The organism is Streptomyces sp. NPDC056479 (assembly GCF_042795335.1).
In the GTDB taxonomy this organism is placed as follows: domain Bacteria; phylum Actinomycetota; class Actinomycetes; order Streptomycetales; family Streptomycetaceae; genus Streptomyces.
In genome coordinates, this window is the sequence record NZ_JBHTRZ010000006.1 from 57,203 (window position 1) to 112,082 (window position 54,880).

Genomic DNA, 54,880 nt, shown 5'->3' on the forward strand with positions numbered 1-54,880 from the left:
GGCCTCGGCGGGCGCGGTGATCTCCACCTTCGTGGTGCCCTGGACGGGCGGCAGTCCGGAGATGGCGGGCGGGATGCACTCGGTCGCGTACGACACCTCGGCGGCCTGCGCGGGCGCCGCGGCCACGCCGAGCAGCACACCCGCGCCGCCGAGCATCAGGGCGGCGCCCGCCGCGGTCGCTCTCCGGGGGCGTACCGGTATGACTCTCCTTGGCTTGCTCACGGAGGTGCCTTCCTCGTGGGGGTCGTAGGACTCGACGTGCTGTCGTCGTGCGGTGCGGAGAGCCGACCGGCCGTGCCCGGATCACTGTCCGGCGCGAACCACGGCAGGGTCGAGGAGGGCGAGGCAGCGTGCCTCGCCTCCTCCCGGGGCCTCAGCCCCGGAAGACGAAGGGCGGCTTCGGGCAGCCGGAAACCCCGGCGGCGGGCCGTCTGCCGCGGCCGTACCCGGTCCACCAGGGCCATCCCGACGCGGAACACCGCCGCCGGTACGACCAGGCACACCAGGATCCAGAACAGCGTCACACCCCAGGGCCGGCCCACGCCCCAGGGCTGTTCGGCCAGCACCTTGCCGCCGTACTTCAGGGAGACGGTGTAGTCGCCGTGCGCCCCGGCGGCGAGCTCCACCGGCAGCTCGATCCGCGCCTTCTTTCCCGGCCGGATCGTGCCGCGCCACTGCTGTTCCTCCCACTGCGGGGCGAACACGCCGTGGGAGGTGCCCACTTGGAAGACCGGGTTCCTGACGGCGGAGGTGCCCACGTTGCCGACGGTGAAGACGAGCGTCCGGGCCGGCGGTGCGCCGAACCAGGTGAGCAGGCCGCCGGAGCCGTCGAGCCGGGTGTCGGTGAGGACCGACAGACGCCCGCCCGCCGGCTCCGCGGGCAGCGGCTCGACCGCGTGCCCGGCGACCTGGAAGATCGCGTCGGCCTCGGCCTTCGCCCCGGTCACCGTCGCCACATGCACCACGCACGGACACGGCACGGGCGGCTCGGCCACCGGCAGCTTCCGGCTGAAGCGGCCCTCGGCGTCCGTCGTCACGGCCCTGCCGTCCGCGTTGGCGCAGGAGTTGGTGCCTCCCGTCACCCCGGTCGACGGCACGGACTGGCCGCAGACCAGGATCATCAGCAGGGCGCGCGGCCGCCAGCCGCTGCCGGTCACGGTGATCGAACCGCCCGTTCCCGCCTGGGACTTGGACAGTTTCACGGCGGGCGGCCCGTCCGCCGCCGACGCGCTCCCGGCCGCCGTCGGCGACAGCAGCGCCAGCACGGCCAGCAACGCCGCGATCCGCACCCTGGCGTTCACGTCCCCACTCCCGTCAACTCGGCCTGCCGCACCGGTCGTTCGGCTTCCGTCGGCTCGCCGCCGTACGGCTTGCGGCGCCTTCGATGTCGTACGGCGAACAAGGCGCCCGCGGTCGCCAGGGCCCCGGCGACGCCCGCCGCGCCGCCCCACGGCACGAACCTCACCGATGTCTCCGCGGTGTCGCTCGCGCCGCCCGCCGCCGTCACCGTCAGCCGCACGTCGACCGCGTCGAGCGCGGGCCGGTCGGGCCATGGCTCGGTGAGCTCGGTGCGGCTGCCCGGGGGCAGGGCGAGGGGGAGGTGGCGCGGGGCGCGGTCGAGGAGGCGGCCGAAGACACCGTCGGCGCGCACCGCGAGAGTCGGGGCGATGGGGGTCGTACCGCGGTTGACCAGCTCGTATGCGATGCCCTCGGCGCGCACCTCGACATGCTCGACGGTCAGCGCGGACAGTTCGGGACCGGTGACGCGCAGGCGGAGCGGCACGGTCTTCGTGCGGCCGTCGGTGTCGCGGGCGACGATCCCGGCGGAGCGGTCGCCGGGGGCCGTGCCCGTCGGGACGGTCACCGTGAACGGAACCTCGGCGCGGGTGCGGGCCGGGATCCGTACCGGACTCTCGGCGAAGGCGATCGGGACGCCCGTGCCGCGCAGGCGTACGGTGACCGGCTCGTCGCCCGGGTTCGTGACGGACACCGTGTCCCGCTGGACCGTCCCGGGCTCGCCCTCGGTGTAGAAGGACGGGCGCCCGCCGCCGGAGGGCGCGACGGACCAGGCCTCGGCGGCGGTCGCCGTGGGGACGATCGCCGACAGCAACAGCAGGGACAGGCACAGGACACGGGCGGCTGACGACATCGGCGGCTCCAGCGGATCGGTGCGTATCGGTCAGCGGCGTACCGTCTGACCCCTGCGCGTCAGCCACAGCGCGCCCGCCGCGCCCGCGAGCAGGACCGTGCCGCCGAGGGTGCCCAGGGCGATCGCCGAGTCCTCGGGGCCGGTCTGCGGGAGCTCGGCGCCGGAGTCGGAGCCGCTCTGGCCGGTGCCGCCCGAGCCGGACGCCGCCTTCGCATCGAGGGTCAGCGACGGTCCGGGGCTGTTGGTGGGCGTGCAGGTGGTGGTCGTGCCGAGGGCCTTGATGGTGAGGATGGCCGCGGTGAAGGTGACCTTGCCGGTCTTCTTCGGGGTGTACGTGCCCGTCAAGTCGTTGATCTTGATGGGGGTGTTGGCGGGGATCGCCTCCTGGTTGGCCGGGCCGGTCACGCTCAGGGTGCCGCTGTCGGCGCCGCCCAGCTTGATGGTGGCGCTCGGGTTCATCGCACCCTTGCCCAGTTCGACCGGGCTGGACGAGACGCCCTTCTGCCACGACATGGTGATCTTGTAGCCGCCGCCGCTCTCGACACCCTTGATGTCGATGGGCGAGACGGCACTCTTGTCGCCGATCGGCGTCTTGCAGGCGTAGTTGACGTCGACGACCTCGGCCCGGGCGGCGGGGGCGGCCATCAGCACCGCCGATCCGGCCAGGGCCGCGACGGTCGCGAGCGCGGCGGTTCGCTTCTGCTTCGACACGGTCCCCTCATTCCTGACGGCACATCAGATCGGCCGTCAAGGTACGCCCGGGGCCTTGAGGAGGGAAGACACAGCGCACGCCGGAGTTGTGACGATCCGGCGTGCGCCTGAAGGGATTCAAGTGGAGAGCGGAGTCCTCAGGGTGACCCTGGGTAACACAGGGTCAGACCGGACGCAGCAGCTCGGGCAGCCCCCATCGCCGCAGCACCTCGGGCACCACCACGGTCCCGTCCGCCCGCTGATGCTGCTCCAGGATCGCGGGCAGCAGCCGGCTGGTGGCGAGACCCGAGGCGTTGAGGGTGTGGACGTACGCGGCCTTGCCGCCGCCGGCCGGACGGTACCGGATGCCACCGCGCCGCGCCTGGTAGGCGCGGGCGTTCGACACCGAGCTGACCTCGGCGTACCCGCCCAGGCTGGGCAGCCAGACCTCCACGTCGTAGGTCCTGGCCTGCGCCGGGCTGGTGTCCCCGGCGGCCAGCTTGGTGACACGGTGGTGCAGCCCGAGCCCGGCGACCAACTCCCCCGCGCGGGCCAGCAGTTCGAGCTGCGCGGCGTCCGAGTCCTCGGGCCGGGCGAACTGGAACAGCTCGACCTTGTTGAACTGATGGCCGCGCAGCGTCCCGCGCTCCGCCGTGCGGTGGCTGCCGCTCTCCCTGCGGTAACAGGGCGTGTAGGCGACGTACCGGCGCGGCAGCTCCCGCTCGTCGAGCGTCTCGCCGCGATGGAGGTTGACGAGGGCGGTCTCGGCGGTCGGCAGCAGGAAGTGGTCGTCCACCCGGAAGACCTCGTCGGCGAACTTGGGGAACTGCCCGGCCGTGTACCCGGCCTCGTACGTCAGCAGGTGCGGCGGCAGTACGAACTCATAGCCCGCGCGGCGATGTGCGTCCAGGAAGTGGTTGAGCAGCGCCCACTCCAGGGCGGCGCCCTCGCCGCGGTAGATCCAGTAGCCGTTGCCGGCGAGGGCGGTGCCCCGCTCGTAGTCGATCAGGCCCAGGTCCTGGGCGAGCCCGACATGGTCGCGGGCCGGGAAGGCGAAGGCGGGCGGGTCCCCCACGACCCGGACGACCTCGTTGTTCTCCTTGCCGCCGGCCACCACGTCGTCGTCGGGGAGGTTGGGCAGGGCGTCGAGGAACTCCTGATGCCGGGCGCCGAGCCGGGCGAGGTCCTCCTCCGCCTCGGTGAGCCGGCCGGTCAGGGCCTTGGCCTCGGCCCGCAGCTCGTCCGCAGGGGCGTCCGTACGGCGGTGCACGGCGATCTCGGCCGAGATCCGCCGCCGCTCGCCACGCAGCCGCTCCACGGCCGTGCGAGCCTCGCGGAAGGCGGCGTCCAGCACGAGGAAGCCGGGGATGTCGGGGTCGACGGCGCGCTTGCGCAGGGCGTCGCGGACCTGGTCGGGATGGTTTCGGATGAGGGTGACGTCGAGCATGGTGCGCGTGCTCCGTCCGGTCGGCCGGAGCGGCGGGCGCCGCCCCGGGGTGATCCCTCGGGGCGTGGGCGAGAGGGTGCTCGCGGTGCCACCACGCCTTCACCGCCGTACGACGGCTGTGCGGCCGTACGACGATCTCGTTCGGCCCGATGACGGGGGCCGGCCGGCGGGGCATTGCCTCCCCGCACTCGGGAGGGGATTCACACCGGGGCGCGAGGCCGCCTTCACAGCGGGTGGCGGCTCTCTCGGCTCGCGGGGCCCGGGCTACTCGTCTCCGTCAGCGCGTTGCGACGAGCGTAGAGCGCCCCTTCGATGCGCGGAAACGATTTACGCCGGGGCGCCCAGCTCCGCCCACACCGTCTTGCCCGCGACCCCCGGCTGCCGTACGACCCCCCAGTCCAGGCAGAGCCGCTGCACGATGAACATGCCGTGGCCGCCGGGGCGCCCCGCGCGGTGCGGGGTGCGGGGGGCGGGCTGGCCGTTGCCCTTGTCGGACACCTCGATGCGGATCACCTTGTTGTCGCAGGCGATCCACATCTCGTCCGGTCCCTCGGCGTGCAGACAGGCGTTGGTGACCAGCTCGGAGACGACCAGCAGCACGTCCTCGGCGGCGGCCCGCTGGTCGGCGGTGGCGGCGGGCAGCCAGCCCCACGCGTACAGCGCCTGGCGGGCGAAGTCACGGGCGAGCGGGACGACCCCGCTCTGGCCCTCGAAGTCCAGTCGGCGGACCTGGCGCGCCGCCGACGCCGCGGCGGCCGCCGCGGCCTGCTGCTCGGGCCTGAGGGACGGCACGGCGCCCTCGCCGGACGCCTCGGCCGCCGACGCGCCTCGTCCGGCGTCCCCCGTCCCTGGCACGCCCCCCTCCGACGCCCCCGAAGCGCCGCTGGGCTCAGGGCCGCGGTCGCCCGGCGAGTAAGGCCGGGTGGTGCTCATCAGCGCTTCACCTCACCGATTCACCAGTTCAACATTCACACGATTCACAAATCAGTACGCAGAGTCAGTACGCCTGTACACGTCCTTGCCTGATAGGTCGGTCACAGTCCCCCACCCCCGGTGGCCGACGTCACAGCCGACAGTTCCAGGATGTCTCCTGCCCGACCGGGCCGAGGGAACACCCCCGTATTCGGGCCGAATGATGTGACGTCCGATGCGGGGCAGGACGCGAGGGGTCAGCCGGAGCCGTCGGACTCGTCGGCGAGGGCGGCTTCGAGCGAGTCATGGACCGTGAAGACCGCCTCGGCCCCCGTGATCTCGAACACCCGCGCGACGACGGGCAGCATGCCCGCGAGATGCACCCCGCCACCGGCCGCTTCCGCCTTCAACCGCGCTCCGAGCAGCACATTGAGCCCCGTGGAGTCACAGAACTCGAGCCGCGAGCAGTCGACGACCAGCCGGCTGAAGCCTTTGCCGAGGCAGTCCTCGAGTGGCTCACGCAACAAATCGGCGGTGTGGTGATCCAACTCACCCGCCGGGGTCACGACGGCACTGGAGCCCTCTTCCCGCACCTCGACCAGAAGTCGGCCAGACTGTGCGCTGCCGACCGTCCCGCGGTCCATGCCGTCTCTCACTCCCGACGTCGTGGCTGGTGACTGACGCTCTCGAACACTACGCCTTCCCTACGCCCCCCAACACCGGAACATCCACACAGAATCGGACATTTCGGACCAGAGCGCACTTGCGGTGAGCTCACGAAAGCGGGTAGGGCTAGTAAAGACACGTAACCGATTCGGCTGGCTTGGAGGCGCCGCACACCGCAGTGCACGACAGGCTTCGGCAGCCATATGCCGAGAACGATGGAGGACATCATGTCACCCCGGCTCGACGCATCGCATACCCAGAAGGCGACGTCGGCATCCCAACCGGAACATCTGGATCCCATCGAGCGCAGCAGCGCCGCAGGTCCCGAACACGCCTTCGAGCATGACTTGGGACAGGACGACGCACTCGCCGGGCTTCCGGACATCCCGCCGTACGACGAGGTGGGGCCGGTGGACGCGCGGGCCCTATCCAAGACCCTCTTCGAGCGGCTGGAGTCGCTGGAGGAAGGGACCCACGAGTACTCGTACGTCCGTAACACGCTCGTCGAACTCAACCTCGCGCTGGTCAAGTTCGCCGCCTCCCGCTTCCGCTCGCGCAGCGAGCCGATGGAGGACATCATCCAGGTCGGCACCATCGGCCTGATCAAGGCGATCGATCGCTTCGAGCTGAGCCGCGGCGTGGAGTTCCCCACCTTCGCGATGCCCACCATCATCGGTGAGATCAAGCGCTTCTTCCGCGACACGTCGTGGTCGGTGCGGGTGCCGCGCCGGCTCCAGGAGCTCCGGCTCGACCTGGCCAAGGCCGGTGACGAGCTGGCCCAGAAGCTGGACCGCGCCCCGACGGTGGCGGAACTGGCCGAGCGCCTGGACCTGACCAGGGACGAGGTCGTCGAGGGCATGGCGGCGTCGAACGCCTACACCGCCTCCTCGCTGGACGCCCAGCCCGAGGAGGACGACGCCGAGGGCGCGCTGGCCGACCGGATCGGCTACGAGGACCACGGCATCGAGGGCATCGAGTACGTCGAGTCTCTCAAGCCCCTCATCGCCGAACTCCCGCCCCGGGACCGGAAGATCCTCTCCCTGAGGTTCGTCGCGGGCCTGACCCAGTCGGAGATCGGCGAGGAACTCGGCATCTCCCAGATGCATGTGTCGCGACTGCTGTCGCGAACCTTGATCAGGCTCAGAAAGGGCCTGACGATCGAGGAATGACCGGCCGAGGAGCCCCGTCTCCTCCGCGCCGACCTGCACTGTGCCCGGTGCCCCGCCGAATTCGTCGGCCGGGCACCGGGCACAGTGCTTTCGGATCTTTCACCGGCCGCTCACGGGTTACCCACAGAAACCCTTTCCCCATGGCTACCCTTCCTCCACTATGAGCCGTCATACCCGCCGGTAGGTCAGGAATCCGAGCGGGTCGCACGGCTGCGAGGAGGCAGGCGGATGGCTCGGGCCTACGACGGTGGGGCGGGCGGCGGGGAACGCGACCACGGGATCCACGCGGGCGCGTCCGACGCACGGCTCACCGAACTGCTGCGCGCCGACACGGCCACCGCCTATCCGGCGCTCCAGGAACTGCGCGCCCGCCACCACCCGCACGTCCTCGCCTACGCCCGGCTGTGCACCCCGAACGACTCCATGGCACGGCAGTTGGCGGCACAGGCCTTCGCCCTGGCGGCCCGTCAGACCGCGCGCGGCATCGACCCCGGCGTGCCCTGGCGGCACCAGCTCCTGCTGCTGACCGCCCGGCAGGCCGGCACCTGGGCGACGGACGAGCGGGCGGCGGGCCTCGACACGGCACTGCTGCTCGTCCTGAACACGGCCGGCCCCTCCGGCCCGGTACCGCCGATGCTCACGGCGTTCCAGTCCCTGCCGCCGCGCACGCAGGGCCTGATCTGGTACGGGGTCGTGGAGCGGGAGCCGGGTGAACGGACGGCCACGCTCCTCGGCCTCACCCGCGAGGACGTGGCCTACGGCACGGACCCGGCGATCCAGCAGCTGGCCCGGTCCTGTCTGCGCGCCCGTCTCGCCGCCTCCGACGACCCCGACTGCCCCGACTTCGGCCGTCTCATCGAGGAGTCCGTACGGCCGGACAGCCCCCGCGACAGCGCCGATCTGCACGCCCACATGGCGCGCTGCCCGCACTGCACCACCGCCTACGAGGAGCTGTCGGCGCTGCGCGACACTCCGCGCACGGCGCTGGCGGAGGGGCTGCTGCCGTGGGGCGGGACGGCGTACGCGGCGGGCGGCGCCGGGGAGCGGGAGGCCGGCGGCCGTGCGGCGGAACGGGGTTGGGCCAGAGGTCGGCCGCGGGATCGCCGGCGGTTCGTGCTGGTGTCGGCGGCGCTCGGGGTGGCGTTGCTGCCGCTGGTGGCGTTCCTGGTGGCGCAGGGCGGCTCGCCGGCCCAGGATCCGGTGGGTGCGGCGAGCACGCCGGCGAGTGTGCCGCCGGTGGCGGTGACCGTGACGGCCACGGTGCCGGAGACGCCGTCGTCGTCCCCCTCGCCGTCCCCGTCGCCGTCGCGGAGCTCCAAGTCCCCGTCCCCCACGAAGAGTCCGACACCGACGAGGACGGCACCCCCGAAGCCGCCGCCCTCCCCCACGCACCCGCCGACCGGCACCTTCGCCCAGGTCGTGAACGTCGACTCGGGGCTGTGCCTGGACGTGGGCGGCGCCTTCTTCAAGGGGACGGATGTCGTCACCACCCCCTGCGGCTCGTCCAGCACTCAGCGCTGGCGGGTCGACACGTCCCGCGGTGTGCTCCAGTCGGCCGCCGATCCCGACTTCTGCCTGGACAGCCGGGGTTCGACGGACCGGGGCGTCGGGATCTGGACGTGCGACTCGGTGGAGGGCGGCAACGGACAGAACCTGAAGTTCGTGGTGGACGGCGACGGGGTGATCCGCCCCGCCATCGCCGTCGAGACCGCGGTGACTCCGGACGGTGGGGCCGGGGACGGGCTGTCGCTGGAGCGGGTGGGTGAGGGCTCCGGGCAGCGGTGGCGGGCCGGGGCCACCTGACCGAGGTGCCCCGCGGCCGCGCCGGGCTCAGACCTCGCGTACGCCGCGCCGCCAGACCTCGCCCACGAGCGGCACACCCGGCCGGTACGCCAGGTGCACATGGCTCGGGGCGTCGAGCAGGAGCAGGTCCGCGCGGGCGCCCGGGGTGAGGCGGCCGATGTCGTCGCGGCGCAGTGCCGCCGCGCCGCCCGCCGTGGCCGACCAGACCGCCTCGTCCGGGGTCATCCCCATGTCCCGTACCGCCAGGGCGATGCAGAACGGGACGGAGGAGGTGAAGGACGAGCCCGGGTTGCAGTCGGTGGACAGGGCGACGGTGGCGCCGGCGTCGAGGAGGCGGCGGGCGTCCGGCCACTCGGCGCGGGTGGAGAACTCGGCGCCGGGGAGGAGCGTGGCGACCGTACGGCTGCCGGCCAGGGCGTCGACGTCCGCGTCCGTGAGGTGGGTGCAGTGGTCGGCGCTGGCGGCGTCGAGTTCGACCGCGAGCTGGACGCCGGGGCCGTAGGAGAGCTGGTTGGCGTGGACGCGCGGGTGCAGCCCCTTCGCCTTGCCCGCCGTCAGGATCGCGCGGGCCTGGTCGCCGTCGAAGGCGCCCTTCTCGCAGAAGACGTCGATCCAACGGGCGTACGGGGCGCAGGCGTCGAGCATCTCGCCGGTGACCAGGGCGACATAGGCCGCCGGGTCGTCGGCGTGGTCCGGGGCGACGATGTGGGCGCCGAGGTAGGTGACCTCGTCGGTGTGGGCGGCGGCGATGCGCAGGGCGCGGGATTCGTCGCGGGTGGTCAGTCCGTAGCCGGACTTCGTCTCGAAGGTCGTCGTGCCCTGGCGGAGGGCCTCGGTGAGGTACCGGGTGAGGTTGGCCTCGAGCTCCTCGTCGCTCGCCGCCCGGGTCGCCGCGACGGTCGTGCGGATGCCGCCCGCGCTGTACTGGCGCCCCGACATCCGGGCGTTGAACTCCTGCGTCCGGTCGCCCGCGAAGACGAGGTGCGAGTGGGAGTCGACGAAGCCCGGGATGACGGCCCTGCCACCTGCGTCGACCCGATTGTCAGTGGCGGGTGCTTTGCTTTGATCACCGGTCCACACGACGCGGTCGCCCTCGATGACGACGGCCGCGTCCTGGATCAGTCCCAGGGGGGAACCGTCACCGGAGGAGGGGTCATTGGTGACCAGGGCGGCGATGTTGGTGATGAGCGTGCTTGCGGTGCTCGCGGAGTGGGCGGGGCTGACGGTCGTCGCGTTGCTCATGGCGTCCTTGGTTGCCTGGTCGGCGGTGGGGTCGGGTTCGGGCGCGGAGGCGGGCCGCGCGGGTGGGCGGCCCGGTGTCATCCGCGCAGGGCTTCGACGGCGTCCGCGAGGGCCTTCGGCACATCCGGTACGAGGGTGTGGGCCCCGTCCCGTACGACATGCCGGCCTCCCACGACCGTATGCGACACGTCTGCTGCCGACGCGGCGAATACGGCCGTCTCGGCCCCGAGCCGCGCAAGCGGCCCTGCCGTCCTGACCGAGTCGAGCGCGATCGTCGTGAAGTCGGCGAGCGCGCCGGCCTCCAGAGTGCCCGCGCCGTCCCAGCCGAGGGCCGCGTGGCCGTCGACCGAGGCCGCCCGCAGGAGGGCCGCCGCCGTCCAGTGACCGCGCGTACGGGTGCGCAGGCGCTCGTTGAGCTCCATCGCGCGCGCCTCTTCGAGCAGGTCGATCACGGCGTGGCTGTCGGAGCCGAGGGAGAGCGGTGAGCCCTCGTTCTGCAGGGCGACGGCCGGCCCGATGCCGTCCGCCAGGTCCCGCTCGGTGGTCGGGCACATGCAGGTGCCGGTGCCGCTGCCGCCGATCAGGGAGATGTCCTCGGCGGTGAGGTGGGTGTTGTGCACACCGGTGGTGCGCGGCCCCAGCACGCCGTGCAGGGCGAGCAGCTGGGTCGGGGTGCACCCGTGGACCTCACGGCAGGCCTCGTTCTCGGCGGTCTGCTCGGACAGGTGCACATGGAGCGGGGCCCGCCGCTCCTCGGCCCATCGCGCCACGGTCTCCAACTGGTCGGCGGGCACCGCTCGTACGGAGTGGATCGCCGCCCCGATCCGCGCGTGATCCTGTTCCTTGAGAACTGAACAGCGTTCGGCCCAGGCCTCCGCGTCCCCGTCGGAGAAGCGGAGCTGGTGGGTGTCGGGCGCCTGTCCGAAGCCGGAGGAGAGATAGGCGGTGTCGAGGAGGGTGATCCGGATCCCGGCTTCGGCGGCGGCCGCGACCAGGGCCTCCCCCATCGCGTTCGGGTCGGCGTAGGGGGTGCCGCCCGGCGCGTGGTGGACGTAGTGGAACTCACCGACCGAGGTGACGCCCGCCAGCGCCATCTCGGCGTACACGGCGCGGGCGAGGGCGTGATAGGTCTCCGGGGTGAGCCGGTCGGCCGTGGTGTACATGACCTCGCGCCAGGTCCAGAAGGTGCCCGAGCCGACCTGGACGGTGCCGCGCAGGGCGCGGTGGAAGGCGTGGCTGTGCGCGTTGGCCAGACCGGGGAGCGTCAGTCCGCGGAGGATCTCGGCGCCCGGAGGCGGGGCGGGGACCTCGGTGCGGACGGCGGCGATACGGCCGTCGCGGACGTCCAGGGCGACGCCCGGCTCGACGTAGGTGTCGAGCCAGGCGTGCTCCAGCCAGTACGTACGGGTCCGCTGGGTTGGCGTCACGAGCAGGCCAGTCCTTCCAGTACGTCGGCGAGGGCGATGACTCCGGCCACGCAGTCGTCCTCGGCGGCGGACTCGGCCGGGGAGTGCGAGACGCCCGTCGGGTTGCGTACGAACAGCATGGCGGTCGGGATGCTCCCGGACAGGATTCCGGCGTCGTGTCCGGCACCGGTACCCAGGACGGGGACGGTGATGTCGGTGTCCTTGCCGAGGATGCGGCCCAGTTCGTCGCGCAGGGCGTGATCGAACTCGACGACGGGCGTGAAGGACTCACGGACGACGTCGAGGTCGATGCCGTGCGCCTGCGCGTAACTCCGGGCCGCCTTCTCGATGCCGCCGACGACGGCATCGAGGCTCGCCTGGTCCTCGGCGCGGGAGTCCAGCCAGCCCCGCACCAGGGACGGGATCGCGTTGACGCCGTTGGGCTCGACGGCGATCTTGCCGAAGGTGGCGACGGCCCCGGCGAGTTCGGCCTCGCGGCGGGCGGCGAGCACGGTCTCGGCGTACGACAGCATGGGGTCGCGCCGGTCCACGAGCCGGGTGGTCCCCGCGTGGTTGGCCTCGCCCCGGAAGTCGAACCGCCACCGGCCGTGCGGCCAGATGGCGCTGGCGATGCCGACCCGGTCGCCGGACAGGTCCAGCGCCCGGCCCTGCTCGACATGCAGCTCGACGAAGGCACCGATGCGGGCCAGCCGCTCAGGGTCGGCGCCGATGCCGTCGGGGTCGTATCCGGCGGCCTCCATGGCCCGGGGCAGGCTGACCCCGTCGCCGTCGGTCAGCCTGTGGGCGTTCTCGACGGTGAGCTGCCCGGCGGCGAGCCGCGACCCGACACAGGCGAGCCCGAACCGGGCGCCCTCCTCGTCGCCGAAGTTGACGATGGCGAGCGGCTTGGCGAAGTCCACGCCCCGGCCGCGCAGTTCATCGAGCGCGGCGAAGGACGACACCACGCCCAGGGGCCCGTCGAAGGCACCCCCGTCGGGCACGGAGTCGAGATGCGACCCGGTGACGACGGCGTCCCCGGCGGCGGGGTCCCCGAGCCAGGCCCACTGGTTGCCGTTGCGGTCTACCTCGTAGGCCAGCCCACGAGACTCCGCCTGCTCCTTGAACCAGGCCCGGCAGTCGGAGTCGGCACCGGTCCAGGCGAAGCGGCGGTAGCCGCGGGAGTCGGGGTGCCGGCCGATGGGGAGCAGGTCGCGCCACATCTCGTGGAAGGACCCGGCACTCGGTGACGAGGCCTCCGCCTGCACCGAGGAGTTGCCGTGCCCGCCCGAACGCTGCGTCACGCGTCGTCACCCTCGCGCATCGGAACACGCACGCCGCGCTCGTCGGCGACCGACTCCGCGATGTCGTAGCCCGCGTCCACGTGCCGGATGACACCCATCCCGGGGTCGTTCGTCAGCACCCGGCGGATCTTCTCGCCGCCCAGCTTCGTGCCGTCGGCCACCGTCACCTGACCGGCGTGGATGGACCGCCCCATGCCGACGCCGCCGCCGTGGTGGATGGACACCCAGGAGGCACCGGAAGCGACGTTCACCATGGCGTTCAGCAGCGGCCAGTCGGCGATCGCGTCGGACCCGTCGAGCATGGCCTCGGTCTCGCGGTACGGAGAGGCCACCGAACCGCAGTCGAGGTGGTCGCGCCCGATGGCCAGCGGCGCGGCGAGCTCGCCGGACGCCACCATGTCGTTGAAGCGCTCGCCGGCCTTGTCGCGCTCGCCGTAGCCGAGCCAGCAGATGCGCGCGGGCAGGCCCTGGAAGTGCACCCGCTCGCCGGCCATCTTGATCCAGCGGGCGAGGGACTCGTTCTCCGGGAACAGGTCCAGGATCGCCTTGTCGGTCTTGGCGATGTCGGCCGGGTCGCCGGAGAGGGCCGCCCAGCGGAAGGGGCCCTTGCCCTCGCAGAAGAGCGGCCGGATGTACGCCGGCACGAAACCGGGGAAGGCGAACGCCCGCTCGTACCCTGCGAGTTGGGCCTCGCCGCGGATCGAGTTGCCGTAGTCGAAGACCTCGGCGCCGGCGTCCATGAAGCCGACCATGGCCTCGACGTGCTTGGCCATCGCCTCGCGGGCCCTGGTGGTGAAGCCCGCCGGGTCCTTGGCGGCGGCATCGGCCATGTCCTCGAAGGCGACGCCCAGCGGCAGGTAGGCCAGCGGGTCGTGTGCCGAGGTCTGGTCGGTGACGATGTCGATGGGGGCGCCCATGGCGAGGAGCTGCGGGACCAGCTCGGCGGCGTTGCCGAGGACGCCGATGGACAGCGGACGGCGGGCGTCACGGGCCTCGGTGGCCAGCTGGAGGGCGTGGTCGAGCGAGTCGGCCTTCACATCCAGGTAGCGGTGCTCGATGCGGCGCTCGATCGCGCGCGGGTCGCAGTCGATACAGATCGCGACGCCGTCGTTCATGGTCACCGCGAGCGGCTGGGCGCCGCCCATGCCGCCGAGGCCGGCGGTGAGGGTGATCGTCCCGGCGAGGGTGCCGCCGAACTTCTTCGCGGCGACGGCGGAGAAGGTCTCGTAGGTGCCCTGGAGGATGCCCTGGGTGCCGATGTAGATCCAGGAGCCCGCCGTCATCTGGCCGTACATGGTGAGGCCGAGGGCCTCCAGACGGCGGAACTCCTCCCAGTTGGCCCAGTCGCCGACCAGGTTGGAGTTGGCGATGAGGACGCGCGGGGCCCACTCGTGGGTCTGCATGACGCCGACGGGGCGGCCGGACTGGACCAGCATGGTCTCGTCCTGCTTCAGGCCCTTGAGCGTGCGCACCATCGCGTCGAAGGAGCGCCAGTCGCGGGCCGCCTTGCCGGTGCCGCCGTAGACGACGAGCTTGTCGGGGTGCTCGGCGACCTCGGGGTCGAGGTTGTTCTGCAGCATCCGAAGGGCGGCTTCCTGCTGCCATCCCAGGGCACTCAGTTCCGTACCGCGCGGCGCTCGGACTCCACCAGGGGGCGGCCCGAAGGGCCTCGTTTGAGGGTGGCGGGGGGAGACGGGCGGGCGGGGTCCTGACATGGTCTGCCTCCCAGCGGACTGTGACTGCGAACTGTTGAGGTGGATATTCACATCCTGGACTCCTGAATAGAGCTAGTCAATACATCCGTGCGCAAGCATGGCCGCGTCCCGGGTGTTTGGCTGGATGCATGGGCTCGTACATCGGTACGACGACGTGACGGGGGATGTTGTGGGCGACGGATTCGAGGTCCCGGAGGACGACGCGGCCCGGGTGATCCGGCGGGACGAGGCGGTGCGGGCCGCCGTGGAGCAGGGGCTGCTCGGGGCCGGCTCCCCGATCGTCGGGCTGCTCGACGTCATCGGCATCCGGGGGTCGGCGGCGGCGCTGCGGGCGGCGTTCGACGCGGTGGTGGCGCCGGGCACGCCCGTGCTGCACGCCTTCGCGGTGAAGGCGACGCCGCTGGTGCCGGTACTGCGGCTGCTGCGCGAGGAGGGCATCGGCGCGGAGGTGGCGAGCCCGGGCGAGCTGGCGCTGGCACGGGCGGCGGGGCTGGGCCCGCAGGCGACGGTCCTGGACTCGCCCGCCAAGACGCCGTCCGAGCTGCGTGAGGCGCTGGCGCTGGGCATCGCGGTGAACGCCGACAACCCGCAGGAGCTGGACCGCATCGACGGCCTGATGAGGTCCGCCGCCAGCCGGTCGCCGCTCGGGATACGGGTGAATCCGCAGGTCGGCGGGGGCTCCATCGGGGCGACGTCCACGGCGACGGCGACATCGAAGTTCGGGGTGGCGCTGCGCGACGAGGGGGCCCGGGAGTGGGTCGTCCGGGCGTACCAGGACCGCCCCTGGCTGACCCGGCTGCATGCGCACACCGGCTCGCAGGGCATTCCGCTGTCGCTGATGACCGAGGGGGTCGCGTCGGCGTACGCGCTCGCCGAGGAGATCAACGGGCGGATCGGGCGGCGGCAGATCGACACGCTCGACATCGGCGGCGGGCTGCCGGTGAACTTCGCCTCGGACGCCACCACACCGACGTACGCCCAGTACGCACGATTGCTGAGCGAGGCGGTGCCCGGACTGTTCGACGGGCGCTACGGCCTGGTCACGGAGTTCGGCCGCTCGCTCCTCGCCAAGCACGGGACGGTCGTGGCGCGGGTCGAGTACGCCAAGAGCGCCGGCGGCCGGCCGGTGGCGGTCACGCACGCGGGCGTGCAGGTGGCCACGCGGACGGTGTACGCGCCGGAGAGCTGGCCGCTGAGGATCGCCGCGTACGACGGCAAGGGGCGCGCCAAGGAGGGTCCGGCCGTGGTGCAGGACGTGGCCGGGCCGGCCTGTTTCTCGGGCGACCTGCTGGCCGAGGGGTGTGCGTTGCCCTTGCTGGAGCAGGGGGACTTCGCGGCGGCGCTGGACACCGGCGCGTACTACTTCGCGCACCACTACGCGTACAACTCCCTTGCCCGGCCCGGTATCTACGGCTTCGCGCCGGACGGCGCCGGGTGCATCGCCTTCGCGACCGTGCGCGAGCCGCAGTCGGTCGACGAGATCGTGGCCGAATCGGGAGGGGCGCACGCGACCTCGCTCACCACCCTGCCTGCGCCGAGGCGCCGTTGACGCACGCCAAACGGCAGCAGTACGCCATACGCGATCAAGTCACGCGAAAACAGGGTCAGTTGACCCACCCTAGTCACTCCGCGCATGTTCCACTGGAAAATGCCCGAACGCTCACTCGCCGCACACACGTTGCGTAGTTTGGCCGTCACTCAGCCGAACCCCAGGCGGGAGGGGAGCGACGGTGCCCGGAATCGACGAGTGCTTGCTGGAGACGATGCGGCTGCCCGGTGCGCGAGGCGCCGCGCTGGTCGACTGGACCAGCGGGCTGGCCCTGGGCACCGTGGGCGATCCACCAGGAGGAGACCATGAGACAGCGGCCGCCGAGGCGGCCGAGCTGGCACGGCTGGCGGCCGAGCAGCACGCGTTCGGGCCCGAGGACGGGACCGACGCGGTGGATCCGCCCGTCGAGGACGTGATCCTCAGCAACCGGGACAGCTACCACGTGCTGCGGTTCGTGCCGACGTCCTTCGACAGCAGTGTGTTCCTGTACCTGTGGCTGGCCCGCGCGGATGGCAATCTCGCGCTGGCCCGCATCCGGCTCGGTGAGATGGCCGAACGGCTGGTGCTGGGATGACCGTGGTCGGAACCACCCCGCCGCCGCGTCTGCCGGTACGGGACCGGCAGGCGGCTTCCCAGCAGCCCGCGGGCGGCGTCTCGCCGATGCTGACCCGGCTCGCCGAGGAGCGGGCCACCGGCGTCCTGGACCGTGAGCACGGCACGCTCCACCTGGCCGAGGGCCGGGTCGTGCACGCCGAGAGCCCGCTCGCGCCCAGCCTCGGCGTGCTCCTGACGGCCCACGGCGCCTTCGACGCCGACACCTGGCAGGAGGTCGAGGACAGCGCCGACGAGGGAAAGCTCCTGCGCCACGGCGTCACGCCCGGCGCGCTGGAGCTGGCCCAGGTGAGCGCCATGTACGACGCGGCGTACTTCGCCCTCGCCCCCAGCAGCACACCCGGCCGGTTCCGCTACGGCGTCGCGCACTGGCTCGCCTCGGTACATCCGGTGCCGGTGGCCGAGCTGGAGCGGGAGACACAGCGCCGCCGCGCCCTGCTGCGCCGCATCTGGCCCGACCCGGCGACCGACGGCGCGCCGCTGATCCGGGCCGCCCCGGTCGCGGCACCGGTGGTGCCGTCCCGGCAGGCGGCCGTGCTGGAGCGGGTGGACGGCGTGCGCAAGGCCGTGGACATCGCGCGGGAGCTGGGCCGGCCCACGTTCCACACGCTGGTCCACATAAGGCGGCTGGCCGCGGCGGGGCTCGTGTCTCCGCAGCCACCGCCCGCTCCGGATCCCCCGCCCGACGCCGCCGCCGACCCCTATGTCGCGCTGCTGAAGAGGGTCAGGGATGCGCTGGAGGCCCTTTGACCGCAAACCCTTCGAGGACCGCGAGCCGGATGGGGCGCCTCGCCCACCGCAGCGGTCCCGAGCCGAGAGGAGAAACCTGATGGCGGCCGAGGCCCCGATACTCGACGAGTTCCGCCGGCTCAGAGCCCGCGTGCCCCAGCTGACCGGAGCGCTCGCGGCCGGCGTGGACGGACTCGTCCTCGCCCACGACACCCCCGGCGTCGAACCGGACGGCCTCGCCGCCCTGACCGCCGCCGCACTCGGCGTCGCGGTGCGGGTGACGGACGCGACCGGGCGGGGCGACTTCCGCGAGCTGCTCATCCGCGGCACCGACGGCTATGTCGCGACGTACGCGGCGGGCCGCACCGCTGTGCTGACCCTGCTCGCGACGGACGGCGTCAACGTCGGCCGGCTGCATCTGGAAGGCCGCCGGGCCGGTGCCCGCATCGGGGAGCTCGTCGACGCGGATGCGACTCCGCCTCCCAGGCGCAGCCCCGCCAAGAGCTCCGCCAAGGAGCCCGCCAAACCCATGCCCACTCGCACGAAGAACGCGCGTTCCGCACGCACCACTGCCAACGCGCGCACCACTACCGACAGTTGAGAGGAAGACACGTCATGGCCAACACCGAGACCACCCTGAAGGAATGCCTCGCGTCGATCGAGGGCGCGACCGGAGTCGCGCTCGTCGACTACACCAGCGGGATGGCGCTCGGCACGCTCGGCGGCAGCAAGAGCTTCGACCTCAACGTCGCCGCCGCCGGCAACACCGACGTCGTCCGCGCCAAGATGCGCACGATGGAGCACCTCGGGCTGAAGGGCGGCATCGAGGACATCCTCATCACCCTCAGCGACCAGTACCACCTGATCCGGCTGATCGCCGGACGCGGAGGCAACGGCCTCTTCCTGTACCTGGTCCTCGACGGCAAGCGGGCCAACCTGGCGATGGCCCGGCACCAGTTGAAGAAGATCGAGGAGGACCTGGAAGTCTGACCTAGACCAGCGCCGCGGTGCGGCGGCGGGCCCCACCGGGGGCCGCGTCGCCCGCCGCGATGCCCGTACCGCGGTAGGCCTTCACGGCCTTGCCCGCCGGGCGCCCGCCGCGGCCGTCGAGCCAGTCGACCCGCACCCACAGCAGGGCGTTCTCGGCCCGCTCCCGCCGGCCGAGCCACGCCGCCTTGAGCCGGAGCCCCGCCCCGCACCCCGCCAGCAGCATCCCGCCGGCCGCCGGCACCGCGAACGCGCTGCCCAGCGCGGCGAGAAACACCAGGAGCAGCCACCAGCGGTGACCCCGGCGCCAGTTGCGCACGGCCACCGCACGGTCCTGGAGCACATCGTGCTTGCCGGCACGGGCGGAGGCGCGGATCAGAGCGGCGTAGCGCTTGCGGCGGGCGTACCCGACCACGGCCGTCGCCACGATGAACAGCGCGGCGCCGGCCAGGACGCCGATCCTGCGGCCCGTGATGCCCGGCACCAGAACGCCGATGCCCGCCGCGAACACCCCGAGCCACCACAACGGCGCCGACCCGGCCCGTACGACGACGGCCACCCGAGCCAGCCCCTGTCCTCCACCGTGTGCCACGTTCCGCCTCCCGCCTCAGCACTGTCCAGCCGCTGTGCGCGCACGCTAGCCAGCCAACGTGAGACGAGCCTTAAGAAGCGCTCAGGAAGTCACTCCACGAACAGTCCCCGGGTCGCGGCCCGCGCGTCGAACTCCTCCAGCCGCGCCTGCGCGTCCGGCAGGTCGTCGCACATCGCCTCCAGCAGGACCCGGCCGAGCAGCATCGGGGCGCAGGCCGTGTCGAAGGCGAGGCCCGTGCCGACCGCGGCCGGCAGCAGCAGGTCGGAGACCTTGGCGACCGGCGCGAACGCGGAGTCCGCGACCGTCACCACGGTCAGCCCGGCCTCCTTGGCGTAGGCCAGGGTGTCCACGACCTCGCGTGGATGCCGGGGCAGCGCGAAGCACAGCAGGGCCGTCGCGCCGGCCCGCACGGCGGCGTCGATCCGGTCGTGGATCATCGTGCCGCCCTCGTTCAGCAGCCGTACGTCCGGGTGGACCTTGGCGGCGAAGTACGAGAAGCCGTACGCCTGGGAGGCGGCGGCGCGCAGGCCGAGCACCGGCAGCGGTCGCGAGGCCGAGAGCAGGCGCCCCGCCTTCTGCACCGGGCGCGGGTCGGCCAGCACCTCGGCCAGATGCTTGAGGTTCTCGATCTCGGCCTCGACGGCCTGCTGGTACTCGTTGTAGGAGCCGGCGTCCGGGGCCTGCTCCACGGGGGCGACCTCGCGCAGGTGCCGGCGCAGCGCCGGGTAGCCGTCGAAGCCGAGGGCGACGGCGAAGCGGGTCACCGACGGCTGGCTGACCCCGGCCAACTCGGCCAGCTCCACGCTGGACAGGAAGGGCACATCTGCCGCCCGCCGCACCATGCTGTGCGCGATGCGCCGCTGGGTCGGGGTGAGCCGGTGCCCCTCGAAGAGCGCCTGGAGTCGCGCGGCGGGGCTGTCCGTCCCGTTGGTGTTCCTGTCCGCGCTCATGCCGCGCTCCCCCTCCAGATCTCCGTGAACCGGTCCAGCAGTGCGGCCGCCGCCGTCACGTCGTCGGTGAGCGGACGGTCGGCCAGGTCGTCGTCGAGCACCGACTCGGCCAGCTCCATCGCCCGCCCCGCCGGTAGCTCAGGGTCGGGCCTGAGGCCGCGCTGGCGCAACGCCCGTACGGCGGCGACGAGTTCGCAGCCGACGACGAGACGGTACGCGTCGCACGCACGCAGTGTCTGCCGTGCGGCGAGCGAGGCGAAGCTGGCCTGCTCCTCCACGCCCCGGGAGAGTACAGCGTGGCCGAGCGACGCGGGGGCGGAGAAGGCGCGCAGGTCACCGAGGGCGGCCGCGGCGGCGTACTCCAGGATCATCACGCCGGACGAGGCGGCCTCGTGGTCGGCGAGGAAGGGCCTGAGGCGGGTGTAGGCGGGCTCGTTCAGGGTGGACAGGCGGGATGTCGACAGTCGGGCCACCTGGGTCAGGGCCAGCCTGAAGTGGTCGAGGGAGAGGGCGAGTTGGGCCTGGTAGAAGCCGCCGTGATGGTAGGCGGCCATGTCCTCGGGGGAGATCAGGGGGTTCTCGGCGGCCGCGTTGATCTCGACCGCGAGCACCTCCTCCAGGGCGTCGGCGGCGTCGTGCGCGGGGCCGTGGATCTGGGGCAGACAGCGGAAGCCGTAAGGGTCCTGGATGCGGCCCAGCGGCGGGGTGGGCCGGTCCTCGGCGCCGATCAACTCCCGCATCCGGCGGGCGACCTCGGTGCTGCCCCGGTGCGGTCGGGCGGTGTGCACCGGGGCGGCGTACGCCTCGTGGGAGCCGTCCACGGCGAACAGTGACAGGGCGGCGACGACCTGGGTGGCGGCGACGAGCCCGCGCAGTTCGTGCAGGGCCAGGGCCGCCTGGCCGAGGGTGAGGGCGTTGCTGCTGATGAACGCGAGGGCGTCGTTGTTGTCGAGCGGCTGCGGCTCGGGTGACCCGGAGCCGCGCCAGGGGTGCTCACCGGCCAGTGCGAGGCCGGTCTGGGCGAGCGCCGCGAGGTCACCGGTGCCGACCGAGCCGAACTCGTTCACCACCGGGTGGGCGCCGCTCTCCAGCGCCTCGCACATCGCGGTGATGACGGTGGGCCTGAGGCCCGCGCCGCCGGCCAGCAACTGGTTGGCCCGTACGGCGAGCATGGCCCGCACCTGGCGGGCGGGCAGTTCCTCGCCGATGGCGCCGGCATGGCTGCGCAGCAGGCGCAGGCCGTGTTCGGCGGCGGCCTCGGTGGGCACGTCCTCGTTCCGGTTGGCGCCCACGCCGGTGGAGCGGCCGTAGACGCGTCCGGTCGCGGCGATGAGCCGGGCCGCGTCCCAGGACGCCTCGGCGCGCTTCATCGCGTCGGTCGCGGGCACCGGCCGCGCGGTCCCCTCGGCCAGGCGTACGACGTCCTCGACGCCGAGCCCGATCCCGTCGAGGACGACCAAGCCGGTATGCCCGGGAGACACAACTTCCGGCGTGTCCACGATCCGAGACGACATCAAGCCCAAACACCCCTCAATCCGGACATCCGATCTCGCGGTTCAGTCATCCGTTACTTCGGATTTACACCAACCCGTTGACAACTTATTCACCTACCGAGAACTCTGCATGACGTTATACAGCCGGGCAAGGGACATCTCATGATCCAGTTCGACGCGGTCCACAAGCGCTTCCCCAACGGCACGACAGCTGTCCACGATCTCTCCCTGGAGATGCCGGAGGGCGGCGTGACCGTCCTGGTCGGATCCTCCGGTTGTGGCAAGACCACGACCTTGCGGATGATCAACCGGATGGTCGAGCCGACCTCCGGCACGATCCGGGTCGGCGGCAAGGACGTCACCCGGCAGGACGCCGCCGAGCTGCGCCGCTCCATCGGGTACGTCATCCAGCAGGCGGGCCTGTTCCCGCACCGCACGGTGCTCGACAACGTCGCCACCGTGCCGCTGCTGCTCGGCTGGAGCCGCCGCAAGGCACGCTCCCGCGCGGCCGAGCTGCTGGAGACGGTCGGTCTCGCGGCCGACGCCGGCAAGCGTTACCCGCACCAGCTCTCCGGCGGTCAGCAGCAGCGCGTCGGCGTGGCCCGCGCGCTCGCCGCCGACCCGCCGGTGCTGCTGATGGACGAGCCGTTCGGCGCGGTCGACCCCGTCGTGCGCGCCCAGCTCCAGGACGAACTGCTCAGACTCCAGAAGGAGTTGAGCAAGACCATCGTCTTCGTCACGCACGACGTCGACGAGGCCGTACGGCTCGGCGACCAGATCGCGATCTTCCGCACCGGCGGCCACCTCGTCCAGTGCGCCTCCCCCACCGAGCTCCTCGCCCGCCCCGCCGACGACTTCGTGGCCGACTTCCTCGGCGCCGAGCGCGGCCTGAAGCTGCTGTCGCTGAAGACCCTCGCGGCCGTCCCGCAGGGCCCGGCGCCGGAGGGCGGCGACTGGAGCCTCGTACTCGACGAGGCGAACAAGCCGCTGCACTGGGCCTCGAAGGACGCCGAACTCCCCGTACGGCCGCTGCGAGACGGCGACTCCCTGCTGTCGGCCCTCAACGAGTCCCTCGCCTCGCCCACCGGCCTGATAGCCCGCGTCGACGCGGCCGGCGTCCTCACCGGCGTCTCCTCCCGCGAGGACATCCACGAGCACGCGGGCCAGGCGCACTCGGAAGCCCGGGTGGCGGCATGACGATCGACTGGTCGTGGATAGGCGACCACACCGACGACCTCACCACCCTGACGGTCTCCCACCTCCAGGCCGCGCTCACCGCCGTCTTCCTCGGCGTCCTGATCTCGCTGCCGCTCGCGGTGATCGCCCACCGGGTCCGCCCCCTGCGCGGCTTTCTGCTCGGCCTCTCGAACGTGCTGTTCACGATCCCGTCGATCGCGATCTTCGTGCTGCTGCTGCCGATCTCCGGCCTCACCCGCACTACGACGGTGATCGGCCTGACGGTCTACACCTTGGTCGTCCTTCTCCGGAACACGGTCGAGGGCCTGGACTCGGTCCCCGTGAAGGTGAAGGAGGCCGCGAAGGCGATGGGCACGCGCCCCCTGCGCACGCTCCTCACCGTCGAGTTCCCGCTCGCGCTCCCCGTGATCATGGCCGGCGTCCGGATCGCGACCGTCATGTCCATCTCCCTGGTCTCGGTCGCGACCTACATCGGCGACGGCGGCCTGGGCCAGCTCTTCACCGACGGCTTCCAGCGCAACTTCCCCACCCCGGTGATCGTCGGAGTGGTCCTCACACTGCTCCTGGCCGTGGTCGCGGACGCGCTGCTGGTCGCTCTGCAGTACGTACTCACCCCCTGGCGGAGGCGGCGAGCCTGACATGTACGAACTCTTCAAGAACCTCGGCGACTGGCTGGTCAGCGGCGAGCAGTGGGCCGGCCCCGACGGCATCGGGCACCGCCTGGCCGAGCATCTGCAGTACTCGCTCCTCGCCACCCTCATCGCGGCGGCGATCGGCCTCCCCCTCGGCCTGCTGATCGGCCACACCGGCAAGGGCGCCTTCGTCGCGATCAACCTCGCGTCCTTCGGCCGGGCCCTGCCGACCGTCGGCCTGGTCGTGCTGGTCTTCCTGGCCGGCGGACTGTCCATGCTCCCGGTCTACGTCGCCCTGGTCGCCCTCGCGGTCCCGGCGATCGTCACCAACACCTACGCGGGGATGACGGCCGTCGACCCGGACGTGAAGGACGCGGCGCGCGGTCAGGGCATGCGCGGCCACCAGGTCCTCTTCCAGGTGGAGCTCCCCCTCGCCCTCCCCCTGATCATGACGGGCCTGCGCCTGGCGCTGATCCAGGTCGTGGCCACGGCCACCATCGCCGCGTACGTCTCCTTCGGCGGCCTGGGCCGCTACGTCTTCGACGGCCTCGCCCAGCGCGACCTCGTGCAGGTGCTCGGCGGCGCGGTGCTGGTCGCCGTGGTCGCCGTGGTCCTCGACCTGGGCCTGTCCGGCCTCCAGCGCTTCCTCTTCCGCCACCGCACTGCTTAGGACCCCTCGATGAACCGACGTACTCTCCTCGGCGGCCTCTTCGCAGCGGCCTCCGTCCCCGCCCTGGCCGCCTGCTCCAGCGGCATCACGTCCCTGGACAACCAGGGCTCGACCACCGGTGGCGGCGGCTCCAGCAAGGGCGGCATCACCATCGGCACCGCCAACTTCACCGAGAACCAGGTGCTCGGCTACCTCTACGCCGCCGTACTCGACGCGGCCGGCGTGAAGGTGAGCGTCCGCCCCAACCTCGGCACCCGCGAGATCCTCATCCCCGCCCTCAAGGGCGGCGACATCGACCTGCTCCCCGAGTACCAGGGCGCCCTGCTGCACTACGTCGCCCCCAAGGCGACCGCGACGGAGGAGGGCGAGATGCAGAACGCACTCACCATCGCCCTCCCCAGCGGCCTCCAGGTGCTGCCGTACGGCATGGCCGAGGACTCGGACGCCTTCGTCGTCACCCGCGAGACGGCCGAGAAGTACGGCCTGACCTCCCTCGCCGACCTGAAGAAGCAGAACGGCAAGCTGGTCATCGGCGCGGCGCCCGAGGTGAAGAAGCGGGAGGTCGGCGCCGTGGGCCTCAAGGAGGTCTACGGGGTCGAGTTCAAGGAGTTCAAGTCGCTGGACTCCTCCGGGCCGCTGGTCAAGGGCGCCCTGAAGAAGGGCGACGTGGACGTGGCGAACCTCTTCACCACCGACACCGACATCCAGGCCAACGACTGGGTGGTGCTGACCGACCCCAAGAACCTCATCCCCGGCCAGCACATCGTCCCGCTCATCGCCGACCGCAAGGCCGACTCCACCGTCCGCAAGGCCCTCGCCGAGCTCGGCAACGCCCTGACCACGGAGCAGCTCACCGAGCTGAACCGGCAGGTCGACAAGGACAAGAAGGACCCGGAGGACGTGGCCGACGCGTACGCGAAGGAGCACGGGCTGGTGAAGTGACGGCGCACTGCCGTACACCCCCAGCCGAACAGGGGGGCTAACCCCAGTGCGGCCCCCTGTCCCGCTGCCTACCGTGGAGGTATGACCGGAATGGACGCGCGGGACACCGAGCTCAAGAAGGAACTGAACGCCACCCTGCAGGCGCGTAGGGAACTGGGCGACGACTACGAGTCCGCGCTGGTCGACTCGTTCATGGAGAAGGTCGACCAGCGCATCGACGGGGCTGTGGAGCGCCGGCTGCGGCGGCAGCTGGCCGAGCAGCAGATGGTGGCGGCCCGGGGCGCGCGCTCGCCGAAGAGTACGGACTCCTTCGGCGAGCGCTTCGGGTTCGGCATCGTCTCGCTGGTCCTGGCGGTCCCCCTGTCCGGGATCGGCGGCGGTGTCGGCCACCTCCCCGGCCTGGTGGTCACCTGGATCGGCATCGTGGGCGTCAATGTCGTCCAGGCGGTCCGCACCAACCCCGGCCTCTTCAGCGGCTGGCGCCGCAGGTCGGCCAAGGACGAGGACCGCTGGGAGGACTGAGCCCGACCGTTGCATCTCGGTGCCGAGACCGTGCAACTTCCCAAGCCCGTCTGGGGGTCCCCCTCTGGGGGAGTTTGAGGACGAGGCCGTTCAGGCCGACACGGGCGGCGTAGCCGACCGTTGGTCGAAAGAGTGTGGCGGGGACCGCCGCACCCCCGTTTCCGGGGGGCGGGACGACGGCGGTCCCCGCGAAGGACGCGAGCCGGGTCAGGGCCGGGCTTGCGCGTCCGTGGCGTCCATGGAGGTCCGGGAGCCGCTCCGGAGGTCCTTGGACGTTCGGCGCCGGCTCGGGCGGGGAGCCGCTCCCGCCCTGCCGACATCCACTAATGTGCCGGACCCGTGTTAAGCGGGTGCTGCGTGAACGTGACGCGCTCGTACCAGTTCCGCGACGGCCCGAGCGGCCCCGGTCACCGCAAGTTCGCCCCGGACACGGTCCGTTCACCGCAGGTTCGCCGCTACTTTCCGCCCTTGGCCAGGAAGGCCAGCAGGTCCTGCCGGCTGACCACACCGGTCGGCTTGCCCTCGACCAGCACGATCGCCGCGTCCGCCGCGCCCAGCACCGACATCAGGTCCGCGACCGGCTCACCCGAGCCGACCTGCGGCAGCGGCGCCGACATGTGCTTCTCCAGCGGGTCCTCCAGCGAGGCCCGCTTGGTGAACAGGGCGTCGAGCAGCTCCCGTTCGACGACCGACCCGACGACCTCGGCGGCCATGACGTCCGGGTGACCGGCACCCGGCTTCACGATCGGCATCTGCGAGACGCCGTACTCGCGCAGCACCTCGATGGCCTGACCGACCGTCTCGTCCGGGTGCATGTGGACGAGGGACGGGATGGCGCCGTGCTCCTTGTCGTTGAGGACGTCGGCGACGCGCGCGCTCGGGCCCTCGTCCTCCAGGAAGCCGTAGTCGGCCATCCACTCGTCGTTGAAGATCTTGCTGAGGTAGCCACGGCCGCTGTCGGGGAGCAGGACGACCACGACGTCGTCCGGTCCGAGCCGCTCGGCGACCCGCAGCGCGCCGACGACCGCCATGCCGCACGAACCGCCGACCAGGAGCCCCTCCTCACGGGCGAGGCGCCGGGTCATCTGGAAGGAGTCCTTGTCGGACACGGGGACGATCTCGTCGGCGACGGTCCGGTCGTACGCGGTCGGCCAGAAGTCCTCACCGACGCCCTCGACCAGATACGGCCGCCCGGAGCCACCGGAGTACACCGAGCCCTCGGGGTCGGCGCCGATGACCTTGACCTTGCCGTCGCTGACGTCCTTCAGATACCGCCCGGTCCCGGAGATGGTCCCGCCGGTGCCCACCCCCGCCACGAAGTGGGTGATCTTCCCCTCCGTCTGCTCCCACAGCTCGGGGCCGGTGGAGTGGTAGTGGGAGAGCGGGTTGTTGGGGTTGGAGTACTGGTCCGGCTTCCAGGCACCGGGCGTCTCGCGCACGAGCCGGTCGGAGACGTTGTAGTACGAGTCCGGGTGCTCGGGGTCGACGGCGGTGGGGCAGACGACCACCTCGGCCCCGTACGCCCGCAGCACATTGATCTTGTCCGTGCTCACCTTGTCGGGGCACACGAAGATGCACTTGTACCCCTTCTGCTGGGCCACGATGGCGAGCCCGACACCGGTGTTGCCGCTGGTGGGCTCGACGATGGTGCCGCCGGGCTTCAGCGCACCGCTCTCCTCCGCCGCCTCGATCATGCGCAGCGCGATGCGGTCCTTCACGGAGCCGCCCGGGTTGAAGTACTCGACCTTGGCCAGGACGGTGGCCTGGATGCCCTTGGTCACGTTGTTGAGCCTCACCAGCGGGGTGTTGCCGACGAGACTGATCATCGAGTCGTGGAAATGCACCGTTGTCTCCGGATGCTGCAAAAAGGGTGGTCGTAGTGGTTACGCCAGCCTAGGCCCTGTGGCCTGCACGCCGCCGGTGAAGGTCCGTTCACTCGTCGTTGGGATTGGGCCACGGTCCGTGCGGGGCAAGCAGTTGATGTACGGCTATGAGGAGGTGGCGGCGACGCATGACGAGCATGTCGAGGGCGAGGGTGGCCCGGCGGATCGCGGCGGGCGCCGCGTACGGCGGAGGCGGCATCGGTCTGGCCGGCGCGGCGGCCGTGGGTCTGGTGCTCGCCGAGGTGCGGATGGCCAGGCGTCATGTGGGCAACGGCACCAGCAACCACGTGCCGAACGCCGACGGCCGGTACGGCCACCTCTACGACACCCCCGGTGAGCCGCCCCTGCGGCTGACCATGCTGGGTGACTCGACGGCCGCGGGCCAGGGCGTGCACCGGGCGGGCCAGACGCCGGGCGCGCTGCTGGCGTCGGGGCTGGCGGCGGTGGCGGAGCGCCCGGTGGTCCTGCGCAACGTGGCCCTGCCGGGCGCGCGCTCGGACGACCTGGACCGCCAGGTGGCCCTGATCCTGGCCGACCCGGCCCTGACGCCCGACGTCTGCGTGATCATGATCGGCGCGAACGACGTCACCAACCGGATGCCCGCGACGCGCTCGGTGCGCCACCTGTCCTCAGCGGTACGGCGGCTGCGCACGGCCGGCGCGGAGGTGGTGGTCGGCACCTGTCCCGACCTGGGCACGATCGAGCCGGTGCAGCAGCCCTTGCGCTGGCTGGCCCGGCGCGCCTCCCGCCAGCTGGCGGCGGCCCAGACGATCGGGGCCGTCGAGCAGGGCGGCCGCACGGTGTCGCTGGGCGACCTGCTGGGCCCGGAGTTCGAGGCGAACCCGCGCGAGCTCTTCGGCCCCGACAACTACCACCCCTCGGCGGAGGGCTACGCCACCGCGGCGATGGCGGTCCTGCCGACGGTCTGCGCCACCCTCGGCCTCTGGCCGGCGGACGAGGAACGCCCCGACGTCACCCGCCGCGAGGGCTTCCTGCCGGTGGCCCGAGCCGCGGCCGAGGCGGCATCGGAGGCGGGCACGGAGGTCACGGCCGCCATGCCGACGGGCCCCAAGGGGCCCTGGGCCCTGCTCAAGCGCCGCCGCCGGCGGCGGGTCCCGGAACCGGAGCGGGCCCCGGTCACGCCGTCGTCGTAGCAGCAGGCACTCGCTCGGCGCAGGAAAGCAAGCGCTTAGACAATTGCGGCAAGGGTCACACCGCCATGCCCGTGACCTCGTCCATACGTGCGGGTAACTTCCATCACAGTCCTGCCCGACCCCCCGGTATGCCCGCCCTTCGCCCGACCACCACCCCTCGACGAGGCGCTGCGCGCCACACCTTTCGACTGGAGCCGTGATGCCCGAAGCCGTGATCGTCTCGACCGCCCGCTCTCCCATCGGCCGCGCTTTCAAGGGTTCCCTCAAGGACCTGCGCCCGGACGACCTCACCGCCACGATCATCCAGGCCGCGCTCGCCAAGGTTCCCGAGCTGGACCCGCGCGACATCGACGACCTGATGCTCGGCTGCGGTCTCCCCGGCGGCGAGCAGGGCAACAACCTCGGCCGCATCGTCGCCGTGCAGATGGGCATGGACCACCTCCCGGGCTGCACCGTCACCCGCTACTGCTCCTCGTCCCTCCAGACCTCCCGCATGGCCCTGCACGCCATCAAGGCCGGCGAGGGCGACGTCTTCATCTCGGCGGGCGTCGAGATGGTCTCCAGCTTCACCAAGGGCAACTCCGACAGCCTCCCGGACACGCACAACCCGTTCTTCGCGGAGGCCGAGGCCCGCACGGCCGCGGTCGCCGAGCAGGAGGGCACGACCTGGCACGACCCGCGCGAGGACGGCCTCGTGCCGGACGCCTACATCGCGATGGGCCAGACCGCGGAGAACCTCGCCCGCACCAAGGGCATCACCCGCCAGGAGCTGGACGAGTTCGGCGTCCGCTCGCAGAACCTCGCCGAGGAAGCCATCAAGAACGGCTTCTGGGAGCGCGAGATCACCCCGGTGACCCTCCCCGACGGCACCGTCGTCAGCAAGGACGACGGCCCCCGCGCCGGCGTCACCCTGGAGGGCGTCTCGGGCCTGAAGCCGGTCTTCCGCCCCGACGGCCTCGTCACCGCCGGCAACTGCTGCCCCCTCAACGACGGCGCCGCCGCGGTCGTCGTCATGTCCGACACCAAGGCCCGCGAACTCGGCCTCACCCCGCTCGCCCGCATCGTCTCCACCGGCGTCTCGGGCCTGTCCCCCGAGATCATGGGCCTCGGCCCGGTGGAGGCCAGCAAGCAGGCCCTGCAGCGCGCCGGCCTCACCATCGACGACATCGACCTGGTCGAGATCAACGAGGCGTTCGCCGCCCAGGTGATCCCCTCCTACCGCGACCTGGGCATCGACATCGACCGGCTGAACGTCAACGGCGGAGCCATCGCCGTCGGCCACCCCTTCGGCATGACCGGCGCCCGCATCACCGGCACGCTCATCAACTCCCTCCAGTTCCACGACAAGCAGTTCGGCCTGGAGACGATGTGCGTCGGCGGCGGCCAGGGCATGGCGATGGTCATAGAGCGCCTGAGCTGAACCAACGAGGCAGAACCGCTGGGTAGTCGACGTACCACCCAACGTGAGCCTTCGGCCCAGAACCTGGGAAACTCCAAGGTTCTGGGCCGTTTTGTGATCCAATCTCCCTCAGGATGTGACCTATCTCCCTTCGCGGAGGGATTTACGCAGGTCAGAGCAGTTTCACCACCAAACCCCAGGCCCAAAACCCTGTCCGTTTCGTGACGTTACGCACTGACAGCTGGATAGTCCGCCCTTCAAGCTGATGTAGGAAGTCGGGGGTCGACTTTGAACCGGGAGTACGTCAGTGAGCGCCATGCCGATCGCCTTGCTGCTCACCACGGCCGCCACCGGCGCCGTGGGCGTCGCCGTCCTGCGCACCCTCAGGGTGCTGCGCCGACAGGTCGCGGCCCTGCACACCGAGCTGGCACACCACAACGCCACCGCGGCCCGCGGTCTCGTACCGCAGGCCCGCCTCTCCGCCGACGCCGATGAGATACGCGCGGCCGTCGCCGAGGCGCTCGCCGAGGAACGCGAGCGGGAGCTGGCCGAGGCGCGCGCCTTCTGGGCCGCCCAGGAGTCCCGTGACGCCTCCGACGCGCCGACGCTCCTCGGTCTGTCCGACAGCGAGCTGTTCCTGCCCCGGCAGACCGATTTCGCGGGCCTGGAGCATCTGGAGCCGGTGACGGAGCCGACCGCGGACGCCGACGAGTTCCCCGGGACTGCCTCCTCCGGGGGAGAATCCCCCGAGCTGGCCGCGGCCCGCCGCCGCCACCCCTCCCACCCGGACTTCGTCCCGGTCCAGTCACCTGTGGTCAACGACCACGAACGCACGGTGGCCACCCTTGAGGACCTGGCCGCCTCGGCCGTCGAGCTGACCGACGTCCGCCCCGGCCCGCTGGGCACCCTCGACGTCTATGTCTTCGCCGACGGCACCACGCTGTGCATGACCCCGGGCCACCGGGAGACGGCGGAACGCCTCGCGGCTGCCCTGCGCGCGGGCGAGACGCCGGTGCTGCTGGGCGGTTCGGGTGTCTCGGGCGCGTACACGCTGACCTTCGCGTGCGGCGAGGAGAGCGTCTACATCCTGGCCGACCGGGTCATAGCGTCCCTCTAGGTTTCACACGCCGGCGCGCTTCTGCGCCTCCTCCACCAGCATCACCGCCTCCTCGACCTCCCCCTCGTTCGTGAGTACGAGGGCCAAGTCGTGGACGGCGACGGTGACTTGGTCGGCCACCGCGAACATCCCGGCGTCGGGCATCTCCCTGGGCTCCGCCCCGGGCGCCTCCAGAACCTGGGCCCGACGTGCCAATTCCCTGGCCAGCGCCAGTGCCTCCGCGGCGGCGCTGCGCTGCAGCCGGCTCTGCGGCGCCGCCCGCAACCGGTCGGCGAAGTGATCTACGGCTCGGGTCAAACGCGTCGTATCAACCACGCCGTGAGCGTACGCGACTGTTGCCAACGGGCGAACGCTCAGGCACGGTGACCTGAAGGACCGGCTTACATCCCCTTTGCGTCCGGAGGCGCCGATGTCCCACGTCCTCTCCGAGGAGACCCACCGCAACATGCTCGCCCGCATCCCCCACTGCACCGGTCGTGAAGTCTCCGACTGGTTGCGCGCCGTCGAAGAAGGCCCGGCTCTCTTCAACTTCGAGGAGAAGGTCAGCTGGCTCCGCCATGAGCACAACCTCGCGTACGGCCACGCGAAGGCGATCATCCACGAGTACGACATGAGGAGGGCCGCGCGCAAGCTGCTCTAGGCGCGCAACCGGACAAGCCGAAGGGCCCCGGATGACGATCCGGGGCCCTTCGCTTACGCCTTCGCTACGACCTTGGAAGATCAGTCGCTGCTGTTGAGGATCGAGATGAGCCTCAGGAACTCCATGTAGATCCAGACCAGCGTCAGGGTGAGGCCGAAGGCGGCGAGCCAGGCCTCCTCGCGCGGCGCGCCGTAGGCGATGCCGTCCTCGACCTGCTTGAAGTCCAGGGCGAGGAAGCAGGCGCCGAGCAGGATGCCGATGACACCGAACAGGATGCCGAGCGGGCCGCTGCGGAAGCCGAGGCCGTCACCGCCGCCGAAGACCGCGAACAGCAGGTTGATCGCCATCAGGACGATGAAGCCGAGCGCGGCCGCCATCACGAAGCCGACGAAGCGTCGGTTGACGCGGATCCAGCCCGCCTTGTACGCCACCAGCACCGCGGCGAAGACCGCGAGTGTGCCGAGCACCGCCTGCATGGCCGCACCGCTGGCGATGCGGTTGTCGACGACGCTGGAGACCACGCCGAGGAACACGCCCTCGAACGCGGCGTACGCCAGGATCAGCGCGGGCGAGGCCTTGCGCTTGAAGGACTGGACGAGCGCCAGGACCATGCCGATCAGACCGGCGACGATCGCGATGCCGTAGGACCGGCTGATGTTCGCGTCGTCGACCGGCAGCGTCGCCCAGGCGAGCGCGGCCGTGACGATCAGGACGCCGAGCGTGGTGCCGGTGCGCATGAGGACGTCGTCCAACGTCATGCGCCCGGTGGTGACCGGGGCCTGCGGCGGTGCGCCCTGCTGAAGGCCCTGCTGGGCGTAAGGGTTCTGCGCGTACGGGTTGCCGGCCTGCGGCTGGGCGTACGGGTTGCCCTGCGTGCCGACAGCGGCGCCCCCGGCCTGCGGCGCGGTGTTAAAGCCCGCGTAGCCGTTGTCGCGGCTGAACCCCCGTCGCGAGAAGACCGGGTTGCTGCTCCTCATTTCACTCCTCCATGGCCGCCGTGCGCGGCCTTGGCTCAAGAGTAATAGGTAGGCAAAGGATTGACCCTAGTGCTTGGGGAGGATCTTTCCCTTGTCGTGCTGGCCAACACGCTACGCGGCCGGGTGATTCCCAGCCACGAAGGAGCTCATTCATGACCAACCTGCGACATGGCCGGAACCTGTCGGAGATCACCCGACCGGCCCGGGCCCCCGTTCACCCGAACGGAAGCCCGGTGTACGCCTCGGCGAGGTCCGTCCCGGCCGCCGCCGACCCCGCGATCCGCTCCAGCCGGGCGAGCTGGAGCCGGTCCTCGAACGGCGTGACCTCGGGGGCACGGTGGAGCAGCGTCGTCATGTCGTAGGAGAACCGCTCGGCCTGCCAGACCCGGCGCAGACAGGTCTCCGAGTAGGCGTCGAGGAGCTGAGCCGAACCCTTCTCCTTCTCGTACGTCAGCGCCCGCGCGAAGGTGACGACGTCACCAACGGCCAGATTCAGCCCCTTCGCACCCGTCGGCGGCACGATGTGCGCCGCGTCACCGGCCAGGAAGAGACGGCCGTACCGCATCGGCTCGTGGACGTAGGACCGCATGGGGGTGACCGACTTCTGGGTGATGGGGCCGCGTTCCAGCCGCCAGTCGTCGGCCGTTTCGAGGCGGCGCTCCAGCTCCGCCCAGATCTCGTCGTCGCTCCACGCCTCGGCGTCCGTGCCCTCGGGCACCTGGAGGTAGAGGCGGGAGACGGACGGGGAGCGCATGGAGAGCAGGGCGAAGCCGCGGTCGTGGCGGGCGTAGACGAGTTCGTCGTGCGAGGGGGCGACGTCGGCGAGGATGCCGAGCCAGCCGAAGGGGTACGACCGCTCGAAGACTTGGACCAGTTCGGCCGGGATCGCCTTGCGGGACACGCCCCAGAAGCCGTCGCAGCCGACGACGTAGTCGCATTCAAGGACGTCCTCGACGCTCTCGTGGCGGAAGCGCACGTGCGGGCGGTCGGTGTCCGCGCCCTCCACCGCCAGCGCCTCCGCCTCGAACAGCAGCGGGCCGCCCTCCTTGAGCTGGAGGTCGATGAGGTCCTTGCACACCTCGGTCTGGGCGTAGACCATCACCGAGCGGCCGCCGGTGAGGGCGGGGAAGTCGACGCGGTGGCGTCGGCGGTCGTAGCGCAGCTCGATGCCGTCGTGCCGCAGGCCCTCGCGGTCCATCCGCTCCCCGGCGCCGGCCGCGCGCAGCACGTCCACCGTGCCCTGCTCCAGAATTCCGGCGCGCTGGCGGTGCTCGACGTAGGCGCGGTCACGGCTCTCCAGGACGACCGAGTCGATGCCGGCGCCGTGGAGCAGCCGCGCGAGGAGGAGGCCGGCGGGGCCCGCTCCGATGATGCCGACGGTGGTGCGCATCGGGCGCTTCCCTTCTCGCTGTTCGTATGGTGAAGTTTTATTCACCACTTCTGGACGCGAGTCTCCGGCCGCAAGCGCCCGCTGTCAACGGTTGCGGTGAACTCTTGAAGGAAGGAAGTGCGTCGGAAGTGCCCAGAGCCGGACTTGAACCGGCACGCCCGCGAAGGGGCAGCGAGGTTTAAGCTCGCCGTGTCTGCATTCCACCATCTGGGCAGGCCATGGGCTCCGCATCGAGGTCCCGAGCCTATCGGGATACATCCCCCGAACAGCGGACGGGCGGACCGATGTTGTCTTATTTTATTGACGTCTGAGGGTGCATCAGCCCGCGGAACACGCCATCCGCACTTGCCAATAGCCTTACGTGCGACGGTCGGCGGCGCATACGGAATGACGGAATTTCACCGTCCAAACGAGGCCGCTCCACCTGTTCCCGATGCGAACGACTGTCAGGGGTCCTCGTCATCCTCAGGTATGACACAGCCGCCCCCGGTCCATCCGCAGTCTGCCTTCGGAACCAGAACAGGGACGGACTACACGGCGATCCTCGGCCGGGACGATGGATACGTCCTTCGAACACACCGCCGTCCCTTCAGGAGCGTTCTTCTCGTGACCACCGCATCCATCGCCGGCCGGGCCACCACCGTGGCCGCGCGCGCCACGGATCTGTCGAAGATCTACGGACAGGGCGAGACCCAGGTGGTCGCCCTGGACCGGGTCTCCGTCGAATTCCGGCAGGCCGAGTTCACCGCGATCATGGGCCCCTCCGGCTCCGGCAAGTCCACGCTGATGCACTGTGTGGCGGGTCTGGACACCTTCTCCTCCGGTTCGGTGCGCCTGGGCGACACCGAGCTCGGCTCCCTGAAGGACAAGCAGCTCACCAAGTTGCGCCGGGACAAGATCGGCTTCATCTTCCAGGCCTTCAACCTGCTGCCCACGCTGACCGCCCTGGAGAACATCACCCTCCCGATGGACATCGCGGGCCGTAAGCCGGACAAGCAGTGGGTGGACTCGGTGATCCGGATGGTCGGTCTCGCCGACCGGCTGAGCCACCGCCCCGCCCAGCTCTCCGGCGGCCAGCAGCAGCGCGTCGCCGTGGCCCGCGCGCTCGCCTCCCGGCCCGAGATCATCTTCGGCGACGAGCCGACCGGAAACCTGGACTCGCGCTCGGGCGCCGAGGTGCTGGGCTTCCTTCGCAACTCCGTACGGGAGATGGGTCAGACGGTCGTGATGGTGACCCACGACCCGGTGGCCGCGGCGTACGCGGACCGCGTGGTGTTCCTCGCGGACGGACGGATCGTCGACGAGATGTACCGGCCGACCGCGGACAACGTCCTCGACTTCATGAAGCAGTTCGACGCGAAGGGCCGCACCAGCTGATGTTCCGCACCGCCCTGCGCAACGTACTCGCGCACAAGGCCCGGCTGTTGATGACCGTGCTCGCCGTGATGCTCGGCGTCGCGTTCGTCTCCGGCACCCTGGTCTTCGCCGACACCCTCTCCAACGCCTTCCGCAACCAGTCGGCGAAGAGCTACGACGACGTCGCCGTCTCCGTCACCTCGTACGCCAACCCCGACGACGCCAAGGAAGAGCCCGGCCTCTCCGGGAAGACCCTCGACAAGATCAGCGCCGTGGACGGCGTCGCCGGCGCGTACGGCCGCGTCGAGGGCTTCGCCGGGGTCGCCGACCCCGACGGGAAGCTGATCGGCGTCGGCTGGTCCAACAAGGGCTCCAACTTCGCCCCCGGCAAGGACGGCAAGGACACCGCCTACACGTTCACCGACGGCTCCGGCCCGGTGAAGGACGATCAGATCGCCCTGGACAAGGAGTCCGCGACCAAGGGCGAGTACCAGGTCGGCGACCGGGTCCGGGTCGCGACCAACGGACCGGTGAAGGAGTACACCCTCAGCGGTGTGTTCACCACCGAGGACGGCGCCGTGAACGCCGGCGGCAGCCTCGTCCTGTTCGACACCGCGGTCGCCCAGAAGCAGTACCTCAAGCCGGGCTACTTCGAGAGCGTCACCGTCACCGCCGCCCCCGGCGCCGACGACGCGAAGATCCTGGACGCGGTCAAGCCGCTGCTGCCGGACGCCGCCGAGGCCCAGACCGGCAAGGCGCTCGCGGACGAGCAGGCCGAACAGATCGAACAGGGCATGGGCAATCTCAAGCAGATCCTGCTCGGCTTCGCGGGCATCGCGCTGTTCGTCGGGATCTTCCTGATCTCCAACACCTTCACGATGCTGGTCGCCCAGCGCACGAAGGAGATCGCCCTGATGCGTGCCGTCGGTGCGTCGCGCAAGCAGATCACCCGCTCGGTGCTCGCCGAGGCCGCGGTGGTGGGCCTGGTCGCCTCGGTGATCGGTTTTGTGCTCGGCATCGGGCTCGCGGTCGGTCTGCGGTCCGGGATGGCCGCGTTCGAGATGAAGATCCCGGACGGTCCGCTGATCCTGTCCGCCACGCCGGTGCTCGCCGCGGTCGGCGTCGGTGTGCTGATCACGATGTTCGCCGCCTGGCTGCCCGGCCGCAGGGCCGCGAAGATCCCGCCGGTGGCGGCCATGAACAGCGTCCACGCGGTGGCCACCACCAAGTCGCTGGTGCTGCGCAACTCCATCGGCGCGGCCATCACCGCCCTCGGCGCGGTCGGGATCGTGCTGGGTGCCTCCTCCGGCGGCGACGACGGCCGGATGCTCATCGGGGCGGGCGCGTTCTTCGCGCTGATCGGTGTGATCATCCTGATCCCGCTGCTGTCCCGGCCCGTGATCGCGCTCGTCCGTCCGCTGCTCGTCGGCCCCTTCGGGGTGGCGGGCAAGCTGGCCGGCCAGAACGCGGTCCGCAATCCGCGCCGTACCGGCGCCACCGCCTCGGCGCTGGCGATCGGTCTGACGCTGGTGACCGGCCTGTCGGTGCTCGGTATCACGGTCGGTACGGCCATCGACAAGATGACCACGGACAACATCAAGGCCGACTACATGGTCTCGATGGCCAACGGCGGCGACCTCGACCAGTCCGCGCTGACGGCGCTGGAGAAGGCCAAGGGCGTCTCGGCGGTCTCGCCGCAGCAGGACGCCTACCTCCAGGTCAACGACGACTACGTCTCCGCCTCCGCGGTCACCCCGGGCGACATTCAGCGGGTCCTGAACGTCGACGTCGTCAGCGGCAGCGTCGACTCGCTCGCCAAGGGCCAGATCGCGGTCGCCGAGAAGACGGCCAAGAGCAAGGGCTGGAAGCCCGGTGAGACCGTCCCCGTCACCTTCGGCGACGAGAAGAAGGGCACGCTGACGGTCGGCGCCGTCTACAAGGACAGCGAGTTCCTCTCCCCCGTCCTCGTCGACCGGAAGATCGTGAACCAGCACGAGGCGAAGCCGTACATCCGGCAGATCTTCGTGAAGGTGGACGGCGGCCAGACCTCGGCGAACGAGCAGGTCCTCGTCGACGCGCTGGGCGACAACCCCGCGATCACGGTCATGGACCGGCAGGACATCCGCAACGAGTTCGGCGGCGCCATCAACACGCTGCTGAACATCATGTACGGCCTGCTGGCGATGGCCCTGATCATCGCGGTGCTCGGCGTCGTCAACACCCTCGCGATGTCGGTCTTCGAACGGCAGCAGGAGATCGGCATGCTGCGCGCGATCGGTCTCGACCGGCGCCGGGTGAAGCGGATGGTCCGGCTGGAGGCCGTGGTCATCTCGGTGTTCGGCGCGGTGGTCGGCATCGGTCTCGGCTCGTTCCTCGGCTGGGCGATCGGCGAGACCTTCGCGGACCAGATCCCGGGCTACGCGCTGGTCCTGCCCTGGGACCGGATCGGGATCTTCCTGGTGCTGGCCGGTCTGGTGGGCGTCCTGGCCGCGCTGTGGCCGGCCCGCAACGCCGCGAGGCTGAACATGCTGAACGCGATCAAGGCCGAGTGACCACGCTCTGCACGACGCTCTGACACGCCGAAGGGCCGGGTTTCCCCACCACGGGGGAGCCCGGCCCTTCCGCCTGTGTCCGGATCAACGGCGCTCGGGCTCACCCCAGTTGCGGGCCCGCAGCGGCATCCCGGAGTCACCGGAATCGGGTGTTCTGACGGCCAGCACCTGGTTGACGCCGATGCGGTTGCGCTCGAAGGACACCGCGCAGGCGGCCATGTACAGCCGCCAGACGCGGGCGCGCCCGATGCTGCTGAGCCTGACCGCGCGGGCCCACTCGGCCTCCAGGTTGGCGACCCAGCGGCGCAGCGTCAGGGCGTAGTGCTCCCGGATCGACTCGACGTCGCGCACCTCGAAGCCGGCGAGTTCGAGCCGGTCGACGGTGGCCCCGATGGGCTGGAGCTCGCCGTCGGGGAACACATAGGCGTCGATGAACTCGTCGACCTCGTACGACGATTCGTCGCGCTGCGGCCGCCGCCCGATCTGGTGGTTGAGCAGCCGTCCGCCGGGCTTCAGGAGCCGGTGCAGCACATCGGCGTACTCCAGATACCGCTCCCCGCCGACGTGTTCGGCCATGCCGATGGAGGAGATGGCGTCGTAGGGCCCGTCGCCGACGTCCCGGTAGTCCTGGACGCGGATCTCCACCTTGTCGGTGAGCCCCTGGTCGGCGACGCGCTTGCGGGCGTACGCCGCCTGCTCCTGGGAGAGGGTGATGCCGACGACGCTCACGCCGTGGTCACGGGCCGCGTGAATGGCCATGGAACCCCAGCCGCAGCCGACGTCGAGCAGTCGCTGACCGGGTCTCAGATCCAGCTTGCGGCAGATGAGGTCGAGCTTGTCGCGCTGGGCGTCCTCGAGGTTGCCCTCCGGCGGCGGGGCCGGCCAGTAGGCGCAGGAGTACACCATGGACGGCCCGAGGACGATCTCGTAGAAGTCGTTGCCGACGTCGTAGTGGTGGCTGATGGCGCGCTTGTCGGTGCGCTTGGTGTGCAGATGACCGGGCCGGCGCACCTCCTCGGGCGGCGGCGCGGGCGGCAGCGGCAGTCCGCCGAGCTTGACGAGGCCGCGCACGGCGGCGCGCACCTCGGGGTCCCGGAGCGCCTGAGCGAGGCTCCGGGCGTCCTCCCCCCGCTCCCACACGAGCCCCGCGAGCAGATCGAGGGCGGTGTAGAGATCCCCCTCGATGTCGACGTCCCCGGCGACCCAGGCGCGGGCCAGCCCCAGCTCACCGGGCTTCCACAACAACCGCCGTACGGCACGGCGGTTGCGTACGACAAGAGTCGGGGCGCCGGGCGGACCCGCCTGCGAACCGTCCCAGGCGCGGATGCGCACCGGGAGCGGGACCCCCAGCAACTGTTCGACGAGGCTTCTCAGCCGCACCGCGGCGTCGGCCATGGCGCACACCTCCGTGACAACGATCCCGGAATGTCCAACACCACGTAAACACCTGCGGGGCGCCCGCGCAGTCCCCCACGCGCGTTACAAGCGGGCAAAATAGCTGCAGCGGCCAAGCAGGGTCCGCCCGGCCGGCCGGTGGTTCCGGGAACGCCGAAGGACCTCCCGCACCACGGATGGCGGGAGGTCCTTCGGATCGTTCAGCGACCGGAGCCGGTCAGGAGGCCTTCGCCTCGGTCTTCTCCGCCTTGGGCGCCGCGGGCATCGGCTTGGCGGCCTCGTAGAACTCCTCGCGCGGGTGCTCCATCGCGCCGAGGGAGACGACCTCGCGCTTGAGGAACATGCCGAGGGTCCAGTCGGCGAAGACACGGACCTTGCGGTTCCAGGTCGGCATCGCCATGCCGTGGTAGCCACGGTGCATGTACCAGGCGAGACGGCCCTTGAGCTTGATCTTCATCTTGCCCATGACGATCATCGCCACGCCCTTGTGGAGGCCGAGACCGGCCACCGCGCCCTTGTTGGCGTGCGAGTAGTCCTTCTGCGGGAAGCCCCGCATACCGGAGATCACGTTGTCGCCGAGGGCGCGGGCCTGACGCAGCGCGTGCTGCGCGTTCGGCGGGCACCAGGCGTTCTCGTTGCCCGCCTTGCGGCCGACGAGGTCCGGGACCTGGGCGTTGTCGCCGGCGGCCCAGATGTAGTCGGTGCCCTTGACCTGGAGCGTGGGCTCGCAGTCGACGTGACCGCGCGGGCCCAGCGGCAGGCCGTAGCGGGCGAGGGCCGGGTTCGGCTTGACGCCGGCGGTCCACACGATCGTGTTGGAGTCGACCTCGAGACCGTTCTTCAGCACCACGTGGCCGTCGACACAGGAGTCCATGGAAGTGGAGAGGTAGACCTCGACCCCGCGGGCCTCCAGGTGCTCCTTGCCGTACTGGCCGAGCTTGGGGCCGACCTCGGGCAGGATCTTGTCGGCGGCGTCGACGAGGATGAACCGCATGTCCTCGCGGGAGACGTTGGTGTAGTACTTGGCCGCGTCGCGGGCCATGTCCTCGACCTCACCGATGGTCTCGGCACCGGCGAAGCCGCCGCCGATGAAGACGAAGGTGAGCGCCTTGCGGCGGATCTCGTCGTCGGTGGTGGAGTCGGCCTTGTCGAGCTGCTCGAGGACGTGGTTGCGCAGGCCGATGGCCTCCTCGATGCCCTTCATACCGATGCCCTGCTCGGCGAGGCCGGGGATCGGGAAGGTGCGGGAGACCGCGCCGAGCGCGATCACCAGGTAGTCGAAGGGCAGCTCGTACGCCTCGCCGACCAGCGGCGCGATCGTGGCGACCTTGCGGTCCTGGTCGATGGTGGTGACCCGGCCGGTGAGGACCTCCGCCTTGGGCAGCACGCGTCGCAGCGGGACGACGACGTGGCGCGGGGAGATGCTGCCGGCGGCGGTTTCGGGGAGGAAGGGCTGGTAGGTCATGTACGACCGGGGGTCGACAACCGTGACGGTCGCCTCTCCGTAGCGCATCTTCTTGAGAATGCGCCGAGCTGCGTACAGGCCTACGTACCCACCGCCTACTACGAGGATCCTGGGACGCTCCGTGGTGCTCATGCCATCGAGTATCCACCCGCCTCAGGGGGGTCGCTCGTGCGCCCCTTCACAAGCTCTTGCAGGGGTTGTGCTACCATCCCCGGCCCGAGTGACACAGCTCATGGTCAAGTTGAGGAACCGGCGTGCGGTACGACCCGTTGTCAATGCCGCGTGAGCTGCCCCTCCTGGTCGCCGGGCTCCCTGTGAGGGGGCTGGAACGCCCTCCGCCGCGACGCTCCCGAAGCTTCTTTACACCGGCCATCTGAACATGTTCAAGGGCCCGTTCACCCCTCGGAAGGGTCAACCGACACCGATCAGTGCTCCGACAGGGCCGAATTCCTTGTGAAGAACTTCACGAACTTTCTTGAGCGCGTCACTTCGAGCGGGCTCCGACGGGCCTGAAAGACCCCTCAAGGGCGCTCATACGCTAACCGCACCGCTCAGCCGATGGCTACCGGCTGGTAGTAAACGAGACGCGAACCACCCCGCCGAGGCGATCTGAGGCACCGTCACCCGGTCGGTCACACTCCACGCGAAAATGATCGAACGGCCACATAACGTGCAGCCATGATCACCTCACAGAAGGCCCCCAAGCGGGCCGGCAAGCGAATAGCCTCGGTCGGCGTTGCCCTCGGCATCGCCCTGACGGCGGGGGTGGCCACGGCCGCGTCCGCGGCGGCCATCCCCGTCCACGCACCCGCCAAGGCCACGGTCGTACAGGCCAGTTCCGACCACGGCCACGGCCACGGCCACGGCGATGACGACGACGACGGGTGCAGCGGCCTCATCGTCCTCCTCTGCAACTGATCCACCGCCCGCACGGGCTCGCACGACGGCCCCGGTCCCTCCCCACGAGGCACCGGGGCCGCTCCGCGCCACCGCGCGTGTCACTGGCCGCGCTTGGCGATCTCCGCGTCCTCCGCCACCTTGAAGGCGATGCCGTCGAGGATGTCGTGCTCGCTGACGACGACCTCCTCGGCGCCGATCCGCTCCATGATCGCGAGCAGCACCAGCGCGCCGGCCGCGATGACGTCGACCCGCCCCGGGTGCATGGAGGGCACGGCCGCGCGCTCGGCGTGGGTGGAGCGCAGCAGCCAGCCGGTGATCTCACGGACCCGGTTGGCGGCGATCCGGGAGTGATGGATGCGGGTCGAGTCGTACTCGGGCAGATCCTGGGCGATGGCCGACACCGTGGTGACCGAGCCGGCCAGCCCCACCAGCGTCCTGGCCTCGCGCAGCGGCACGGTCTCCTCGGCGAGGTCGAGAGCCGCCTCGATGTCGGCCCGTATGGCCGCGACCTGCTCCTCGGACGGAGGGTCGGAGACCACACCGTCCCGCACGAGATGCCGCTCGGTCATCCGCACACAGCCGACGTCGACGGACCGCGCCGCGCGCACATGCTCCTCGCCGACGACGAACTCGGTCGAACCTCCGCCGATGTCCACGACGAGGTAGGGCCGATGCAGGTCCTCACGCCCCGTCAGCTCCTTCGTCGCGCCCGTGAAGGAGAACTCGGCCTCCTGGTCCCCGGTGATGACCTCGGGCTCGACGCCCAGGATGTCCATCACCCCGCGCACGAACTCGTCCCGGTTCTCGGCGTCCCGGGAGGCGGACGTGGCCACGAAGCGGAGCCGCTCGGCACCGTGCTCCTTGATGATCGCCGCGTAGTCACGGCAGGCGGCGAAGGTCCGCTCCAGCGCCTCCGGAGCGAGCCGCCCCGTGCGGTCGACGCCCTGGCCGAGCCGCACGATGGTCATACGGCGGTCCAGGTCGACGAGTTCACCGGTGACAGGGTCGACGTCGGCGACGAGGAGCCGGATGGAGTTCGTACCGCAGTCGATGGCGGCGACGCGGGTCATGGGTGCCCTTCTGACGTACGGGATATTTTCAACACCGGTCCGCATCTTTCAGCCCGTCCGGCGTTCGAGGACGAGGCCCGTCCAGGGCCGATGCGGGGGTCCAGGGGCGGCGGGGGCGAGATCACTCGGCCGGAACGACGCACGGCCCCTTCCGCCACCACTCCGGCAGCATCGCGATGGCCTCGTCCCCCAGCGGATTCACCCCGGGCCCGGCCGCCAGCGAGTGCGCGACCAGCACATGCAGACACTTCACCCGGTCCGGCATACCGCCCGCGCTCGGAAACCCGGTCAGCTCCTCGATCTCGTCCCGGCGCCGGATGTAGTCCTCGTGCGCGGAGCGATACGCGGCGGCCAGCTCCGGATCCGTCTCCAGCCGAGCGGTCATCTCCTTCATCACGCCCTCGGCCTCCAGCGTCCCGATCGCCGACGATGCCTTCGGGCACGTCAGGTAGTACAGCGTCGGGAAGGGCGTGCCGTCGGGCAGCCGAGGGGCCGTCTCGACGACGTCCGGCTGCCCGCACGGGCACCGGTGCGCGATCGCGCGCAGCCCGCGCGGGGGCCGCCCGAGCTGCTGCTTGAAGGCCTCGACGTCCGCGTCGGTGGGCTCGGTGCGCGGGGTGGGCGGCGGGGGCGTTTCCATGCCTGTCTTTCTATCGGTTCTCGCCGGCGATCTCAGGACCGGTCCGGGCGATCGGTTCTCACTGGGCGGCGGCGTCGGCCTTGTCGACCCCGTCCCAGATGTTCGCGTACCAGGGGCGGTCGGCCGCGCTCTGGTCGGTCCGCGACTTCTTCACCGCGTCCGGGTCGACCACGATGTAGCCGGTCTCCCCGGGCATCACATAGTGCAGCCGCTGCCGGATCTGCTGCTCGGCGTACGCGTCGTCCTGCCAGCGTGCCTTGATGTCACGCAGCTGCTCGACGCGCTGGGCGGCCTCCTCCTGCTGCCGCTGCTGATCGGCGATCTCGGCGCGCTGGGAGACGTACTGCCTTATGGGGTAGGCCAGTGCCACGACGAGGGAGCAGACCACCAGCGCGAGCAGCGCGGCGCGTCCGGTGAGCCGGGAGCGCCGGGCCTGCCGCTTGGTCTGGGAGCGGTAGACACGGGCCGCGGTCTGCTCGCCGAGCAACCGGATCCTGGTCGCGGTGGAGAAACGGTCCCGGTCCTTGACGGCCATCGGCTCTCCGCCTCCCCTTTCACGTGCGTACGTCCCCGCACACGGTACGGGACCGAGTACGGGGACGTACGTACGACTGGCTAAGCCTTACCCAGGTGGGGTCAGCCGGGCTCAGCCCTTGAAGCGCGGGAAGGCGCTGCGGCCGGCGTACACCGCGGCGTCGTCGAGGATCTCCTCGATGCGCAGCAGCTGGTTGTACTTCGCGACGCGCTCGGAACGGGCCGGGGCGCCGGTCTTGATCTGGCCGCAGTTGGTGGCGACGGCCAGGTCGGCGATGGTGACGTCCTCGGTCTCACCGGAGCGGTGGGACATCATGCACTTGAAGCCGCTGCGCTGGGCGAGCTCCACGGCGTCGAGGGTCTCGGTGAGCGAACCGATCTGGTTCACCTTCACGAGCAGCGCGTTGGCGGCGCCGTCGTCGATGCCGCGGGCCAGGCGCTCCGGGTTGGTGACGAACAGGTCGTCGCCGACGATCTGCACCTTGTCGCCGAGCTTGTCGGTGAGGACCTTCCAGCCGGCCCAGTCGTCCTCGAAGAGCGGGTCCTCGATGGAGACGAGCGGGTAGGCCGCCACGAGCTCCTCGTAGTACTCCGTCATCTCGGCGGCGGAGCGCTCCTTGCCCTCGAAGAGGTACTTGCCGTCCTTGTAGAACTCGGAGGCGGCGACGTCGAGCGCGAGGGCGATCTGCTCGCCGGGGGCGTAACCGGCTTCCTTGATGGCCTCGAGGATGAGGTCGAGGGCCTCGCGGTTGGAGCCGAGGTTCGGGGCGAAGCCGCCCTCGTCGCCGAGGCCGGTGGACAGGCCGCGGCTCTTCAGCACCTTCTTGAGGGTGTGGTAGACCTCGGTGCCCCAGCGCAGGGCCTCGGAGAAGGACTCCGCGCCGATCGGGGCGATCATGAACTCCTGGATGTCGACGTTGGAGTCCGCGTGGGATCCACCGTTGAGGATGTTCATCATCGGGACGGGGAGCAGGTGCGCGTTCGGGCCACCGAGGTAGCGGAACAGCGGGAGGTCGGAGGCCTCGGAGGCGGCGTGCGCGACGGCGAGCGAGACGCCGAGGATGGCGTTGGCGCCGAGCGAGCCCTTGTTGTCGGTGGCGTCCAGGTCGAACATCGCCTGGTCGATCAGGCGCTGCTCGGTGGCGTCGTAGCCGACCAGCTCCGGGCCGATCTGCTCGATGACGGCGAGGACGGCCTTCTCGACGCCCTTGCCCTGGTAGCGGTTGGGGTCACCGTCGCGGAGCTCGATGGCCTCGAAGGCGCCCGTGGAGGCGCCGGACGGGACGGCGGCACGACCCGTGCTGCCGTCGTCGAGGCCGACCTCGACCTCGACCGTGGGGTTGCCTCGGGAGTCCAGGATTTCCCGGGCTACGACGACGTCGATGGACGGCACGAGCATCTCCTTCTTCGGATGTGACGCGGGTACGCAGACCGCGGTGGGTACTGCGAGACGAGCCTAACCGGCTCCGGGCGTTCGGCCAGCGGTCGACCGCCCCGTGGACAGAACCGAGAGTAAATTGTTTCCGAACGGAACAAAAACGATCCGCGCTCGGCCCCGTGTCCGGACCCGCGCTCGGACCCGCGCTCGGACCCGCACAAGAAAGAGCCCCGCCCCGGTGCGTACGGGGGAAAACGCACCGAGGCGGGGAGTTCGTGGGGACGGGGGTGGCCCTCACGACGCCTTCACTATGAGGTCCACGGATGTGAAGGCGCTGTGGTTCAGCTGTCGGCCGCGTAGTACCGCGGGCCGCCGGATGTCGCGGCCCGCCGCGCCGGCTTACTTCAGGTGCAGCTGCTGACCCGGGTAGATCAGGTTCGCGTCCTCGACGATGTCCTTGTTCAGCTTGAAGAGGTTCTCCCAGCCGCCCTTGACGTTCTTCTTCTCGGCGATCGAGCTGAGGGTGTCGCCCTTGACGACCTTGTACTCGCCGTCACCCTTCTTGACCTTCTTGCCGGTCGGGGTGGTGACGGTCTTGGTGCTCTTCTTGGCGGCCGGGCGGTCGGCGGAGCGGGAGGCCGACTGCTGCTCGGAGGAGCGGGTGGTGGTCTCGCTGCTCTGCGAGGAACCACTGGCGGAGGAGCCGTTGTAGGCGGCGCTCGACAGGCCGGTGCCGCAGTTCGGCCAGGCACCCTTGCCCTGGCCCGCGAGGACCTTCTCGCCTATCTCGATCTGCTGGGCCTTGGTGGCCTGGTCGGCGGTGGAGGCGTACTGGGTACCGCCGTACGCGGCCCAGGTGGAGGCGGAGAACTGCAGACCGCCGTAGTAGCCGTTGCCGGTGTTGATCGACCAGTTGCCGCCGGCCTCGCACTGGGCGACGGCGTCCCACTCGGAGGCGGTGGCGGCCGAGGCGCTGCCGGCGGCCATCAGCGGGGCGGCGACGGCGGCGGCACCGGTGACGCCGACGACGGCGATGGCGCGAGCGGCCTTGGACGGACGACGGTGCTTGCCCTTGCTGGAAAACAGCATGGTTGGATCCCCTCACCGACGCCTACGAGGTGAGCTGTCGGGTTCGGGCCGGTTGAGTTGCCCGGCCGCGCACGTTCGCCTCTCGGCTCCCGCTGCGCGACTTCACCCCGAGCCGGTTCCGGCCGTGCGGCCCCGAAGGACCTCAACTGCCGGACCCGGCGCAAACCTTGGGTCCCCCGCTCCTGCCTACGGCGCTTGACGCGACGACTGTTCCCGTACGGCCGCCGGCAGGATTCGGCGTGACGGCTGTCGGGGCTCGCACTGGTGGCGAGCGGTCATGACCGTAGACACGCGAATCGGGGAATTACAAAGACGATCAGGGCTTCTGAGATCTATCTCTCACTGCTTTCAAAACGGACATTACATGGCGAAACGTGACGCGAACTGCCGCTGTTTTTCGCCCTGTTCGACCATTATTCGGCAGGGACGTCCAGGGTCTGACCGGCGAAGATGTGGTTCGCGTCGGCGCCGATGGCCTTCTTGTTCGCGTCATACAGCGCGCGCCACCCGCCCTCGAGCTCAAGGGAGTCGGCGATGGAGGCGAGAGTGTCGCCGGGGCGGACGCTGTACGAGGCGTGGCGACCGGAGGACTTGACGGCGCCCTCGACGGCGGCGCTCTCGTCGGCGCTGGGGCCGCGATGACGCCCGGAGCCGGCCGCCGCGTCGTCGATCGACCCGGTGTCGACAAGGCTCCAGGAGCCCGCATCCTGCTCAGAGTTGTCCTGATTGTCGCTCTTGGGGGTCTCTATGGGAGAGCTGTCCGGCGACTGTGAGGCTTCCGAGTCGGGTGACGCATCGGACTTCGCAGACTTGTCGGCCGAAGCGGACGATGAGGGCGAAGACGAGGAATTATCGGGCGATTCGGACGAAGCGTCGGATGAGTCGCTCGGCGAGTTCGAGGCATCGCCGGACGAGGCCGACGCGCCGGAGGACTCGGAATCACTCGATGAATCAGATGAACCCGACGAGCTGGACGAGCTGGACGACTTGGGCGAATCGAGCAATCCGGAGGATCCGGACACCTCGGAGGGCGAGTCCTCCGCCACCCCGGTGTCGAGGTCGACCGAGCCGGACGCCTTGGTGAGCCCGTTGAGCACCGCACAGGTGCCCCAGGGGCTGGTCCCCCGGTCCGCCAGGACGTCCTGCGCCACGGCGATCTGCTGCGAGCGGCTGGCCAGGTCGGGGGTGGAGGCGTAGTCGAGGCCGCCGAACTTCTCCCAGTCGTCCTGGGTCAACTGGAGTCCGCCGTACCGCCCGTTGCCGGTGTCGGCGCTCCAGGAGCCGCCGCTCTCGCACTCGGCGACCTTGTCCCACACATTGCCGTCGGCCGCGCTGGCGCCCGAGGCACCGAGGAGCGGGATGGCGATGGCGGAACCGGTCACCCCGGCCGCGACGAGAAGAGCCGGAGCCTGACGAGGGCGACGGTGACGACCGTTCCCGGAGAGCATGCGGGCGCCTTTCACGAGACAGCAGTGACTGTGGCGCGTGAAACCTGGGCGCCTTGTTGATCCGTGAACGTATAGGCAGACGATCACTTGTCACAAGTTAATGCCGCGTAGATCACGTGAAGATCACAGACTTGAGCGCATGTCACGTTCGCGAGGGCGGACAGACTCACCCAAGCGGGGTGAACTCCACCGGAAGAGTGCGCAGTCCGCGCATGATCAGTCCGCCGCGCCATCTCAACTCCCCCGGATCCGCCGCGAGTCGGAGGTCCGGGAGGCGGGTGAGGAGCGTGCCGAGGGCGGTCTGGCCCTCCAGACGGGCGAGCGGGGCGCCGAGGCAGTAGTGGATGCCGTGGCCGTAACCGAGGTGCTGGTTGTCACGGCGGCCCAGGTCCAGGACGTCCGGGTGGCCGAACCGCGCCGGGTCGCGGTCGGCGGCGGCCAGGACGACGAGGACGGCGTCGCCGGCCGCGATCTGCTGCCCGCCGATGGTGAGCGGCTCGGTGGCGAACCGCCAGGTGGCGAGCTCGACGGGGCCGTCGTAGCGCAGGAGTTCCTCGACGCCGGTCTCGAGGAGGGCGGTGTCGTGGGCGGCCAGGGAGGACTGGAGACGGGCGCGCTGCTCGGGGTGGGTGAGCAGGGCGTAGGTGCCGTTGCCGATGAGATTGACGGTTGTCTCGAAACCGGCGAACAGCAGGATGAAGGCCATGGCCGCGGCCTCGTTCTCGGTGAGGTGCTCACCGTGGTCGGAGGCGCGGATCAGGCCCGAGATGAGGTCCTCCCCGGGGTCGGGGGTGGCGGGGAGTGCCTCGCGCTTGCGGTGGATGAGGTCGGCCAGATACCCGCGCATCTTCTTCACCGACCGCGCGACCCCGCCCCTCGGGCCGCCCTGGTGCCGGATCATCATGCCCGCCCAGTCCCGGAAGTCGTCCTGGTCCTCGCGGGGGACGCCGAGCAGGTCGCAGATGGCGTAGATGGGGAGCGGGAAGGCGAACTCATGGATCAGGTCGGCACTCCCTTTCCGCGCGAACTGGTCGATGAGGTGGTCCGTGAGCTCCTGCACCCGGGGGGCGAACTCGGCGACCCTGCGGGGCGTGAAGGCCTTGGAGACGAGCCGGCGGAGCCTGGTGTGGTCCGGCGGGTCGATGTTGAGCAGATGCGTCATCAGCTCGGCCTTGCGTTCCCCCGGGATACCGGTCTTGCCCTTGGCGTGCGCGGGCTCGTCATGGTGAGCCGGGTTCTTGGAGAGCCGGGGGTCGGCGAGGGTCTGCTTGGCGTCGGCGTACCGGGTGACCAGCCAGGCCTCCACCCCGCTGGGCAGCCGGGTCCGGTGCACGGGGGCGTGCTCACGGAGCCAGGCGTACGCGGGGTAGGGGTCGGTGGCGAACTCCCAGGTGAAGAGCTCGGGGGCCGCGGGGGTGGGGGTCGGGGGGTGGGGCTGGTTGGTCACTCCTTGACGGTAGCTGGCGGGTTGGGGGATTTGCCGAGGGGGCGGGAAGCGGGGGCCGTCTGGGGGGAGTGCGAAGGCGAGGGGGCCGGGAAACGAGGGTTCTGCTGAGGGCGCGGGGAAGCGGGGAGTCCGGCGAGGGCGGGGGACGCTACTGGGCGCCGAGGCCTTCAACGGCTCGCACCGCGTCCCGGTAGGCGCGTGCCGCCACCCGCAGGGCCGCCTCCGGGTCCACCCCGGCCGCCTCCGCTCTGACCGCCATCGCCAGCAGCTCGTACCCGAGGCCCTCGCCCGTCGGCAGCGGCACCTCAAGGCCCGCCGTCCGCACCCGGGACGCCAGCTTCGCCGCGAGGGCGAGTCCCGGCTGGCCGAGGGGGATGCCCTCCGTCACCGACTCGCGCTGCTTCTCCACCGCCTTGGTGCGCAGCCAGTGCTCCTTGACCTCCTCGGGGGTCGTCGCCGTCTCGTCGCCGAAGACATGGGGGTGGCGGTGGATGAGCTTGGTGACGATGCCGCCGGCCACGTCGTCGATGGAGAAGGGGGCCTCCGGGTCCTCCTCCGCTATACGGGCGTGGAAGACGACCTGGAGGAGGACATCGCCCAGTTCCTCGCGGAGTTCGTCGCGGTCGCCGTCCTCGATCGCCTCGACGAGTTCGTAGGCCTCCTCGATGCCGTACTTCGCCAGGCCCTTGTGGGTCTGCTGGGAGGACCACGGGCACTCGGTGCGGATGCGGTCCATGACCTGGACGAGGTCGAGGAGACGGGCGCCGGGCAGGTCGTAGGAGGCAGGGAGCAGTTCCAGGTCCGGCATCTGGACGCGGCCGGTGCCGGCGAGGCGGGCGAGGCCGTCGGTGAGTGCGGGCTCGCCCTCTCCGGTCGCCACGACCACGGCCGTGCGGCCGCCGGCGCACGCCTCGATCAGGTCCTGGGCGGTCGGGGCGGCCTCGTCGACGCTGATCCCGGCCTCGCGCAGATACGGCAGCTGCGGATGCGCGCCGTCCGCGCACAGCACACGGTCGGCGGAGTGCAGCACCTGCCACGCGGGCCAGGACAGCAGGCCGGGGGCGACGCGGTGGCTGGTGGTGAGCAGGACGATGCGGCCGGGGGCGGCGGCTTCGGGACTGGTTGCGTTCACGATCCGAACGTAACCCAAGCGACCGACGACCCCCGGAGTTATCCACAGGCCGGGCGGGACAGCCCGGCGGTCACATCGTCTGCGGCGTCCCCGCCGCCGTCACCTCGCGCACCCACGGCGTCTTGGCGTCGGCCCGGCTGCTCTTCTGGACGTCCCAGGTGCCGTAGCGCGGGTTGAGGTCGATGTCGAGCCTCTTGGACGCCTCGGCCAGCGCGTTCCAGAAGGCGGGCTTGCCGGTGTCGGTGCCGAGGCTGGTGGCGAGTTTCTGGGCCTCGAGCTGGAGGCGCAGGTTCTCGTCGAGGCGCTGCGGCGGGATGCCGTACTGCTGGAGCCAGGCGGCTTCCAGGGCCTTGGCGCCGCCGACCTGGTCCTCCAGTTCGCCGCGCATCCCCTGGATCTCCTTGCGGGTGACGCTCACGCCCGCGTCCTGAGCGGCCTCGTGCAGGACCTCGTCGAGGACCATGTTGTGCAGGACGTCGCGCGGGAGGCTGCCGGACTTGGCGATGACCTGCGCGTACGCGGCCTCGTCCGGCACGGCCGCGCGCTGTGCCGCGCGGACCTCGCTCACCCTGTTCTCCAGCTGCGAGACGGTGATCCGCTGGCCGCCGACGACGGCGGCCGCACCGGGGTGCGCGTCGGATCCGCAAGCGGTGAGCAGGGGCGCCGCGACGATCACGGCGGAGAGCAGGAGCGCGGTACGACGGCGGCGGTGCAAGGAGACCTCCCGAGGAGAGCTTGTGCGACGGTGCACAAAGTCTTGCGGTGATCGATGGTAGGCAGTGGGCAGGCTCTGGCCAACCCATTGGACCAACGATTCACCAGGACTTCGGGCACCGCCGCACCTCGCCGTACGGGGGTCAGCCCCTGATGGCCAACGGTCCGTCCCAGGCGTCGCGGTCCACGGTGATCGTGCAGCCGCTCCGAGCCGCAGTAGCCGCTGCGGTACGTCCTGGCGCGCGGTGCGCTAGCCGCGCACCTGCCCCAGCCACTGCAGGGTCCGCCTTACCTCCGCAGCGACCGGGTGGCCGGGGCCGTGCCTGCGCTCCACGTCGATCAGCAGGCGGGCCAGGGTGTCGTGGGCGGCGGGCCGGTCGCCCAGCGCGAGCAGGAGGTGGCCGATGCGGCGGCGGACGTCGTGGGCGAGCTCGGGGTCGCCGGAGACGTACTGGTTCTCGTAGTACGGCAGCAGCGCGCGGTACTGGGCGAGCGCGGCCGCCGGATCGCCGAGCTGTTCCAGGCACTGGGCCACGTCGAAGCGGAAGCGCAGGGCCTGTGGGTCGGCCTGGCCGGCCTCGGCGGCGCGTTCGTCGGCGAGACGGCGCAGTTCGGGCAGCGCACGCCGGTACTGACCGTCGTCCATGAGCGTGGCCGCGTACTGCTTGCGCAGGGTGCGCACGACCGGGGAGTGCTCACCGTGCTGCTCGGCGGCGGTGGGCAGGATCGCGCCGAGGATGTCGACGGCCTGGGTGATACGGCCCTCGCCGAGGAGGCGCTTGACCTCGTCGACGGCCCGCGCGACACCGGTCTTCTCGATGTCGGACGGGATCGGGGTGGCGGGAGCGGGCTGGGGCGCCGGGGTGCGGGCGCGGTCCGGCCAGGGGGCGTGCGGGCGCAGGAAGGGGCGGGTGGGGTCGCGGGGCTCTCCGGTGGGCATGCCGCGCGCGGGCAGGAGCGGCGCCAGGTCCTCATACACCTCCTGAGCGGATGCCGGGCGATGTTGCGGGTCCTTGGCGAGCAGGCGCAGCACCAGCGCTTCGAGCGCCTCCGGGACCTCGGGGCGGACCCGGCGCACGGGCACCGGGGGCTCGTACAGATGCCGGTGCAGCACGCCGAGCGCCGTCGAACCCGAGAACGGCACGTCTCCGCTGAGGAGTTCGTGCAGCAGTACGCCGAGTGCGTACAGGTCGGTGTACGGGCCGACCGCGCCGCCCATCGCCTGCTCGGGGGCCATGTAGGCGGGCGAGCCGATGGGGGTGCCGGTGTGGGTGAGGCGGGTGGTGTCGGCGTCCATGACGGAGGCGACGCCGAGGTCGAGGACGGTGACCGTGCCGTCCTGCTTCACCATCAGGTTGCGCGGCTTGAGGTCGCGATGAACGATCGGCACGGCGTGCACGGCGCTCAGTACGGCGCACAGTTGCCCGGCGATCGCGACCGCCCACTGCCAGGGGTACTGCTCGCGCTCGGCCAGATGAGCGGCGAGGTCGACACCGTCGACGTACTGCATGACGAGGAACAGTTCCTCGCCCTCGCTGCCGGCGTCGTGCACCGTGACGAGCCCGGGGTGGTCGACCTGCGCGGTGACCCGGCACTCACGCTCGAACCGCCGGCGCAGCTCGCCCGCCTCCTGCCCGGCCACCTTGTCCGGGCGCAGCAGCTTCACCGCCACCCGCCGGTCGAGTCGCTGGTCGTAGGCCGTCCAGACCTGTCCCATGCCGCCCTGTCCGATGAGCGTGGACAGTTCATAGCGGCCGGCGACGACGCGTCCTGTCGCCACGGTCACCTTCCGCCCTCGTGGTTGCCGTCCTGCCGCCCGTCGTGCTTGCGCAGGTAGTCACTGAGCTCGTCGAGCTCGGCACGCACCTGGTCGATACGCGCGGGCGCGGGCCGCTGCGGGGGCGGCGGGACCGGCGTGCGGGGCGCCGGCGTCTGGGGTATCGGCGTCTGAGATATCGGTGTCTGGGGCATCGACGGCGACTGCGGCACCGTGGTGCTGGAGTACGGCGACCGGGACTGCGGATAGCCGTAGGACTGGGTCGGGGGCCGCTGCGCGGGGTAGCCGGCGAAGCGGAGCTGGTGGAAGTGGCGTATGTCCGCGGACAGGTAGTACGCGATCGAGGCCACCAGGCCGCCCAGAACGAGCGCGAGGCCCGTCCAGCCGCCCACGGTGTGGATCTCGTCCCCGGGCTCGGAACCCATCAGGTACAGACCGAGGAACTCCACCACGATCGACGCCGCGAACAGACACCAGTCGAGCGCCCTACGGGTCACGATGGCCAGGCGCAGCATCATCGTCCACATCAGCAGACCGAAGCTCAGCACCGAGATCACGACGAACACCACGCGCAGGAAGACCAGCCAACCGGTTGGCGGCGGCTGGTTCACCGGCTGCGTGTAGCCGTGGCCTTGCATGGCTGCTCCTGATGCCTGAAGTGGACCTGCGGGGCCGACCGACCCCGCCCGGTGCGGGGCAGGCAACCTCGGTCGTGCGATTGTCGCTTCGAGCGTATAGGCCGACACCGACATACGGTCACCGGTTGTACCGAACCGTTGTCGTGCTGATCACTTCGTAAGACGGCGCAGGTCGCGCGGAGGCTCGACTTCCGGGCCCATCGCGCGCGCCCGCCCCGACTCCGCCCGCCCCGGGCGGCTCAGATCGAGTGCCTCATCCACACATTGGGCTCGACGTACACCGCGTGGTTCCGTTCCGGTTCGCACCGCACGGGCACCAGCGCGCCGGGCACCTCGATCTCACCCGCGGTGTCGAAGGGCAGGCCGGTCCAGCCGCGCCACTGCTCCAGCGAACCGGCGATGGTCATCGAGGCCGGGGCGATGGAGTCGATGGTGGCACCGGCACGGGCGTGGACGCGCAGCCACGGGTCGTGGGGCAGACCGTCGGGGCGCACGCGGTGGGCGTACTCCTCGATGGGGGTGTGCGGTTCGAGGTGCTTGGCGTTGGGGCGGACCGGCGCGACGACCTCGCGGAAGCCGTGCGCGCGGGCGTTGTCGCGCATCGCGGAGAGCATCCGGGCGGACAGGCCGCCGCCCAGTGCGTGCGGGGAGATGACGACGGAGATGGCGCTGACCGTGTCGGGGCGGACTCCGGCCCGCAGGTCGGCGAAGGCCCACACCAGCACTTCGTCCCAGCCCCGGGCAGGCAGCCGCCCGCGTCCCTCGGCGTGCAGGGCGAACGGAACACTGAAGGCATGGGCGACGACCTCGCCCCGCTCGTCCTCCGCGAACAGCGCGTATTCCGGGAACTCGCGCGGGATCCGGCCGTAGTGGGCGTTGCCCACCGGATCGTGGACGACGAACTCCGGCCAGGTGTCCGGCATTTCCAGGACCGGGCCGAGCATCTCCGGGCGTTCGGCGAGGCTCGCCACCTTCAGTTCCATGCCGGCAACCGTAGGCTCGGGCCGCCCGCGCCGGAAAGCCGTTTTCGGCCCACGGCTCGGCTCCCGCCCGCGCGACGGGTCACCCCGCGCACTGGCGCAGCATCATCTCCTTGTCGGCGGTGGTCACGGGCAGGTCGTACTTCAGTGACACCTGGGCAAAGCGCACTACGTACGAGCAGCGGATCCGCTTGTTCGGGGGCAGCCAGGACGCGGGGCCGGAGTCGCCCTTGGAGCCGTTGGTCGGGCCGTCGACCGGGATGAGGTTGAGAGGGTCGTTGGCGATGTCCTGCCGCTTGCCCTTCGGCCACCGGGAGGCGCCCATCTGCCAGTCGTACGACAGCGGCATGACGTGGTCGATCTGTACGGTCGTGGCGCGGGACTTGGCCCACTCGATCGTCCGGGCGGTGTACGGGTCGTCCAGGGTCAT

The 54,880-nt window shown here is 70.9% G+C and carries 52 protein-coding genes, 1 tRNA gene and 1 riboswitch (2 of these 54 cut by a window edge); of the genes, 19 read left to right on the plus strand and 34 right to left on the minus strand.

Translation table 11 applies throughout. The features are described 5' to 3' along the window. The 7 genes from ACFQ6S_RS23675 to ACFQ6S_RS23705 form a co-directional block, all read right to left on the minus strand. Positions 1-156, minus strand: partial view of a hypothetical protein gene (locus ACFQ6S_RS23675; protein ID WP_383414510.1) — the beginning only. The gene continues 1,161 nt to the left of window position 1, outside the view; 156 of the gene's 1,317 nt are visible here — the first part of the coding sequence; it begins with the start codon at positions 154-156; the stop codon falls past the left edge of the window. A gap of 62 nt (positions 157-218) precedes the next feature. Continuing rightward, positions 219-1,301, minus strand: a complete 1,083-nt coding sequence (locus ACFQ6S_RS23680; protein ID WP_383413127.1) for a hypothetical protein — start codon at positions 1,299-1,301, stop codon at positions 219-221. Beyond that, positions 1,298-2,149 carry a hypothetical protein gene (locus tag ACFQ6S_RS23685; protein ID WP_383413129.1) on the minus strand — a complete coding sequence of 284 codons (852 nt, stop codon included), beginning with the start codon at positions 2,147-2,149 and terminating at the stop codon, positions 1,298-1,300. Before ACFQ6S_RS23685 ends, ACFQ6S_RS23680 begins: the two co-directional genes overlap by 4 nt. Before the next feature lie 30 nt (positions 2,150-2,179). Further along, on the minus strand, positions 2,180-2,860 hold the full coding sequence (locus ACFQ6S_RS23690) for an LPXTG cell wall anchor domain-containing protein (RefSeq protein WP_383413132.1): 681 nt from the start codon (positions 2,858-2,860) through the stop codon (positions 2,180-2,182). Positions 2,861-3,023: 163 nt separating this feature from the next. Beyond that, positions 3,024-4,286 (minus strand): serine--tRNA ligase, encoded by a 1,263-nt coding sequence (gene serS / locus ACFQ6S_RS23695; protein WP_383413135.1) that lies wholly within the window; start codon positions 4,284-4,286, stop codon positions 3,024-3,026. 327 nt (positions 4,287-4,613) lie between these two features. Beyond that, on the minus strand, positions 4,614-5,219 hold the full coding sequence (locus tag ACFQ6S_RS23700) for an ATP-binding protein (RefSeq protein ID WP_383413137.1): 606 nt from the start codon (positions 5,217-5,219) through the stop codon (positions 4,614-4,616). A 236-nt stretch (positions 5,220-5,455) separates the two neighbouring features. Next, on the minus strand, positions 5,456-5,842 hold the full coding sequence (locus ACFQ6S_RS23705; protein WP_383413140.1) for an STAS domain-containing protein: 387 nt from the start codon (positions 5,840-5,842) through the stop codon (positions 5,456-5,458). Positions 5,843-6,079: 237 nt separating this feature from the next. Here ACFQ6S_RS23705 and ACFQ6S_RS23710 point away from each other — a divergent pair, with 237 nt between their 5' ends. Beyond that, positions 6,080-7,033, plus strand: coding sequence for an RNA polymerase sigma factor SigF (locus ACFQ6S_RS23710; RefSeq protein ID WP_383413143.1), 954 nt, complete (start codon positions 6,080-6,082; stop codon positions 7,031-7,033). Between the two features lie 228 nt (positions 7,034-7,261). After that, positions 7,262-8,836 carry an RICIN domain-containing protein gene (locus tag ACFQ6S_RS23715; protein ID WP_383413146.1) on the plus strand — a complete coding sequence of 525 codons (1,575 nt, stop codon included), beginning with the start codon at positions 7,262-7,264 and terminating at the stop codon, positions 8,834-8,836. A gap of 27 nt (positions 8,837-8,863) precedes the next feature. Here ACFQ6S_RS23715 and hutI read toward each other — a convergent pair whose 3' ends face one another. From hutI to hutU, 4 genes are read right to left on the minus strand one after another with little or no spacing between them, the layout of a single operon-like run. Continuing rightward, on the minus strand, positions 8,864-10,159 hold the full coding sequence (gene hutI, locus ACFQ6S_RS23720; protein WP_383413149.1) for an imidazolonepropionase: 1,296 nt from the start codon (positions 10,157-10,159) through the stop codon (positions 8,864-8,866). Beyond that, complete coding sequence (locus ACFQ6S_RS23725; RefSeq protein ID WP_383413151.1) at positions 10,156-11,505, minus strand: formimidoylglutamate deiminase; 1,350 nt, start codon at positions 11,503-11,505, stop codon at positions 10,156-10,158. Before ACFQ6S_RS23725 ends, hutI begins: the two co-directional genes overlap by 4 nt. Next, positions 11,502-12,785: an allantoate amidohydrolase gene (locus ACFQ6S_RS23730; protein WP_383413154.1), complete on the minus strand. Its 1,284-nt coding sequence runs from the start codon at positions 12,783-12,785 to the stop codon at positions 11,502-11,504. Before ACFQ6S_RS23730 ends, ACFQ6S_RS23725 begins: the two co-directional genes overlap by 4 nt. After that, the gene (hutU, locus tag ACFQ6S_RS23735) at positions 12,782-14,500 is read right to left on the minus strand and encodes a urocanate hydratase (protein WP_383413157.1); all 1,719 of its coding nucleotides are present in this window, start codon (positions 14,498-14,500) and stop codon (positions 12,782-12,784) included. The genes ACFQ6S_RS23730 and hutU overlap by 4 nt, the downstream gene beginning before the upstream one ends. A 124-nt stretch (positions 14,501-14,624) precedes the next feature. Here hutU and ACFQ6S_RS23740 point away from each other — a divergent pair, with 124 nt between their 5' ends. The 5 genes from ACFQ6S_RS23740 to ACFQ6S_RS23760 all read left to right on the plus strand — a co-directional run bounded on the left by ACFQ6S_RS23740 (position 14,625) and on the right by ACFQ6S_RS23760 (position 18,380). Further along, entirely contained in the window at positions 14,625-16,049 is a 1,425-nt protein-coding gene (locus ACFQ6S_RS23740) for a diaminopimelate decarboxylase (RefSeq protein ID WP_383413159.1), read from the plus strand. Between the two features lie 181 nt (positions 16,050-16,230). After that, complete coding sequence (locus ACFQ6S_RS23745) at positions 16,231-16,623, plus strand: hypothetical protein (protein ID WP_383413162.1); 393 nt, start codon at positions 16,231-16,233, stop codon at positions 16,621-16,623. Further along, positions 16,620-17,411 carry a transcriptional regulator gene (locus ACFQ6S_RS23750; RefSeq protein WP_383413164.1) on the plus strand — a complete coding sequence of 264 codons (792 nt, stop codon included), beginning with the start codon at positions 16,620-16,622 and terminating at the stop codon, positions 17,409-17,411. Before ACFQ6S_RS23745 ends, ACFQ6S_RS23750 begins: the two co-directional genes overlap by 4 nt. A 79-nt stretch (positions 17,412-17,490) precedes the next feature. Next, entirely contained in the window at positions 17,491-17,991 is a 501-nt protein-coding gene (locus ACFQ6S_RS23755) for a roadblock/LC7 domain-containing protein (protein ID WP_383413167.1), read from the plus strand. Between the two features lie 14 nt (positions 17,992-18,005). Then, positions 18,006-18,380: a hypothetical protein gene (locus ACFQ6S_RS23760; protein WP_030965085.1), complete on the plus strand. Its 375-nt coding sequence runs from the start codon at positions 18,006-18,008 to the stop codon at positions 18,378-18,380. A gap of 1 nt (position 18,381) precedes the next feature. On the opposite strand, the gene ACFQ6S_RS23765 is transcribed toward ACFQ6S_RS23760, so the two are convergent. The 3 genes from ACFQ6S_RS23765 to ACFQ6S_RS23775 all read right to left on the minus strand — a co-directional run bounded on the left by ACFQ6S_RS23765 (position 18,382) and on the right by ACFQ6S_RS23775 (position 21,433). Continuing rightward, positions 18,382-18,969, minus strand: a complete 588-nt coding sequence (locus ACFQ6S_RS23765) for a hypothetical protein (protein WP_383413170.1) — start codon at positions 18,967-18,969, stop codon at positions 18,382-18,384. A gap of 89 nt (positions 18,970-19,058) precedes the next feature. Beyond that, complete coding sequence (locus ACFQ6S_RS23770) at positions 19,059-19,919, minus strand: MurR/RpiR family transcriptional regulator (RefSeq protein ID WP_383413173.1); 861 nt, start codon at positions 19,917-19,919, stop codon at positions 19,059-19,061. Beyond that, positions 19,916-21,433, minus strand: a complete 1,518-nt coding sequence (locus ACFQ6S_RS23775) for an aromatic amino acid ammonia-lyase (RefSeq protein WP_383413175.1) — start codon at positions 21,431-21,433, stop codon at positions 19,916-19,918. The genes ACFQ6S_RS23770 and ACFQ6S_RS23775 overlap by 4 nt, the downstream gene beginning before the upstream one ends. A 141-nt stretch (positions 21,434-21,574) precedes the next feature. Here ACFQ6S_RS23775 and ACFQ6S_RS23780 point away from each other — a divergent pair, with 141 nt between their 5' ends. From ACFQ6S_RS23780 to ACFQ6S_RS23800, 5 genes are all read left to right on the plus strand, one after another. Beyond that, a complete protein-coding gene (locus tag ACFQ6S_RS23780) occupies positions 21,575-22,609 on the plus strand; it encodes an ABC transporter ATP-binding protein (protein ID WP_383413178.1) in 1,035 nt (344 codons plus the stop codon). Continuing rightward, the gene (locus ACFQ6S_RS23785) at positions 22,606-23,247 is read left to right on the plus strand and encodes an ABC transporter permease (protein ID WP_383413181.1); all 642 of its coding nucleotides are present in this window, start codon (positions 22,606-22,608) and stop codon (positions 23,245-23,247) included. Before ACFQ6S_RS23780 ends, ACFQ6S_RS23785 begins: the two co-directional genes overlap by 4 nt. A gap of 1 nt (position 23,248) precedes the next feature. Continuing rightward, on the plus strand, positions 23,249-23,911 hold the full coding sequence (locus ACFQ6S_RS23790) for an ABC transporter permease (RefSeq protein ID WP_383413184.1): 663 nt from the start codon (positions 23,249-23,251) through the stop codon (positions 23,909-23,911). A 9-nt stretch (positions 23,912-23,920) separates the two neighbouring features. Further along, positions 23,921-24,853, plus strand: a complete 933-nt coding sequence (locus ACFQ6S_RS23795; RefSeq protein WP_383413187.1) for an ABC transporter substrate-binding protein — start codon at positions 23,921-23,923, stop codon at positions 24,851-24,853. A gap of 81 nt (positions 24,854-24,934) precedes the next feature. After that, positions 24,935-25,375, plus strand: a complete 441-nt coding sequence (locus tag ACFQ6S_RS23800) for a hypothetical protein (protein WP_383413189.1) — start codon at positions 24,935-24,937, stop codon at positions 25,373-25,375. A 455-nt stretch (positions 25,376-25,830) separates the two neighbouring features. Here ACFQ6S_RS23800 and ACFQ6S_RS23805 read toward each other — a convergent pair whose 3' ends face one another. Further along, a complete protein-coding gene (locus ACFQ6S_RS23805) occupies positions 25,831-27,219 on the minus strand; it encodes a cystathionine beta-synthase (RefSeq protein WP_383413192.1) in 1,389 nt (462 codons plus the stop codon). A 167-nt stretch (positions 27,220-27,386) separates the two neighbouring features. Between ACFQ6S_RS23805 and ACFQ6S_RS23810 the strand changes: the two genes are divergently transcribed. The 3 genes from ACFQ6S_RS23810 (at position 27,387) to ACFQ6S_RS23820 (ending at position 30,928) form a co-directional block, all read left to right on the plus strand. Then, positions 27,387-28,412 carry an SGNH/GDSL hydrolase family protein gene (locus tag ACFQ6S_RS23810; RefSeq protein WP_383413194.1) on the plus strand — a complete coding sequence of 342 codons (1,026 nt, stop codon included), beginning with the start codon at positions 27,387-27,389 and terminating at the stop codon, positions 28,410-28,412. 199 nt (positions 28,413-28,611) lie between these two features. Beyond that, positions 28,612-29,832: an acetyl-CoA C-acetyltransferase gene (locus ACFQ6S_RS23815; protein ID WP_383413197.1), complete on the plus strand. Its 1,221-nt coding sequence runs from the start codon at positions 28,612-28,614 to the stop codon at positions 29,830-29,832. Positions 29,833-30,127: 295 nt separating this feature from the next. After that, a complete protein-coding gene (locus ACFQ6S_RS23820; protein WP_383414513.1) occupies positions 30,128-30,928 on the plus strand; it encodes a hypothetical protein in 801 nt (266 codons plus the stop codon). 3 nt (positions 30,929-30,931) lie between these two features. On the opposite strand, the gene ACFQ6S_RS23825 is transcribed toward ACFQ6S_RS23820, so the two are convergent. Continuing rightward, the gene (locus ACFQ6S_RS23825; RefSeq protein WP_383413200.1) at positions 30,932-31,243 is read right to left on the minus strand and encodes a hypothetical protein; all 312 of its coding nucleotides are present in this window, start codon (positions 31,241-31,243) and stop codon (positions 30,932-30,934) included. Between the two features lie 94 nt (positions 31,244-31,337). Here ACFQ6S_RS23825 and ACFQ6S_RS23830 point away from each other — a divergent pair, with 94 nt between their 5' ends. Then, the gene (locus tag ACFQ6S_RS23830) at positions 31,338-31,568 is read left to right on the plus strand and encodes a DUF4287 domain-containing protein (protein WP_383413203.1); all 231 of its coding nucleotides are present in this window, start codon (positions 31,338-31,340) and stop codon (positions 31,566-31,568) included. A gap of 80 nt (positions 31,569-31,648) precedes the next feature. Here the strand turns inward: ACFQ6S_RS23830 and ACFQ6S_RS23835 are convergent, their stop codons facing one another. From ACFQ6S_RS23835 to ACFQ6S_RS23845, 3 genes are all read right to left on the minus strand, one after another. Then, on the minus strand, positions 31,649-32,545 hold the full coding sequence (locus tag ACFQ6S_RS23835; protein ID WP_383413206.1) for a Bax inhibitor-1/YccA family protein: 897 nt from the start codon (positions 32,543-32,545) through the stop codon (positions 31,649-31,651). Positions 32,546-32,759: 214 nt separating this feature from the next. Further along, on the minus strand, positions 32,760-33,935 hold the full coding sequence (locus ACFQ6S_RS23840; RefSeq protein WP_383413209.1) for a 4-hydroxybenzoate 3-monooxygenase: 1,176 nt from the start codon (positions 33,933-33,935) through the stop codon (positions 32,760-32,762). Between the two features lie 129 nt (positions 33,936-34,064). Beyond that, a tRNA-Leu gene (locus tag ACFQ6S_RS23845) sits at positions 34,065-34,148 on the minus strand. A 393-nt stretch (positions 34,149-34,541) separates the two neighbouring features. Between ACFQ6S_RS23845 and ACFQ6S_RS23850 the strand changes: the two genes are divergently transcribed. Beyond that, the gene (locus ACFQ6S_RS23850; RefSeq protein WP_383413211.1) at positions 34,542-35,312 is read left to right on the plus strand and encodes an ABC transporter ATP-binding protein; all 771 of its coding nucleotides are present in this window, start codon (positions 34,542-34,544) and stop codon (positions 35,310-35,312) included. Next, complete coding sequence (locus ACFQ6S_RS23855) at positions 35,312-37,843, plus strand: ABC transporter permease (protein WP_383413214.1); 2,532 nt, start codon at positions 35,312-35,314, stop codon at positions 37,841-37,843. Before ACFQ6S_RS23850 ends, ACFQ6S_RS23855 begins: the two co-directional genes overlap by 1 nt. Positions 37,844-37,927: 84 nt before the next feature. On the opposite strand, the gene ACFQ6S_RS23860 is transcribed toward ACFQ6S_RS23855, so the two are convergent. Continuing rightward, entirely contained in the window at positions 37,928-39,238 is a 1,311-nt protein-coding gene (locus ACFQ6S_RS23860) for a class I SAM-dependent methyltransferase (protein WP_383413217.1), read from the minus strand. 217 nt (positions 39,239-39,455) lie between these two features. Then, complete coding sequence (locus tag ACFQ6S_RS23865; protein ID WP_383413220.1) at positions 39,456-40,835, minus strand: NAD(P)/FAD-dependent oxidoreductase; 1,380 nt, start codon at positions 40,833-40,835, stop codon at positions 39,456-39,458. A 546-nt stretch (positions 40,836-41,381) separates the two neighbouring features. Here ACFQ6S_RS23865 and ACFQ6S_RS23870 point away from each other — a divergent pair. Beyond that, the gene (locus tag ACFQ6S_RS23870; protein WP_383413223.1) at positions 41,382-41,621 is read left to right on the plus strand and encodes a hypothetical protein; all 240 of its coding nucleotides are present in this window, start codon (positions 41,382-41,384) and stop codon (positions 41,619-41,621) included. Positions 41,622-41,701: 80 nt separating this feature from the next. Here the strand turns inward: ACFQ6S_RS23870 and ACFQ6S_RS23875 are convergent, their stop codons facing one another. From ACFQ6S_RS23875 to ACFQ6S_RS23935, 13 genes are all read right to left on the minus strand, one after another. Beyond that, complete coding sequence (locus ACFQ6S_RS23875; RefSeq protein ID WP_383413226.1) at positions 41,702-42,673, minus strand: exopolyphosphatase; 972 nt, start codon at positions 42,671-42,673, stop codon at positions 41,702-41,704. A 121-nt stretch (positions 42,674-42,794) separates the two neighbouring features. Continuing rightward, positions 42,795-43,313 (minus strand): DUF501 domain-containing protein, encoded by a 519-nt coding sequence (locus ACFQ6S_RS23880; RefSeq protein ID WP_383413228.1) that lies wholly within the window; start codon positions 43,311-43,313, stop codon positions 42,795-42,797. Between the two features lie 58 nt (positions 43,314-43,371). Further along, positions 43,372-43,848, minus strand: a complete 477-nt coding sequence (locus ACFQ6S_RS23885; RefSeq protein ID WP_383413231.1) for a septum formation initiator family protein — start codon at positions 43,846-43,848, stop codon at positions 43,372-43,374. Positions 43,849-43,959: 111 nt separating this feature from the next. Further along, positions 43,960-45,246, minus strand: a complete 1,287-nt coding sequence (gene eno / locus ACFQ6S_RS23890) for a phosphopyruvate hydratase (protein ID WP_125529664.1) — start codon at positions 45,244-45,246, stop codon at positions 43,960-43,962. Positions 45,247-45,624: 378 nt separating this feature from the next. Then, on the minus strand, positions 45,625-46,314 hold the full coding sequence (locus tag ACFQ6S_RS23895) for a transglycosylase family protein (protein WP_383413235.1): 690 nt from the start codon (positions 46,312-46,314) through the stop codon (positions 45,625-45,627). Positions 46,315-46,318: 4 nt separating this feature from the next. Then, positions 46,319-46,518, minus strand: a riboswitch (cyclic di-AMP (ydaO/yuaA leader). 209 nt (positions 46,519-46,727) lie between these two features. Further along, positions 46,728-47,762, minus strand: coding sequence for a transglycosylase family protein (locus ACFQ6S_RS23900; RefSeq protein ID WP_383413237.1), 1,035 nt, complete (start codon positions 47,760-47,762; stop codon positions 46,728-46,730). A gap of 166 nt (positions 47,763-47,928) precedes the next feature. Then, positions 47,929-49,209 carry a cytochrome P450 gene (locus ACFQ6S_RS23905; RefSeq protein WP_383413240.1) on the minus strand — a complete coding sequence of 427 codons (1,281 nt, stop codon included), beginning with the start codon at positions 49,207-49,209 and terminating at the stop codon, positions 47,929-47,931. A 148-nt stretch (positions 49,210-49,357) separates the two neighbouring features. Then, positions 49,358-50,341 carry a nucleoside triphosphate pyrophosphohydrolase gene (locus tag ACFQ6S_RS23910; RefSeq protein WP_383413243.1) on the minus strand — a complete coding sequence of 328 codons (984 nt, stop codon included), beginning with the start codon at positions 50,339-50,341 and terminating at the stop codon, positions 49,358-49,360. A gap of 70 nt (positions 50,342-50,411) precedes the next feature. Then, complete coding sequence (locus tag ACFQ6S_RS23915) at positions 50,412-51,056, minus strand: SurA N-terminal domain-containing protein (RefSeq protein ID WP_383413246.1); 645 nt, start codon at positions 51,054-51,056, stop codon at positions 50,412-50,414. Positions 51,057-51,305: 249 nt separating this feature from the next. After that, on the minus strand, positions 51,306-52,799 hold the full coding sequence (locus ACFQ6S_RS23920) for a protein kinase (RefSeq protein WP_383414516.1): 1,494 nt from the start codon (positions 52,797-52,799) through the stop codon (positions 51,306-51,308). A gap of 38 nt (positions 52,800-52,837) precedes the next feature. Beyond that, on the minus strand, positions 52,838-53,470 hold the full coding sequence (locus ACFQ6S_RS23925) for a hypothetical protein (protein WP_383413249.1): 633 nt from the start codon (positions 53,468-53,470) through the stop codon (positions 52,838-52,840). A 239-nt stretch (positions 53,471-53,709) separates the two neighbouring features. Beyond that, the gene (locus ACFQ6S_RS23930; RefSeq protein ID WP_383413251.1) at positions 53,710-54,453 is read right to left on the minus strand and encodes an N-acetyltransferase; all 744 of its coding nucleotides are present in this window, start codon (positions 54,451-54,453) and stop codon (positions 53,710-53,712) included. Between the two features lie 79 nt (positions 54,454-54,532). Beyond that, positions 54,533-54,880, minus strand: the 3' end of a protein-coding gene (locus ACFQ6S_RS23935) for an HNH endonuclease family protein (RefSeq protein ID WP_383414519.1). Its footprint extends 420 nt past the window's final position; the window shows 348 of its 768 coding nt (coding positions 421-768); its start codon lies off the right edge, out of view; its stop codon occupies positions 54,533-54,535.

What these genes read in the sequence shown, in the direction of transcription:
- ACFQ6S_RS23930 (WP_383413251.1), bottom strand. Translation starts at nt 54,453, where the DNA reads ATGGAACTGAAGGTGGCGAGCCTCGCCGAACGCCCGGAGATGCTCGGC.
- ACFQ6S_RS23685 (WP_383413129.1), bottom strand. Translation starts at nt 2,149, where the DNA reads ATGTCGTCAGCCGCCCGTGTCCTGTGCCTGTCCCTGCTGTTGCTGTCG.
- ACFQ6S_RS23860 (WP_383413217.1), bottom strand. Translation starts at nt 39,238, where the DNA reads ATGGCCGACGCCGCGGTGCGGCTGAGAAGCCTCGTCGAACAGTTGCTG.
- ACFQ6S_RS23795 (WP_383413187.1), top strand. Translation starts at nt 23,921, where the DNA reads ATGAACCGACGTACTCTCCTCGGCGGCCTCTTCGCAGCGGCCTCCGTC.
- serS (WP_383413135.1), bottom strand. Translation starts at nt 4,286, where the DNA reads ATGCTCGACGTCACCCTCATCCGAAACCATCCCGACCAGGTCCGCGAC.
- ACFQ6S_RS23880 (WP_383413228.1), bottom strand. Translation starts at nt 43,313, where the DNA reads ATGGAAACGCCCCCGCCGCCCACCCCGCGCACCGAGCCCACCGACGCG.
- ACFQ6S_RS23705 (WP_383413140.1), bottom strand. Translation starts at nt 5,842, where the DNA reads ATGGACCGCGGGACGGTCGGCAGCGCACAGTCTGGCCGACTTCTGGTC.
- ACFQ6S_RS23840 (WP_383413209.1), bottom strand. Translation starts at nt 33,935, where the DNA reads ATGCGCACCACCGTCGGCATCATCGGAGCGGGCCCCGCCGGCCTCCTC.
- ACFQ6S_RS23820 (WP_383414513.1), top strand. Translation starts at nt 30,128, where the DNA reads ATGCCGATCGCCTTGCTGCTCACCACGGCCGCCACCGGCGCCGTGGGC.
- ACFQ6S_RS23770 (WP_383413173.1), bottom strand. Translation starts at nt 19,919, where the DNA reads ATGAGCGCGGACAGGAACACCAACGGGACGGACAGCCCCGCCGCGCGA.
- ACFQ6S_RS23775 (WP_383413175.1), bottom strand. Translation starts at nt 21,433, where the DNA reads ATGTCGTCTCGGATCGTGGACACGCCGGAAGTTGTGTCTCCCGGGCAT.
- ACFQ6S_RS23815 (WP_383413197.1), top strand. Translation starts at nt 28,612, where the DNA reads ATGCCCGAAGCCGTGATCGTCTCGACCGCCCGCTCTCCCATCGGCCGC.
- ACFQ6S_RS23895 (WP_383413235.1), bottom strand. Translation starts at nt 46,314, where the DNA reads ATGCTGTTTTCCAGCAAGGGCAAGCACCGTCGTCCGTCCAAGGCCGCT.
- ACFQ6S_RS23900 (WP_383413237.1), bottom strand. Translation starts at nt 47,762, where the DNA reads ATGCTCTCCGGGAACGGTCGTCACCGTCGCCCTCGTCAGGCTCCGGCT.
- ACFQ6S_RS23875 (WP_383413226.1), bottom strand. Translation starts at nt 42,673, where the DNA reads ATGACCCGCGTCGCCGCCATCGACTGCGGTACGAACTCCATCCGGCTC.
- ACFQ6S_RS23750 (WP_383413164.1), top strand. Translation starts at nt 16,620, where the DNA reads ATGACCGTGGTCGGAACCACCCCGCCGCCGCGTCTGCCGGTACGGGAC.
- ACFQ6S_RS23740 (WP_383413159.1), top strand. Translation starts at nt 14,625, where the DNA reads ATGCATGGGCTCGTACATCGGTACGACGACGTGACGGGGGATGTTGTG.
- ACFQ6S_RS23855 (WP_383413214.1), top strand. Translation starts at nt 35,312, where the DNA reads ATGTTCCGCACCGCCCTGCGCAACGTACTCGCGCACAAGGCCCGGCTG.
- ACFQ6S_RS23790 (WP_383413184.1), top strand. Translation starts at nt 23,249, where the DNA reads ATGTACGAACTCTTCAAGAACCTCGGCGACTGGCTGGTCAGCGGCGAG.
- ACFQ6S_RS23755 (WP_383413167.1), top strand. Translation starts at nt 17,491, where the DNA reads ATGGCGGCCGAGGCCCCGATACTCGACGAGTTCCGCCGGCTCAGAGCC.
- ACFQ6S_RS23925 (WP_383413249.1), bottom strand. Translation starts at nt 53,470, where the DNA reads ATGCAAGGCCACGGCTACACGCAGCCGGTGAACCAGCCGCCGCCAACC.
- ACFQ6S_RS23830 (WP_383413203.1), top strand. Translation starts at nt 31,338, where the DNA reads ATGTCCCACGTCCTCTCCGAGGAGACCCACCGCAACATGCTCGCCCGC.
- ACFQ6S_RS23870 (WP_383413223.1), top strand. Translation starts at nt 41,382, where the DNA reads ATGATCACCTCACAGAAGGCCCCCAAGCGGGCCGGCAAGCGAATAGCC.
- ACFQ6S_RS23865 (WP_383413220.1), bottom strand. Translation starts at nt 40,835, where the DNA reads ATGAGCACCACGGAGCGTCCCAGGATCCTCGTAGTAGGCGGTGGGTAC.
- ACFQ6S_RS23710 (WP_383413143.1), top strand. Translation starts at nt 6,080, where the DNA reads ATGGAGGACATCATGTCACCCCGGCTCGACGCATCGCATACCCAGAAG.
- ACFQ6S_RS23780 (WP_383413178.1), top strand. Translation starts at nt 21,575, where the DNA reads ATGATCCAGTTCGACGCGGTCCACAAGCGCTTCCCCAACGGCACGACA.
- ACFQ6S_RS23800 (WP_383413189.1), top strand. Translation starts at nt 24,935, where the DNA reads ATGACCGGAATGGACGCGCGGGACACCGAGCTCAAGAAGGAACTGAAC.
- ACFQ6S_RS23810 (WP_383413194.1), top strand. Translation starts at nt 27,387, where the DNA reads ATGACGAGCATGTCGAGGGCGAGGGTGGCCCGGCGGATCGCGGCGGGC.
- ACFQ6S_RS23700 (WP_383413137.1), bottom strand. Translation starts at nt 5,219, where the DNA reads ATGAGCACCACCCGGCCTTACTCGCCGGGCGACCGCGGCCCTGAGCCC.
- ACFQ6S_RS23785 (WP_383413181.1), top strand. Translation starts at nt 22,606, where the DNA reads ATGACGATCGACTGGTCGTGGATAGGCGACCACACCGACGACCTCACC.
- hutI (WP_383413149.1), bottom strand. Translation starts at nt 10,159, where the DNA reads ATGACACCGGGCCGCCCACCCGCGCGGCCCGCCTCCGCGCCCGAACCC.
- ACFQ6S_RS23835 (WP_383413206.1), bottom strand. Translation starts at nt 32,545, where the DNA reads ATGAGGAGCAGCAACCCGGTCTTCTCGCGACGGGGGTTCAGCCGCGAC.
- hutU (WP_383413157.1), bottom strand. Translation starts at nt 14,500, where the DNA reads ATGTCAGGACCCCGCCCGCCCGTCTCCCCCCGCCACCCTCAAACGAGG.
- ACFQ6S_RS23760 (WP_030965085.1), top strand. Translation starts at nt 18,006, where the DNA reads ATGGCCAACACCGAGACCACCCTGAAGGAATGCCTCGCGTCGATCGAG.
- ACFQ6S_RS23885 (WP_383413231.1), bottom strand. Translation starts at nt 43,848, where the DNA reads ATGGCCGTCAAGGACCGGGACCGTTTCTCCACCGCGACCAGGATCCGG.
- ACFQ6S_RS23715 (WP_383413146.1), top strand. Translation starts at nt 7,262, where the DNA reads ATGGCTCGGGCCTACGACGGTGGGGCGGGCGGCGGGGAACGCGACCAC.
- eno (WP_125529664.1), bottom strand. Translation starts at nt 45,246, where the DNA reads ATGCTCGTGCCGTCCATCGACGTCGTCGTAGCCCGGGAAATCCTGGAC.